General features: G+C 74.8%; 36 protein-coding genes (1 of these 36 running past the window's edge). 16 read left to right on the top strand and 20 right to left on the bottom strand.

Features of this window, described 5'->3' with window-relative positions:
* Positions 1-99, top strand: partial view of a slipin family protein gene (locus ACGF0D_RS29450; protein ID WP_392877150.1) — the end only. It extends 669 nt beyond the left edge of the window; only the last 99 of its 768 coding nucleotides appear in the window; its start codon lies beyond the left edge, outside the window; the stop codon is at positions 97-99.
* 114 nt (positions 100-213) lie between these two features.
* Positions 214-1,578 carry an FAD-dependent oxidoreductase gene (locus ACGF0D_RS29445; RefSeq protein WP_392921341.1) on the top strand — a complete coding sequence of 455 codons (1,365 nt, stop codon included), beginning with the start codon at positions 214-216 and terminating at the stop codon, positions 1,576-1,578.
* A gap of 87 nt (positions 1,579-1,665) precedes the next feature.
* Here the strand turns inward: ACGF0D_RS29445 and ACGF0D_RS29440 are convergent, their stop codons facing one another.
* The 7 genes from ACGF0D_RS29440 to ACGF0D_RS29410 all read right to left on the bottom strand — a co-directional run bounded on the left by ACGF0D_RS29440 (position 1,666) and on the right by ACGF0D_RS29410 (position 10,326).
* Positions 1,666-2,283 carry a TetR-like C-terminal domain-containing protein gene (locus ACGF0D_RS29440; RefSeq protein WP_392921338.1) on the bottom strand — a complete coding sequence of 206 codons (618 nt, stop codon included), beginning with the start codon at positions 2,281-2,283 and terminating at the stop codon, positions 1,666-1,668.
* Positions 2,284-2,599: 316 nt separating this feature from the next.
* Complete coding sequence (locus tag ACGF0D_RS29435; protein ID WP_392921336.1) at positions 2,600-4,657, bottom strand: histidine kinase; 2,058 nt, start codon at positions 4,655-4,657, stop codon at positions 2,600-2,602.
* 133 nt (positions 4,658-4,790) lie between these two features.
* A complete protein-coding gene (locus ACGF0D_RS29430; RefSeq protein ID WP_392877156.1) occupies positions 4,791-5,468 on the bottom strand; it encodes a response regulator in 678 nt (225 codons plus the stop codon).
* Positions 5,465-6,841, bottom strand: coding sequence for a histidine kinase (locus tag ACGF0D_RS29425; protein ID WP_392877596.1), 1,377 nt, complete (start codon positions 6,839-6,841; stop codon positions 5,465-5,467). The genes ACGF0D_RS29430 and ACGF0D_RS29425 overlap by 4 nt, the downstream gene beginning before the upstream one ends.
* A gap of 205 nt (positions 6,842-7,046) precedes the next feature.
* Positions 7,047-7,895, bottom strand: coding sequence for an ABC transporter permease (locus ACGF0D_RS29420; protein ID WP_392877158.1), 849 nt, complete (start codon positions 7,893-7,895; stop codon positions 7,047-7,049).
* Complete coding sequence (locus ACGF0D_RS29415) at positions 7,892-8,848, bottom strand: ATP-binding cassette domain-containing protein (RefSeq protein WP_392921333.1); 957 nt, start codon at positions 8,846-8,848, stop codon at positions 7,892-7,894. Before ACGF0D_RS29415 ends, ACGF0D_RS29420 begins: the two co-directional genes overlap by 4 nt.
* A 158-nt stretch (positions 8,849-9,006) precedes the next feature.
* Positions 9,007-10,326 (bottom strand): hypothetical protein, encoded by a 1,320-nt coding sequence (locus ACGF0D_RS29410; RefSeq protein WP_392921331.1) that lies wholly within the window; start codon positions 10,324-10,326, stop codon positions 9,007-9,009.
* 130 nt (positions 10,327-10,456) lie between these two features.
* Here ACGF0D_RS29410 and ACGF0D_RS29405 point away from each other — a divergent pair, with 130 nt between their 5' ends.
* From ACGF0D_RS29405 to ACGF0D_RS29395, 3 genes are read left to right on the top strand one after another with little or no spacing between them, the layout of a single operon-like run.
* Positions 10,457-10,849: a DUF302 domain-containing protein gene (locus ACGF0D_RS29405; RefSeq protein ID WP_392921329.1), complete on the top strand. Its 393-nt coding sequence runs from the start codon at positions 10,457-10,459 to the stop codon at positions 10,847-10,849.
* A gap of 10 nt (positions 10,850-10,859) precedes the next feature.
* Entirely contained in the window at positions 10,860-11,705 is an 846-nt protein-coding gene (locus ACGF0D_RS29400; protein ID WP_392877166.1) for a universal stress protein, read from the top strand.
* Between the two features lie 34 nt (positions 11,706-11,739).
* Positions 11,740-11,928: a hypothetical protein gene (locus ACGF0D_RS29395; RefSeq protein ID WP_392877168.1), complete on the top strand. Its 189-nt coding sequence runs from the start codon at positions 11,740-11,742 to the stop codon at positions 11,926-11,928.
* 131 nt (positions 11,929-12,059) lie between these two features.
* Here the strand turns inward: ACGF0D_RS29395 and ACGF0D_RS29390 are convergent, their stop codons facing one another.
* Together ACGF0D_RS29390 and ACGF0D_RS29385 are read right to left on the bottom strand one after the other, a co-directional pair.
* Positions 12,060-13,076 carry an alpha/beta fold hydrolase gene (locus tag ACGF0D_RS29390; protein WP_392921326.1) on the bottom strand — a complete coding sequence of 339 codons (1,017 nt, stop codon included), beginning with the start codon at positions 13,074-13,076 and terminating at the stop codon, positions 12,060-12,062.
* A 132-nt stretch (positions 13,077-13,208) separates the two neighbouring features.
* Positions 13,209-13,565 (bottom strand): DUF6300 family protein, encoded by a 357-nt coding sequence (locus ACGF0D_RS29385; RefSeq protein ID WP_392921323.1) that lies wholly within the window; start codon positions 13,563-13,565, stop codon positions 13,209-13,211.
* Positions 13,566-14,008: 443 nt separating this feature from the next.
* Here ACGF0D_RS29385 and ACGF0D_RS29380 point away from each other — a divergent pair, with 443 nt between their 5' ends.
* The 3 genes from ACGF0D_RS29380 to ACGF0D_RS29370 all read left to right on the top strand — a co-directional run bounded on the left by ACGF0D_RS29380 (position 14,009) and on the right by ACGF0D_RS29370 (position 18,265).
* Positions 14,009-16,096 carry a transglycosylase domain-containing protein gene (locus ACGF0D_RS29380; RefSeq protein ID WP_392921321.1) on the top strand — a complete coding sequence of 696 codons (2,088 nt, stop codon included), beginning with the start codon at positions 14,009-14,011 and terminating at the stop codon, positions 16,094-16,096.
* A gap of 141 nt (positions 16,097-16,237) precedes the next feature.
* Positions 16,238-17,014, top strand: coding sequence for an NAD(P)-binding domain-containing protein (locus ACGF0D_RS29375; protein WP_392921317.1), 777 nt, complete (start codon positions 16,238-16,240; stop codon positions 17,012-17,014).
* 162 nt (positions 17,015-17,176) lie between these two features.
* A complete protein-coding gene (locus ACGF0D_RS29370) occupies positions 17,177-18,265 on the top strand; it encodes a branched-chain amino acid aminotransferase (RefSeq protein ID WP_392921314.1) in 1,089 nt (362 codons plus the stop codon).
* A gap of 44 nt (positions 18,266-18,309) precedes the next feature.
* On the opposite strand, the gene ACGF0D_RS29365 is transcribed toward ACGF0D_RS29370, so the two are convergent.
* The 8 genes from ACGF0D_RS29365 to ACGF0D_RS29330 all read right to left on the bottom strand — a co-directional run bounded on the left by ACGF0D_RS29365 (position 18,310) and on the right by ACGF0D_RS29330 (position 26,130).
* Positions 18,310-19,866 carry a long-chain fatty acid--CoA ligase gene (locus tag ACGF0D_RS29365; RefSeq protein ID WP_392921312.1) on the bottom strand — a complete coding sequence of 519 codons (1,557 nt, stop codon included), beginning with the start codon at positions 19,864-19,866 and terminating at the stop codon, positions 18,310-18,312.
* A 38-nt stretch (positions 19,867-19,904) separates the two neighbouring features.
* Entirely contained in the window at positions 19,905-20,867 is a 963-nt protein-coding gene (locus ACGF0D_RS29360) for an alpha/beta fold hydrolase (protein WP_392921310.1), read from the bottom strand.
* Positions 20,864-21,829 (bottom strand): beta-ketoacyl-ACP synthase 3, encoded by a 966-nt coding sequence (locus ACGF0D_RS29355; protein ID WP_392921307.1) that lies wholly within the window; start codon positions 21,827-21,829, stop codon positions 20,864-20,866. The genes ACGF0D_RS29360 and ACGF0D_RS29355 overlap by 4 nt, the downstream gene beginning before the upstream one ends.
* On the bottom strand, positions 21,826-22,638 hold the full coding sequence (gene fabI, locus ACGF0D_RS29350) for an enoyl-ACP reductase FabI (RefSeq protein WP_392877186.1): 813 nt from the start codon (positions 22,636-22,638) through the stop codon (positions 21,826-21,828). Before fabI ends, ACGF0D_RS29355 begins: the two co-directional genes overlap by 4 nt.
* Positions 22,638-23,933 carry a beta-ketoacyl-[acyl-carrier-protein] synthase family protein gene (locus ACGF0D_RS29345; RefSeq protein ID WP_392921305.1) on the bottom strand — a complete coding sequence of 432 codons (1,296 nt, stop codon included), beginning with the start codon at positions 23,931-23,933 and terminating at the stop codon, positions 22,638-22,640. The genes fabI and ACGF0D_RS29345 overlap by 1 nt, the downstream gene beginning before the upstream one ends.
* On the bottom strand, positions 23,930-24,184 hold the full coding sequence (locus tag ACGF0D_RS29340) for an acyl carrier protein (protein ID WP_392877190.1): 255 nt from the start codon (positions 24,182-24,184) through the stop codon (positions 23,930-23,932). Before ACGF0D_RS29340 ends, ACGF0D_RS29345 begins: the two co-directional genes overlap by 4 nt.
* A 69-nt stretch (positions 24,185-24,253) precedes the next feature.
* The gene (locus ACGF0D_RS29335; RefSeq protein WP_392921302.1) at positions 24,254-25,360 is read right to left on the bottom strand and encodes a radical SAM protein; all 1,107 of its coding nucleotides are present in this window, start codon (positions 25,358-25,360) and stop codon (positions 24,254-24,256) included.
* Between the two features lie 50 nt (positions 25,361-25,410).
* Positions 25,411-26,130, bottom strand: coding sequence for a Phenylacetic acid catabolic protein (locus ACGF0D_RS29330; RefSeq protein WP_392921299.1), 720 nt, complete (start codon positions 26,128-26,130; stop codon positions 25,411-25,413).
* 387 nt (positions 26,131-26,517) lie between these two features.
* Between ACGF0D_RS29330 and ACGF0D_RS29325 the strand changes: the two genes are divergently transcribed.
* The 8 genes from ACGF0D_RS29325 (at position 26,518) to ACGF0D_RS29290 (ending at position 48,237) form a co-directional block, all read left to right on the top strand.
* Positions 26,518-26,976: a PaaI family thioesterase gene (locus tag ACGF0D_RS29325; protein WP_392921297.1), complete on the top strand. Its 459-nt coding sequence runs from the start codon at positions 26,518-26,520 to the stop codon at positions 26,974-26,976.
* 140 nt (positions 26,977-27,116) lie between these two features.
* Positions 27,117-27,284, top strand: coding sequence for a hypothetical protein (locus ACGF0D_RS29320; protein ID WP_392877198.1), 168 nt, complete (start codon positions 27,117-27,119; stop codon positions 27,282-27,284).
* Positions 27,285-27,473: 189 nt separating this feature from the next.
* A complete protein-coding gene (locus ACGF0D_RS29315) occupies positions 27,474-28,757 on the top strand; it encodes an MFS transporter (protein WP_392877200.1) in 1,284 nt (427 codons plus the stop codon).
* A 164-nt stretch (positions 28,758-28,921) separates the two neighbouring features.
* Positions 28,922-42,136 carry a MupA/Atu3671 family FMN-dependent luciferase-like monooxygenase gene (locus tag ACGF0D_RS29310; RefSeq protein ID WP_392921295.1) on the top strand — a complete coding sequence of 4,405 codons (13,215 nt, stop codon included), beginning with the start codon at positions 28,922-28,924 and terminating at the stop codon, positions 42,134-42,136.
* Between the two features lie 26 nt (positions 42,137-42,162).
* On the top strand, positions 42,163-43,635 hold the full coding sequence (locus tag ACGF0D_RS29305) for a condensation domain-containing protein (protein WP_392921292.1): 1,473 nt from the start codon (positions 42,163-42,165) through the stop codon (positions 43,633-43,635).
* A gap of 108 nt (positions 43,636-43,743) precedes the next feature.
* Entirely contained in the window at positions 43,744-44,274 is a 531-nt protein-coding gene (locus ACGF0D_RS29300) for a GNAT family N-acetyltransferase (protein WP_392921289.1), read from the top strand.
* Positions 44,271-44,969 carry a phosphotransferase family protein gene (locus tag ACGF0D_RS29295; protein ID WP_392921286.1) on the top strand — a complete coding sequence of 233 codons (699 nt, stop codon included), beginning with the start codon at positions 44,271-44,273 and terminating at the stop codon, positions 44,967-44,969. The genes ACGF0D_RS29300 and ACGF0D_RS29295 overlap by 4 nt, the downstream gene beginning before the upstream one ends.
* Before the next feature lie 97 nt (positions 44,970-45,066).
* Entirely contained in the window at positions 45,067-48,237 is a 3,171-nt protein-coding gene (locus ACGF0D_RS29290) for an AMP-binding protein (RefSeq protein ID WP_392921283.1), read from the top strand.
* Positions 48,238-48,289: 52 nt separating this feature from the next.
* Here ACGF0D_RS29290 and ACGF0D_RS29285 read toward each other — a convergent pair whose 3' ends face one another.
* The 3 genes from ACGF0D_RS29285 to ACGF0D_RS29275 form a co-directional block, all read right to left on the bottom strand.
* A complete protein-coding gene (locus tag ACGF0D_RS29285; protein WP_392921280.1) occupies positions 48,290-51,427 on the bottom strand; it encodes an amino acid adenylation domain-containing protein in 3,138 nt (1,045 codons plus the stop codon).
* Positions 51,424-57,015 carry an amino acid adenylation domain-containing protein gene (locus tag ACGF0D_RS29280; protein WP_392921277.1) on the bottom strand — a complete coding sequence of 1,864 codons (5,592 nt, stop codon included), beginning with the start codon at positions 57,013-57,015 and terminating at the stop codon, positions 51,424-51,426. The genes ACGF0D_RS29285 and ACGF0D_RS29280 overlap by 4 nt, the downstream gene beginning before the upstream one ends.
* A 103-nt stretch (positions 57,016-57,118) precedes the next feature.
* On the bottom strand, positions 57,119-57,671 hold a 553-nt coding region (locus ACGF0D_RS29275), incomplete at its 5' end, for a phosphopantetheine-binding protein (protein WP_392921274.1).

Genomic DNA, 57,671 nt, shown 5'->3' with positions numbered 1-57,671 from the left:
GCGGCGGAGAAGAACTCGACGCTGGTGCTGCCGTTCCCGGTGGAACTGCTGCGCTTCTTCGAGGCCTCGGCGGCCCGGGCCGCCGATCCGGAGGCATAGGCCGGGCCTATGGCCCCCATAGATCACCACCTCCTAGTTCCCAGGTCATCCGTAGGGTTTGCTACAAAGGTTCAGACCACCTTTGCGCCGCGCCCGACCGGAGGACCACTCGTCATGCCCCGCCCGATCCGAGTCGCGATCGTCGGAGCCGGCCCCGCCGGCATCTACGCCGCGGACGCCCTGCTGAAGTCCGACGCCGCCCAGAAGCCCGGTGTCTCGATCGACCTGTTCGAGCGGATGCCCGCCCCGTTCGGCCTGATCCGCTACGGGGTCGCGCCCGACCACCCGCGCATCAAGGGCATCGTCACGGCCCTGCACCAGGTGCTCGACAAGCCCCAGGTCCGGCTGTTCGGCAACGTCGACTACCCGAACGACCTCGGCCTGGACGACCTGCACCGCTTCTACGACGCCGTGGTGTTCTCCACCGGCGCGATGGCCGACCGCGCCCTGGACATACCCGGCATCCACCTCGACGGCTCCTACGGCGCGGCCGACTTCGTCTCCTGGTACGACGGCCACCCTGACGTGCCCCGGACCTGGCCGCTGGAGGCCGAGAAGGTCGCCGTCCTGGGCGTCGGCAACGTCGCCCTGGACGTCGCCCGGATCCTCGCCAAGACCGCCGACGAACTGCTGCCCACCGAGATCCCGCCGAACGTCCACGAGGGCCTCAAGCGCAACCGGGCCGTCGAGGTGCACGTCTTCGGCCGCCGCGGCCCGGCCCAGGCCAAGTTCAGCCCGATGGAGCTGCGCGAGCTGGACCACTCCCCCACCATCGAGGTGATCGTCGCCCCCGAGGACATCGAGTACGACGAGGGCTCGATCGCCGAGCGCCGCGCGGTCAAGCACGTCGACCTGGTCGCCTCGACGCTGGAGAACTGGGCGATCCGCGACGTCGGCGACCGCCCGCACCGGGTGTACCTGCACTTCTTCGAGTCCCCGGTGGAGGTGCTCGGCGAGGACGGCCGGGTCGTCGGTCTGCGCACCGAGCGCACCGAGCTGGACGGCACCGGCAACGTGCGCGGCACCGGCGGCTTCACCGACTGGGACGTGCAGTCGGTCTACCGCGCGGTCGGCTACTACTCCGACGAGCTGCCCAAGCTGCCCTTCGACCCGGTCTCGGGCACCGTCCCGCACCGGGCCGGGCGGGTCCTGGACGGCGACGGCTCGCACCGCACCGCCACGTACGTCACCGGCTGGATCAAGCGCGGCCCGGTCGGCCTGATCGGCCACACCAAGGGCGACGCCAACGAGACCGTCGCCTGCCTGCTGGACGACCACGCCGCGGACCGCCTGCCCGGCGCCGTCGAGCCGGACCCGGCGGCCGTCGAGGAGCACCTGCGCGCGCGGGGCGTCCGCTTCACCACCTGGGCGGGCTGGCAGCTGCTGGACGCCCACGAGCGCGCGCTCGGCGAGGCCGAGCAGCGCGAGCGGGTCAAGGTCGTCGAGCGTGAGGACATGCTCCGCCACAGCGGGGCCTGAGCCGCGACCCGAGCGCGGAACGCGGAAGCGCCGCCGCCGAGCCCCGCGGGAATTCCCTCCGGAACCCCGCGGGGTTCGCAACCGCAGTCAGGGGCGGACGATCGGCAGCAGCAACTCGTCCACGATCTCCGCCGGATCGAGCTGGACCGGGTCCCCGCCGCACATCTTGATCCGGTACAGCATCAGCGCCGGCACCAGGTCGGTGACCAGCGGGGTGACGGCCCCGGGGCGGGCCTCGCCGCGCGCGGTGCCGCGGTCCAGCACCTCGGCGATCAGCGCCGTCGTCGGCTCCACCACCCGCTCCAGCACGATCTCCACGAAGGCGTGCGCCCGCTGGTGGTCGAGTTCACTCATGATGGCCCGCACGGCGGCGCCCAGCTCGCTGACCATGGCGGTGCGCAGCCTGGTGACCACCTCCAGCAGGTCCCCGCGCAGGCTGCCGGTGTCGGGGGCCGGTCCGGACGCCGGCAGGCTGGCCCGCAGCGCGTCCATGACCAGTTCCTCCTTGGAGGACCAGCGGCGGTAGAGCGCGGCCTTGCCGGTCTGCGCGGCGGCGGCCACCCCCTCCATGGTCAGCCGGGCGTAGCCGTCGGTGGTGAGCTGTTGGAGGACCGCCTCGTAGATGGCGCTCTCCAGCGCCTCACCCCGCCGCCGCAGCGGGGCGCCCGTCACCGGTCCGTGCCCGGCAGCCGTGTCAGCGGTCATGGTTGCGCACCTTCTTCAGTCGCCTTTCGTCGCTTCGTCGCTCCACGCGTCCGCCCGCGGACCTCCGGGAGATCCCGGGCCGGGCGCGTCGCTGGTGAGGCGTTTCGCCCCCCGGGATTTCCCACTGTCCGGACATCACCGGGGGCTACTGTCGATGTTAGTGAACGAACCCGTTCCCGCCGCATTCCGGTCATCCCGGATCTCGAACATTGCACCCCTTGAACTGGGGTGTTGCAACGATCCCTAGAACCCAAGTCGGCGCCGGGGGCCCTTCGGTGCGCGGGAGGGCCAACCTCGCGCGCGCACGGCCCCGTCCTCATCCGCTCGCGGGCCGGCGCGGGAGCACCGCGTGCACCCGGGTGCCGTGCCGCAGGGCGTCCACGGTGCAGCTGCCGCCGATCTCCGCGGCCCGCTCGGACATCGACCGGAGCCCGACCCCCGGGTGCTCCGGGAGACCGTGGCCCGGTCCCTGCCCGTCGTCCTCGATGTCGAGTTCCAGCCGCCCGGCGTCCACCCGGACGAACACCGTGGCGCTGGTCGCCCGGGCATGGCGCAGCACGTTGTTGAGCGCCTCCGCGGTGATCCGGTAGACCGCGACCTCGACGGCAGCGGGCAGCGCGGGCAGCGGGTCGGGCTCCAGGCGGGTGGCGACGGCGAGGTCCGGGCCGCTGAAGGTCTCGGCGAGCCGGCTCAGTGCCAGGGAGAGGCCGTAGTCGCCCAGCGCGGTGGGGCCCAGGCGGTCGGTGATCCGCCGGACCTCCCGGACCGCCGAGGCGAGGTCGTCCGCGACGCGGTCCAGCACGGAGGAGAAGAGCGCCGGGTCGTCGACCGCCGCGGCCGCCTGGAGGCGCAGCCGCAACCCGGCCAGCATCGGGCCGAGGCCGTCGTGGATGTCCCGGCGCAGCTGGCGGCGCTCCTCCTCGCGGGCCGCGACGATCCGCTCGCGGCTGGCCCGCAGGTCCGCCATCAGCTGGAGCGAGGCGACGGCGGGGGCGGCCTGGTCGGCGAGCGAGCGCAGGATGTCGCGGTCGCTGCCGTCGAGGACCCGCTGGCCCTCGCGCGGGGCGACGGTGAGCCGTCCGATGCGGTCCCCGCGGTGCACCAGCGGGAAGCCCTCGCCGCTGCCGGAGAGTTCCCCGACGGCGGCCAGCGGCCGTTCGCCGCTCCGCGTGGAAACGGTCAACTCCACGCCGGGCAGCCGCAGTTCCTCGCTGACCGTACGGCACAGCACGGCCGGCACCTCCTGCGGGTCGACGGTCTGGCTGACCCTCCCGGCGAGGCTGCGCAGCACCTGGTACGGCTGCGCGCGCGAGCCGTAGTACCAGCGGTCGACGACGCCGGAGGCCCAGCGCACGCCCCGGGGCAGGCCGACCGCGAGCAGGAAGACCGCGGCGACCACCACCAGCGCCCCGGGGCCGCGGCCGGGCATCAGCATGGTGGAGAGCAGACAGGCCACCAGCACGAAGACCACGGCCAGCCCGGCGGCCACCAGCAGGCCGACCAGCACCCGCCGGGCGGCCCGGTCCAGGCGCCAGGAGCCGTCCCGGACCACGACGGCGGCCAGGGTGAGGGTCCACAGCGCCGAGGTGACGGCGAACGCGATGTACGAGAGCGTGCCCTGGTCGAAGTAGTAGGCGAGTTCGGCTCCGCCCCACAGCAGGTACGTCCCGAGGGCGATCAGGACGTTCTGCCGGCGGCGCCGGGACACGCCGCGGATGCGGGCGAGCGGGACGAGCACCACCAGGACGGTCAGCGCGACGTACACGGCGACCTGGGTGTCGATCATCCGGTCGTTGAAGCCCTGCAGCCAGGTCGCCAGGCCGCTGCCCGCGAACGGGTTGGGTTGGCCGAACACGGTGGGCTCGGCGACGTAGCAGCCGGCCGGGGGCAGCCGCCACAGGGCGAGGGCGCCGATCGCCCACCACCACCGGCTGCTCGGGAGGGTCCCGTACGGCAGCCACAGCGGCAGCGCGTGCCACAGGGTGCCGTTGACGGTGTCGCACAGCGAGGACAGGACCACCACCGCCCCGACCACGTGCGGGTCGCCCCCCTCGACCCAGACCGGGGCCTCGGCGGCGACCGGGATGATCGACGCCATTCCGTACACCAGCAGGACCCAGCCGAGTTGGTTCCCCGGCCGGTGGGCGTGCAGCAGCACCCCGCCGGCCACGGCGGCGAGGCCGTAGCCGAGGACCGCCAGATCGTGGGCGGGCACCGAGACCCCGGGGGTGCCGAGGTGGCTCACCACGTACCCGGCCCACAGGCCGCCGGCCACCAGGCAGACGAGCGCGCACAGCCCGGCCGCGGCGAGCTGTCGCTCGGCCTGGCCGGACCGTGGCCGCCATCGGGCTCTTCGCGTGCTCTCCGCAGCCATGTCCGCCCTTTCCCTCGCCGGGCACCTCCGGATCCCTGAAGTCTGCGCCACCTGTTGTCCCGGGCGCATGAGGCAGCGGCCCCGCCGGACTTCACGGCGGGCCCGGAGGGGAAGGGCGGGCCCGCCGGGGTGGTCAGACCGGTGGGTTGGGGCGGGTCAGCCCGCGGTCGTAGGCGAAGATCACGGCCTGGACGCGGTCCCGGGCGCCGATCTTCGACAGCACCCGGCTGACGTGCGTCTTGACCGTCGACTCCGCCAGGACCAGGCGCTGGGCGATCTCGCTGTTGGACCAGCCGTGGGCGATGGCGACCAGGATCTCCCGTTCGCGGTCGGTGAGGGCGTCCAGCCGCGGATCCGCGGCCGGTGCGGCGCCGGGCGGGCGGACCGGCAGGCGGTGGGCGTAGGCGTCGAGCAGTCGCCGGGTGACGGCCGGGGCGACCACGGCGTCGCCCTCGGAGACCGCGCGGATGCCGGACAGCAGCTCCTCCGGCCGGGCGTCCTTGAGCAGGAAGCCGCTGGCACCGGCGCGCAGCGCGGCGTGCGCGTACTCGTCGAGGTCGAAGGTGGTCAGCACCAGGATGCGGGAGCGCCCTCCGGTGGCGACGATGCGGCGGGTGGCCTCGATGCCGTCCATGCCGGGCATCCGGATGTCCATCAGGACGACGTCGGGGCGCAGGTCGGCGGCCAGCCGGACGGCCTCGCCGCCGTGGGCCGCCTCGCCGACCACCTCGGTGTCGGGCTGGCTCTCCAGCAGCATGCGGAAGCCGTAGCGCTGCAAGGGCTGGTCGTCCACGATGAGGACGGTGGTCACGTCGGGCCGCCTGTCGGGTCGGGGGTGGGCTGAGGGCCGGCGGTGAGGTCCGGGCCGGCGCTTGGGTTCGGGCCGGCGGCGGGGTTCGGCGTGGGGGCGGCGTCCGGGCCGGCGGCGGTGGCGTCCGGCCCGGGGGTGAGGTCCAGGACCGCCTCCACGGCCCATCCCGCGCCGGGGGTGGGGCCGGCCGTGACGGTGCCGCCGTACAGGGCCGCGCGTTCGCGCATCCCGGCCAGGCCGTGGCCGTACCCGTGGGTGCGCCCGTGCCAGCGGGAGCCGCCGGGCGGGCCGGAGTCCTCGACGCGGACCCGCAGGCGCTCGGCGTCGACGGTGAGGGTCACATGGGCGCGGGTCTCGGGCCCCGCGTGCTTGAGGGTGTTGGTGAGCGCCTCCTGCACGATGCGGTACGCCATCAGCTGGACGCCGCGGTCCAGCCGGCCCAGGGCGCCGGCGGCCGTGTAGACCACCTGCGGGCCGGCGGCGCGGATGCGGGCGCAGAGCCCGTCGAGGTCGGCGATGCCGGGCTGCGGGGTGTACTCGGCGGTCTGGTCCCCCTGGTCGCGCAGCACGCCGAGCATCCGCCGCAGTTCGCCGAGCGCCTGCCGGCTGGTGTCCCCGATCAGCAGCAGGGCCTCCCGGCCGCGTTCGGGGGTGGCCTGCGCCGCGTACGCGCCGCCGTCGGCCAGGGTGACGATGACGGACAGGTTGTGGCCGATGATGTCGTGCATCTCCCGGGCCATCCGGGCGCGTTCGGTGGCGGCGGCCAGCCGGCTGCGCTGGTCGCGCTCTATCTCCAGCCGGGCGGCCCGTTCCCGCAGCCCGGCGAGCTGGGCGCGCCGCACCCGCACCGCGATGCCCAGGGCCACGGCCGCCGTCGCGGCGCTGAACAGGAAGAACAGGGCGTCGCCGACCGGCAGCCCGCCGCCGGAGACGGCCACCGCGACCAGCGAGACGGCCACCGCCATGGCGGCGCAGGACCACGCCAGGTGCCGCAGCCGGCCGTGCAGCGCCAGGCTGTAGAGGGCGACCAGCAGGGCGGCGTCGGCGCGCAGCCCGACGTCCAGCGACCACTGCAGGACGAAGACGGCCATGATCGCGGCGAAGGCCGCCGTGGGCCGGCGCCGGCGCCACAGCAGCGGCAGCACCAGGCCGGCCTGGAGGGCGAGGGTCTGCGGCAGCGGCAGCCGGGCGAGCACGATCCGGTGCTCGCGCGGGCCGCCCTCGGCGTGGCCGGGGAAGAGGTCGGGCAGGCAGAACAGCAGGAAGACGGCGGCCACCACCGCGGCGTCGAGCGCCCACGGGTGGTCGCGGTCCGCCTGCCGCAGCCGCTGGCCGATCCGGGCCAGGCGGGTGTACAGCGGGTGCCCGGACAGGAGGTCGGCGGCCGGGGTGTCGGCGGTCCGCGGGTCGGCGGACGAGGTGCCCGCGGCCGGGGTGCCCGCTGCCGCGAACGGGCTCGTCGTGGCGGTGGCGGGGTCGCTCACCGGTGGCACCTCCCTGGTCGGCCGGGCTGTCGTGGTCGTGTCCGCGGCGCCGGTGGCTCCCGGCGCCGCGGTGGATGGACTCCCTCCGAGTCTCTCAGGCGTCGGTGCGTACCAGCCGCACGGCCGCCGCCCCGAGGGCGAGGACCGTCCAGCCGAGGAAGACGGCCAGCCCCGCCGTCGGCGAGAGCGTGGTCGAGTCGTGGTGCAGGGCGAACATCGCCTCGCCCGCGTGGCTGGGCAGGTAGGGGCTGAGGTGGCTCTGCCAGGAGCTGGGCAGCAGCGAGGTGAGCCCCGGGATCAGCATCAGCGTGGCCACCAGCACCGCGATGCCGCCGGCCACCGAGCGCAGCAGGGCGCCGAGCGCGACGCCGATCACGCCGACCAGAGCGAGGTAGAGCCCGGCCCCCAGCAGGCCGCGGACCACCCCGGCGTCGGAGAAGGTCATCGCCACGCGGGTGCCGGAGAGCACTCCGCTGTCGGCGCCGAAGACCGCGAACACCCCGACGGTGCCGAGCACCAGCGCGATCAGCCCGTACACGGCGGCCTTGGACCAGAGCACCGGGAGGCGGCGCGGCACGGCGGCCAGCGTCGAGCGGATCATGCCGGTGGAGTACTCCCCGGCGGCGACCAGCACGCCGAGGATGCCGAGTGCCAGTTGGGCGAAGTTGGTGCCGAACAGGGACAGGCTCAGCGCGCTCGCGCCCGCGAAGTCCCGGTCCATCGGGCGGCCGGAGGTCATCCGCGACTTGAACTGGTAGGCGGCGATCAGGCCGAAGGCGACCAGGAAGAGCAGTGCCAGCCCGAGGGTGATCCAGGTGGAGCGCAGCGACCACAGCTTCGCCCACTCGGAACGCAGCACCCGCAGGGGCGTCACCCGGTACGCGGGACGGGCGGGCCGCACGCCGCCGGGGGCGGGGGTCGGGCTCGGTGCGATGGTGCTCATGCCGCACTCCTCGAAGTCTCGGCGGCGGCCGTGCCGTCGGCGGTGGTGATCGTGCCGTGGTACTCGACGGCGTCGCGGGTCAGGTCCATGAACGCCTCCTCCAGGGAGACCGCCCGGGGGGTGAGCTCGAACAGGGCGATGCCCTGCTCGGCGGCGGCCAGGCCGATCTCGCGGGCCGTACGGCCGGTGACCAGCAGCTCCTCCGAGCCCGCCCGGCCGGTGACCTCCACGCCGACGCCGGCCACTGCGGCGCGCAGCCGGGCCGGGTCGGCGCTGACGACCTTGACCACGTCGCCGCCGGCCTGGCGGACCAGGTCCTGCACCGTCGTGTCGGCCAGCAGCCGGCCCCGGCCGACGACGATCAGGTGGTCGGCGACCAGGGCCATCTCGCTCATCAGGTGCGAGGACACGAAGACGGTGCGGCCCTCGGCGGCGAGCGAGGTGAGCAGGTTGCGGATCCACAGCACGCCCTCGGGGTCGAGGCCGTTGACCGGTTCGTCCAGCATCACCGTGGCCGGATCCCCCAGCAGGGCCGAGGCGATCCCGAGCCGCTGGCCCATGCCGAGCGAGAACGCCCCGGCGCGCTTGCGGGCCACCGAGGAGAGGCCCGTCAGCTCGATGACCTCATCGACCCGGCGGCGCGGGATGCCGTGGGTGTGGGCCTGGGCCATCAGGTGGTTGAAGGCGGAGCGGCCCGGGTGGATCGACTTGGCCTCCAGCAGCGCGCCGACCTCCTGGAGCGGTGCCGCGTGCTCGGCGTAATGGCGGCCGTTCACCCGGACCGAACCGCTGGTGGGCGCGTCCAGCCCGACGATCATCCGCATCGTGGTGGACTTGCCCGCGCCGTTCGGCCCGAGGAAGCCCGTCACCGTCCCCGGCCGGACCGTGAAGTCCAGCTGGTCCACGGCCGTCTTCTCCCCGTACCGCTTCGTCAGCCGGTGCGCCTCGATCATCGCTCACCCCTGTGCTCCGGGGCCTGCCCTTCCGGCTGCCCTCGCGCACCACGCTACGTGCGGAGTCGGCTTCGATCCGTGGTACCGGGGTCCGATCATCGGCGCGCCCGTAATACCGCGGTACCACCCCGGCACCCCACCACGGCGAGTGGTCGGCGTCAGCACTGCTCCGCCAGCACGGCCCTGACCTCGGCCAGCAGCGTCCGGTGGTCCTCGCCGTACGTGACGACCGCCGCGAACACCGCGTCGATCGCGGCCCGCAGCGGCTCCGGCTCGGCCGCACCGAGGACGGCGGGCAGCGCCATGTGCGGCTGCGACACCGGCAGGTCGGGATCGAGCGGGCCGAGGACGAGGCGGGCGGTGCGGGTGGCGGCCGGCTCCGCCCCCACGACGGGCAGCCCCGGGGGCTCCGGCCGGTCCGTCACCGTCACGGTGGAGAACACCGGCTGGGACACGGACACCGACACGAACACCGGCGACGGGGCTTCGGGGTCCACGTGCGGCGGGCGGAAGGGCTCGCGCTCGGGCGCGACGGCCCGGCGGACCGTCCGGGCGGGGACGCGCGGGTCGGCGGCCAGGGTCTGCCAGAGCGCGGCCGGGTCGTCGAAGGGCGGCGGCAGCGGGCGGCCCTCGTCCAGGGCCGTCAGTGCGGCGGCGACCCAGTCGAGCCCGGCGAGGCCGGCCGCCGCGCAGGCCCGGCGGGCGGCGAACCGCGCCACCGCGCGCTGGGCCCGGGGGCCGGCGTCGTCCAGGGCGTGCAGCAGGGGCGCGTCGAAGTCCAACAGGCCCCGGACGTTGCCGACCACGCCGCGCAGGGCCTCGCTCGGCCGGCGGCCACCCCACTCCCACAGCTCGGCGGCGGCCGCGTTCTCCCGTGCCACGCGCTCCCGCGCGAGACGGGCCCGGAGTTCCTCCGCGGCGCGCTCCTCCGGCGTGAGGGGCGGCGGCAGCTTCCGGGCGTAGTCGTGCCAGTACGCCGCCTTCCGCGAGGTCTGCCGCAGAACGCGGTCCGGCTCGGGCGGGGCCGGCCAGAACTGGAGCAGGTAGCGCTCCGCCCCCGGTTCGTCGGACGTCCGGGTGTCCAGCCGGTGCCCCTCGTGCCCCTCGTCGAGGCCCAGGGCGCAGTAGCGCACCCGGTGGTCGCACTGCGCCAGTCCGAGCTCCCGGGCGTCGCCGCCGCCCCACTCCACCAGCAGGGTGGAGTCCGTGACCGGACGGAAGGAGACCTCGACCACGTCCTCCCAGTCCTCGTCCAGCGGCGGGGCCTGCTCGTGCACCTCGACCGTGAAGCCGACGGCACCGGTGTGCAGCCCGGTGGTCAGCCAGAGCGCCCCCGGGACGGCCGCGCCGCAGAGCCCCGCGCGCTGGCCGGCGAACGCCCTCGCCAGGTCGGGCCAGGGGTCGTCGGGATCGCTCTCCACGTAGATCTGTCCGTAGTGGACCCGGACCTCGCCGTCCACCGGCCTGCGCACCTTCACCACACCCTCCCGAAAGCAGTACGACCCGAGCGTAGGCGGCAGCACCGACACCGCGCCGCGGTCCGCTCCGGGAGGCGGCGGGCCCGGCACCCGTCGATACTGGGGCCGCCCGGACTCTTGCGGAGGAACCATGGACTACGGTCTCGGCGTACGGCTCGACCGGCCGTTCGCGCAGGCGGTGGAGGCGGTCACCGCCGCGCTCAGGGAGCAGGGCTTCGGCGTCCTGACCACCATCGACGTCCGGGCGACACTGCGCGAGAAGATCGGCGCGGAGATCGAGGACTACCTGATCCTCGGCGCCTGCAACCCCGCCCTCGCCCACCGCGCGCTCGAGGCCGACCGCCGCATCGGGCTGCTGCTGCCGTGCAACGTGGTGGTCCGGGCGGACGGCGACGCCACCGTGGTGGAGGCCGTCGACCCGCAGACGATCGTCACCCTGGCCGGGCCGGGGGGCGGGCTGGGCGAGGTCGCGGACGAGGCGGCGCAGCGGCTGACGGCCGCCCTGGACGCGCTGCGCGGATGAGGAGCAGATCATGACCGCACCCGTCGTCGCCGGATTCGACGGCTCGCCCGAGAGCCTCGCCGCCACCGAGTGGGCCGCCCACGAGGCGCGGCGCCGCGCCTGCCCGCTCGACCTCCTGGAGGCCTGGCCGTGGCCGCACCGGGACGTGGTCGGCAGCGAGGAGACCTACCGGCACGCGCTGGACCGACTGGAGCTCCGGGCGGAGGAGTTGCGCCCGCTGGCCGGGGACGGGCCGGTCACCTCGGCGATCGTCCCGACCGACCCGGCCGAGGCGCTGGAGGCGGCCGGGAACTCGGCCTCGCTGCTCGTCCTGGGCTCGCGCGGGCTGGGTGCCGTGCGCGGTTTCCTGGTCGGCTCGGTGAGCCAGGAGGTGCTGCGGCGGGCGAGTTGCCCGGTGGCGCTGGTCCGGGCCGACGCGGTCGAGTCCGACGGCCCGGTGCTGGTGGGCCTCGACGTGGCGCATCCGATGGACGACGTGCTGGCCTTCGCCTTCGACGCGGCCGCCCGGCGCCGGGCGCCGCTGCGGGTGGTGCACGTCTGGTCGCCGCCGGTCGCCAGCGAGTACATGGCGCTGCAGGCCGTGGGCGGGCTGAAGGGCGAGCTCTCGTCCGTCGAGCGGACCCGCTTCGCCGAACAGCTGGACCCGTGGCGCGAGCGCCGTCCGGAGGTGTCGGTGACCGCGGACCTGATCCAGGGCAGCCGCTCCGTCGCCCTGGTGGACGCGGCGGCCGAGGCCCGGCTGCTCGTCATCGGCCGGCGCCTGCGCCGCACCCTGGTCGGCTCCCACCTCGGCCCGGTCGCACACGCCGCGATCCACCACGTGCGGTGCCCGGTCGCGCTCGTCCCGCACAGCTGACCGGCCGGCGCTATTCGGGGCCAGCGGCGGGGACGTGCGCGGCGACCGCGAGGGCCGCGAGGGCCGCGACATCGAGGCCTGCGCCCGGGGCTTCCGGGCCGCCGGCGGCCGCGACCTCACCACCGCGGTGGTCACCGATGCCGGGCACTTCGCCCAGGAGGAGCAGCCCGCCGCGGTCCGGGCCGTCCCGCGCGACTTCGCCGCCGCGCCGTCGACACCGTGAGGGACGCCGCCGGCGCGCGCGAGACAGCCCGGCCGGGGGCGGGCGGCCCGGGGCAGAGGCCCCGGAACCGCCGGCCACCCGACCGGGCCGGCCGCTCAGCGAGTTCAGCGGGTTGAGCAGGTACAGCGGGTTCAGCGGGCCTCGCGCCGACGGACGAAGCGGGTGAGCGCCGAGCCGGACACCAGCGCGACGGCACCGACGGCGCCGACCGCGGCAATGGCCTGGCCGCGCGAGCCGGTCGCCGCGAGCTCGGCCGCCACAGCCGCGCCACCACCGCCACCGCCACTGCCACTGCCGCCGCTCCCACCGCCGTCACCGGCGACCCCCGCGGCCTCGCGGATCTGTCGGACGATCACGTCGGGGTGGGACATCATCGACACGTGCGAGGAGTCGATCTCGACGGTGTGCGAGTTGGCGCGCTTGGCCTCGAAGCGTTCGAGGTCGGGGGCGATGGCCCGGTCCTGCTTCGACACGACGAACCAGGACGGGATGTCGCGCCAGGCGGCGGCGGTGGCCTTCTCCCCGAACCCGGCCTCGGCGACGGGGCGCTGCTCGGCGGCCATCAGCCTGGTCCTGGACTCGGAGAGATCGGCGGCGAAGACGTCCCGGAACTTGTCGCCCCGGATGTAGAGGTCGGTCCCGCTGCCGCCACGCTCGGTGAAGGGGACGGGGTTGAGCGCGGTGGCGAGGTCGCTGCCGGCGAACTTCGCCGACAGCTCCGCCGGGGACTCGCCCACGTCGGGCGCGAACGCCGACACGTAGACCAGACCCTTGACGTTCGGGTTACCGGCCGCGGCCTGGCTGATGACGGCGCCGCCGTAGGAGTGGCCCGCGAGGACGATCGGGCCGCTGATGCTCTTGAGCAGACTCGCCACGTCGGCGGCGTCATTGGCCAGGCCGCGCAGCTCGTTGGGTGGGGCGACGACGTCGAACCCGTCGTCCAGGAGGCGGGCGGCGACGTCGTTCCAGCCGGAGGCGTCCGCGAACGCGCCGTGCACCAGGACCACCGTCGGCCTTCCCCCGCCGCCGCCCGGCCTGCCGCCGGCTTCGGCGGCGTGGGCGGGCGACACGGTGACGGCGACCGCGCAGGTCGCGAACGCCACCGTGACGGCGGAGGAGATCGAACGGCGGGACAGCGATATGCCCATGGTTCCTACCCTTTCGGAGGAGGTGGGGGGCTGGAACCACCCTGCCCACAGCGTCGCCCGGGCAGCACATCACGCTGCGCATACGGGTGAATCCGCACCGCTGTTCGGGTTTCCGCTCGGCCGCATTCGGTTTCAGAGCTCTCCGGACCTGAACCGGGCGGCCTCGTCCTCCAGGTCCGCCAGGTCGGGTGTGCGGTGGCGGACGGTGCTCACCCATTGCTGGACGAGCGCCCTGAGGTCGGCGAGCCGGCCGGCGACCGGGCCGCCGAGGAGGGCGAGGAGCCCGGTCGCCGCCGGGTCGCCCTCGTCGCAGGCGGAGCAGAGGGCGGTCTCCTTGAAGCCGGTCACCTGCTTCCCTGCCTGGTTCGGCCAGGAGTGCGGGTAACGGGCGGTCAGAAGGGCCGGGATTCCGCAGCGCCGACAGGGCGGGAGGGCGGCGGTACGGACCTCGATGGCGTTCTTGGCCTTGATCCTTCCGAAGGTGTTCACCCGTACGGTCTACCCCTCTCGGCCCTGGTCGATGACGCGGCGGACCGCGCGAACAGACCGGCGGCCGGCGACGTCGGGGGCGGCGCCGGAACGGACGCAACCTTTCACCCGGGTCACCGCATCCAAGTGATGTCAGGACCGAGGGCTGGGATGGGGGGCGGCACCCGAAGTAATTCCGACGTGTTCGGACCGTCGATTTCCCCATATCCCTTCAGTTCGCATACGATTTGACCTGTAGTGGTCGAACTCCACATCCGTTGCACAGCTGTGACGATCCGACAGGAAAATCCGTTCGACCAGCGGGTTCGGCGGGCTAGCATTCCGAAATGGAATCGAACCTCCCGCCCATATGGAATTCCTCCGATGACGCGGATACCGCGGATCTCCGCCCGTCCCGCCCCGCTCCGCTTCGGCTGGCCCGCCTCGGGGCGACCTTCATCGGCGTGAGCGTCGTGTCCGGTGTGCTGCTGGCGGGCATCGCCCTGCCCGCCGCCGGCGGCGTCGGACTGGCCGCCAAGGACACGGCGGAGGGATTCGACGAGGTTCCCGACGACTTCAAGACCCCGCCGCTGACCCAGGCGACCCAGATCTTCGACGCCAAGGGCGGCCTGATCGCCAAGGTCTACGAGCGCGACCGCACCGTCATCACCGCCGACCAGATGTCACCGTTCATGCGGCACGCCCAGGTGGACATCGAGGACGCCCGCTTCTACGAGCACGGCGCCGTCGACCTCAAGGGCGTGCTCCGCGCGATCAGCAAGAACGCGGAGAGCGGCACCACCGCGCAGGGCGCCTCCACCCTGACCCAGCAGTACGTGAAGAACGTCAACGTGGAGCAGGCCGGCGACGACCGCGACGCGGTCCTGGAGGCCCAGCGCAAGACCCTGGGCCGCAAGATCCAGGAGCTCAAGGTCGCCATCAAGCTGGAGGAGGACCTGCCGAAGGACCAGATCCTCACCAACTACCTCAACATCACGTACTACGGGAACGGCGCCTACGGGGTGGAGGCCGCCTCCCGGCGCTACTTCGGCAAGAGCAACAAGGACCTGACCGTCGCCGAGGCGGCGATGCTCGCCGGGCTGGTGCAGAACCCGTCCCAGTACGACCCCAAGCTGCACCCGCAGGCCGCGCAGAACCGCCGCGACACCGTCATCGACAAGATGGTGGAGAACAAGCACATCACCGCCGACCAGGCGAAGGAGGCCAAGGCCGCCCCGCTGGGCCTCAACTACCAGGCCCCGCAGAACGGCTGCATCACCGCCCAGGCCGGGATGGGCTTCTTCTGCGACTACGTCCGCCACGTGGTCAAGCAGGACCCGGCCTTCGGCAAGAGTGCCGACGAGCGCAAGAAGGTGTGGAACACCGGCGGTCTGAACATCCACACCACGCTGGATCCGGACAAGCAGGCCGCCGCCCAGAACGCGGTGACCTCCAACGTGCGGGTCACCGACAGCGTCTCCGCCGCCGTCTCCATGGTCGAGCCGGGCACCGGCAAGATCCTCGCGATGGCCCAGACCCGCCCGTACGGCCTGGACTCCAACAAGAACCAGACCGTCGTCAACCTCAACGTCGACTCGGCCATGGGCGGCGGCAACGGCTTCCAGCCCGGCTCCACCTTCAAGCCGGTCGTCGCGGCCGCGGCACTGGAGGCGGGCCTGTCGGCGACCCAGGAGTACTCGTCCCCGAACAAGCTCGAGTACCCGACGATGAAGACCTGCGAGGGGACCTGGAAGAACGAGGCCCGGCCCAGGACGGTGGTGCCCAACGAGTCCGCGAACGAGAAGGGCCCCTACCAGCTGAAGGAGGCGATGGCCCTCTCGGTCAACACCTACTTCGTGCAGATGGAGCAGGAGATCGGCCTCTGCGCGGTCAAGCAGATGGCCAACAAGCTCGGCATCACCACCCGGGCCAGCGGCAAGCCCCTGGAGGAGGTCCCCGCGATGGCCCTGGGCGTCGAGGAGATGAGCCCGCTGACCATGGCCAACGTCTACGCGACCTTCGCCGCCCAGGGCACCCATTGCACCCCGATCGCCATCAACAAGATCACCACGGTGGACGGCAAGGACGTCCCCGTCCCGGCCGGCCACTGCGAGCAGGCGTTCTCCGAGTCGACGGCCCGGGCGCTGAACACCGTCCTGAACGGCGTCACCGAGAACAACGGCACCGGCGCGGCGCTCAACCTGGAGGACAACCGGCAGATCGCCGGAAAGACCGGCACCTCGGACCACAAGAAGGCCGCCTGGTTCAACGGCTACACCCCGCAGCTCGCCACCGCCGTCTGGCTCGGCGGCCCCGACGGCGGCGTCGAGATGCGCGACATCACCATCAACGGGAAGCACCGCACCGAGGTGTTCGGCGCCGACGGCCCCGGACCGATCTGGCGGGACGCCATGGACCAGGCGCTCAAGGGCACGCCCAAGCAGTCCCTGCCGATGGCCGACATCCCCGACCCGGCGCCCAGGCCCAACCCCACCGGCACCGGGGCCACCACGGCCCCGCCGGCCACCACCCCGCCCGCCCAGCAGCACTGACGGGGGCGAACCGGGCACGCCCTGGCCCGGGTCGGCGGCCTGCCGGTCGGCTCCGTGACGGTCACACCACTGCGCAGAAGGTCACGACGGGCATGAAAACATGCTTTGTCGGAATATCGCAGACAGCGGAGGCAGTGACCAATGAAGCGCATCGGCATCATCGGAGTGGGCGAGATCGCCCGGGCCATCGTGATGGGCCTGCAGGACGGGGACGAGCCCGGGCCGGAGGTCCTCCTGTCCCCACGGGGCGCCCGCACCGCCGCCGAGCTGGCCGAGCGCTACCAGGACGTCCGGGTGTGCGCCGACAACCAGGAGGTGGTGGACCGCTCCGACCTGGTGATCCTCGCCCTGCGCCGCCAGGACTGGCGCGCGGCCCTGACCGGGCTGACGGTGCCCGACGACCGGGTCGTGGTCAACGTGATGCCCGGCGTCGGCACCGCGGAACTGCGCCAGGTCCTGGCCACCGACGCGGAGGTGACCCACGCCATCCCGCTGCCCACCGTCCGCGAACGGCGCTGCATCACCGTGGTGTGCCCCTCGCACCCCGATGCGGACGCCCTGTTCGACCGGTTGGGCGGGGCGCTCCCGGTCGCGGACGAGGCCGCCCTCAACGTCTTCTCCGCGCTGACGTCGACCCAGACCACCTACTACGCCTTCCTCACCACGCTGGTCTCCTGGGCCGCCGGCCAGGGCATCCCCGCCGAGGACGCCGACCGTTTCGTCCGCAGCCTCTACCAGGACGCCGGGCGCACCCTGGGCGACGGGACCCGTTCCCTGCAGCAGCTCGGGTCCGAGCACGAGACCCCGGGCGGGAGCAACGAGCGCGTCCGCACGACCTGGTTCGACCAGGCCAACACCGAGGCCCTGCGCACCACCCTCGACGGCCTCGTCGCCCACCTCCACGGCGGCGACGCGTAGCGCGAACACCCCCGAGCCGTCGGCACCGAGGGGGCCGACGACTCGGGGCGCGGCCGGGTCGCGCCGTATCACGTCCGGCTGACGACCGTTAGCATGACGGGTATGGCGCCGGAGGTTGGCGCCGGTTCGCACAGATTCCACAGCGGTGTTGAGGAGTTGACGATGAGTCGCGCATTCCCTCTGGTCCGGAGGAACGATCCCGTCCCCGAGGAGGAGCGACGCACCATCCTCGCCGCACCGGGGTTCGGGAAGTTCTTCACCGACCACATGGCGTCGGCCACCTGGACGCCCTCCGACGGCTGGCACGACCGCGAGGTCTCCGCCTTGGTGCCGTACTCGCTGCACCCGAGCGCCGCCGTGCTGCACTACGCCCAGGAGATCTTCGAGGGACTGAAGGCGTACCGCCACGCCGACGGCAGCGTCTGGCTGTTCCGCCCGGAGTTCAACGCCCGCCGCTTCGCCCGCTCCGCCGAGCGGCTCGCCCTGCCGGTGCTGTCGGAGGAGGACTTCCTCACCAGCGTCGAGGAGTTGGTCCGCGCCGACGAGGCGTGGGTGCCGGACTCCGCCGACGAGAAGAGCCTCTACCTGCGGCCGTTCATGTTCGCCTCCGAGGCCTTCCTCGGTGTCCGGCCCGCCGAGCAGATCGCCTACTCGGTGATCGCCAGCCCGGCCGGCCCGTACTTCGCCGGCGGTGTCACCGGCATCACGCTCTGGGTCAGCAGCAACTACACCCGCGCCGGGCGGGGCGGCACCGGCGCCGCCAAGTGCGGCGGCAACTACGCCTCCAGCCTGGCCGCGCAGTTGGAGTCCCGGAAGCACGGCTGCGACCAGGTGCTGTTCCTGGACGACACCGGCGGCGAGGGCGACCTGGAGGAGTCCGGCACGATGAACCTGTGCCTGGTCACCTCCGACGGCGAGCTGGTCACCCCCGCGCTCGGCAACATCCTCGACGGGGTGACCAGGGACTCGATCCTGTCCCTGGCGGGCGAGTTCGGGCTGACGCCGGTCGAGCGCTCGATCACCCTCTCCGAGCTGCGCTCCGGTGCCGCCGACGGCACGGTCACCGAGGTGTTCGCCGCCGGGACGGCCGCGGTGGTCACCCCGATCGTCGGATTCAAGGGCGAGGGCTACGAGTTCACCATCGGCAGCGGCTCGCCGGGCAAGCAGACCCTCGCGATCCGCGAGCACGTGCTGGACATCCAGTACGGGCGTGCCGAGGACGTCCACGGCTGGATGCGCCGGGTGGTGTGACCACCCCGGGCGGCCCGGCCGGGCCGCCCGACTCCCGAGCCCGCTCAGTTCCCGAGCCGGCCCGCCTCCCCCTCGGGCACGACGACCTCGCGCTTGAGGATCTTCCCGGTCGGCCCCTTGGGCAGGGCGTCCACCGTCCAGACCAGCCGCGGGTACTTGTACGGGGCCACCCGCTCCCGGACGAAGCCGCGGATCTCCTCCGGGGTCGCCGACGCGCCCTCGCGCAGGACCACGGCGGCGGCCACCTCCTGGCCGTGGGTGGGGTGGGGGACGCCGACCACCGTGGCCTCTGCGACCGCCGGGTGCTCGTACAGCACGTCCTCCACCTCCCTCGGGTAGACGTTGAAGCCGCCGCGGATGATGACGTCCTTGCGGCGGTCGACGATCCGGAAGTCGCCGCGCTCGTCGCGGGTGCCGAGGTCCCCGGTGTGCAGCCAGCCGTCCCGGACGGTCCGCGCGGTGGTGTCCGGCCGGCGCCAGTAGCCCTTCATCACGTTGTGGCCGCTGATCACCACCTCGCCGACCGTACCGTCCGGCACCTCCTCGCCGGACTCGTCGACGATCCGCATCCGCACCCCCTCGATCGGGATGCCGACGGTGCCCGCGATCCGCTCCCGGTCGCTGCGGTTGGCGCAGGCCAGCGGCGAGGACTCGGACAGCCCGTAGCCCTCCAACACCACGCAGTCGAAGTCGGTCTCGAAGCCGCGCAGCACCTCCGGCGGCATCGACGCGCCGCCGCCCAGGCACACCCGCAGGGAGGAGACGTCGTACCCGGCGCGCTGCGGATGGGCCAGCATCAGGGTGTACATGGTCGGGACGCCGAGGAAGACGCTCACCCGGTCGCGCTGGATCACCGAGAGCGCGCCCAGCGGGTCGAAGCGCGGCACCAGGGTCAGGCAGGCGCCGACGGACACCGCGCAGTTGAGGCCGAGCACCTGGCCGAAGGAGTGGAACAGCGGCAGCCCGCCGAAGATCACGTCCCCCTCGACCAGGCCCAGGACCTGGACGCCCGCCCGGATGTTGCACACGATGTTGCGGTGGGTCAGCTCGGCACCCTTGGGGGCGCCGGTGGTGCCGGAGGTGTAGAGGATGACCGCGGTGTCCTCTCCCCCGCGTCCCCCGTTCTCCGGCGGGCCGGCCGGCTGCCGCGCGAGCGCTGCGGCGAGGTCGGCCGGCTCGACGGGGACCAGCCGGGTGCGGGTGCGCCGCGCACCCTCGACCGCCTGTTCGGCGCCCGCGTGCCAGGCGAGCAGCAGTGCGGCCTCGGCGTCGGCGAGGCAGTGCTCGATCTCCCGGGCCTTCAGCAGCGGGTTCATCGGGACGACCACCGCTCCGGCGCGCAGGATGCCGTAGTACAGCACCGCGAACTCCGGGACGTTGGGCAGCAGTACGGCGACCCGGTCGCCGGGCGCGACGCCGAGCGCGGTCAGCCAGTGCGCGGCCCGGGCGCTGCGCGCGTCCAGCTCGGCGTAGCCCAGCACCTCCTCGCCGAGCCGCAGGACGGGGTGCTCCGGACAGCGGGCGGCGGTCGCGGTGAGCAGGTCGGGAGAGCCGTGCGGCAGGTCGGAGCTTCGGTCGGACGGGGCGGGGACGGCGGACATGCGGACGCTCCTCGGGGCGGCGGGGCTCGGTCTGATCCTCATACGGTCGGGCGGACGCCGCCGGGCGACGCGGCGGTACCGCCGGCGCCCGCGGCGTCTTCGGCGCCGGCCGTCTCACCCGCACCCGCGGCCTCTCCGGCGGCGGCGAGCATCCACGGGGCGATCCGCTCCAGCAGCCCGCGGTTGTGCCGGATCCAGCGGAAGTGGTCCAGCGGGCGCCCGTCCGCCCGCTCGGAGGTGTAGCTCCAGCGCTCCACCCGGGCCGAGCGCAGCTTGGCGCACAGGTGGTCGACGGCCCGCGGCGGGGCGAGCTCGTCGCCCTCGACGTCCACCGCCAGCACCGGCAGGTCGACCCGGGCCAGCGCCCGTTCGTAGTCGGTGACGGCGCCGCGCGCCCGGTAGCGGCCGGTGCGCATCTGCCGCGCCCAGTCCCGCATCAGCCGGGCCGACTCGCGGCCGCCGAAGCCGAAGCGCTCGCCCGGCCAGTGGCCGACCGCCGCCGAGGCGACGATCGAGAACTGGCTCAGCGCCAACCGGCGCAGGCCCGCCCGTACGCCGAAGGTCCGGTACCAGGCCGATCCGCCGGCCACCAGCACCACGCCGGCCAGCCGGGGCCGGAAGACACCGCAGTGCACCAGGCCCAGCTGCCCGCCCAGGCTGTGGCCGAGCAGCAGGCGCGGCGCGCCGGGGAACGCGGCGGCCACCGCGTCGAGCACCGCCCCGAAGTCGTGCTCGACCAGCTCGCGGAAGCCGAAGGCGACCCCGCGCCGCGGCACCGGGCGGCTCTCGCCGTGGCCGCGCAGGTCGCAGGTGGCCACGCTCAGGCCGGCCGCGTGCAGCGCGCGGACCAGCGGGGCGTAGTGCCGGGCGGCCGTCCCCATCGCCGGCAGGACGGTCACCACCGGGGCGGCCGGCTCCGGCCGGGCCAGCGCCCGGACGGTGATCCTGGCCCCGTCGGGCGCGGTGATCTCGGCGATCACCGGGAACCGGGGCGTCCTCACGTCCGCACCTCCCGCTCGGCGCCGGCGCCCGGCCGCCAGCCGATCACCCCGGCGCCCCAGGTGATGCCCGCCCCGAACGCGGCGAGGCCGAGCAGCCGGGGGCCGTCCAGCAGGCCCTCCTCGCGGGCGTGGGTCAGGCCCAGCGGGATCGAGGCCGCCGAGGTGTTGGCGACCCGGTGGACGTTCAGGTACAGCCGCTCCGGGGGCAGCCCCACCTCCTTGCCGACCGCCCGCACGATCCGGGCGTTGGCCTGGTGGGCGACGAACAGGTCGAGGTCATCGCAGGTCAGGCCACGCCGGTCGAGCACCTCCCGGGTGGCGGCGGACATCTTCTCCACCGCGTGGTCGAACACCTCCCGACCGTCCATCCGCAGCTTGCGGTCGTCCCGGTCGGCGTAGAGCAGCGGGATCTGCTCGCCGTCGCTGCCGAGCGAGAAGCACGGGTCGGGCGCGCCGGGCACGTCGGCGACCACGGCGGCGCCGGCGCCGTCGGCCAGCAGCACCGCGGTGCCGCGATCCTCGTGGTCGGTGATCCGGGTCAGCGCGTCGGCGCCGCAGACCAGCACCGCCTCGGCCCGGCCGGTCTCGATCAGCGCGGCGGCGTGGTCCAGGCCGTAGACGAACCCGGCGCAGGCCGCGTGCAGGTCGAAGGCGGTGGCCCGTGGCATGCCGAGCCGGGCGGCGACCTCCACCGACACGCCGGGGGTGACCCGGTCCGGGGTGATGGTGGCGACCACCACGTGCCGGATGCCGGCGGCGCTGCGCCCGGCGTGCCGCAGTGCCCGCTCGGCGGCGGCCACCGCGAGGTCGGCGAGCCGGCCGTCCGGCGCGAGGAAGCGGCGCTCCTCGATGCCGGTCCGTTTGACGATCCACTCCGGGGAGGCGCCGATCCGCTCGAAGTACGCGTTGGGCACGACCCGTTCGGGCAGGGCGGCGCCCACGCCGACGATGGCGGGCGTCATGCCGCGCCTCCTTCGGCGAAGGCCGGGCCGGTGCCCATCCGGACGGCGTGCATCCCGCCGTCGGCGTGCAGGATCTCCCCGCTGACGGTGGCGGCGAGGTCGGAGAGCAGGAACAGCACGGGGCCGACCACCACGGCCGGGTCGGTGCGGTCCCAGCCGAGCGGGGCCTCGGCCTGCCAGCGGTCGGCGATCCGGTCGAAGGTGCTGATCGCCTGCCCGGCGACGGTCTCCACCGGGCCGGCGGCCACCAGGTTGACCCGGATGCCGGACGGGCCGAGGTACATCGCCAGGTAGCGGCAGACCGCGCCGAGGGCCGCCTTGCCCACGCCCATCCAGTCGTAGCCGGCCCAGGCGCCGCTGGCGTCGAAGTCCAGCCCGACGACGCTGCCGCGCCGCCCGTCCGCGCCGAGCAGCGGGGCCAGGGCGGTGGCCAGCGAGTGCAGAGAGACGGCCGCGGTGCGCAGCGCGAGGCCGGCTGCCTCCGGCGGGGTGGTGAGGAAGTTGCCGCTCAGCGCCGTCTGCTGGGCGGCGGCGACCGCGTGCAGCACGCCGTCGACCCCGCCCCAGCGCCGTTCCAGTTCCTCGGCCAGCCGGGCGAAGTCCTCGGGCCGGGTGACGTCCAGCTCCAGCACCTCGGTGGGGCGGGGCAGGACGCCCGCGGCCTTCTCGGTGATCCGCCGGGCCCGGCCGAAGCCGGTGAGCAGGACCTCGGCGCCGGCTTCCTGGAGCGCCCTGGCGGTGTGCCAGGCGATGGAGTCCTGGTTGAGGACGCCGGTGATCAGATAGCGGCGTCCGGGGAAGCCGAGCATCACTCCTGGCCTTTCGTCGTACCGGTCGTACCCGTTGCACCGGTTGCACTGGTCGCACCGGCCCTCCCGGCCGGGGCCGGTGCCTCGGCCGCCGCCAGCACCAGGGCCGCGTTGTGCCCGCCGAACCCGAAGGAGGTGGAGAGCCCGACCCGGCGGCCGCCGGGCAGGGTGGGGGCGGCGAGCGGGGTGGCGCGGCGGATCAGGTTCAGCGGGCCGAGCCGCTCGTCCGGCTCGCGCAGCCCGGCGGTGGGCGGGGCGGTGGCGTGGCGCAGCGCCTGCAGGGTGGCGATGGCCTCCACCGCGCCGGCCGCGCCGAAGAGGTGGCCGGTGCCGGCTTTGGTGGAGGACAGCGGGACCTCCTCCACCACCGGTCCGAGGGCCAGCCGCAGCGCCTCGCACTCCGCGCGGTCGTTGAGGACGGTCCCGGTGCCGTGCGCGTTGAGGTAGCCGAGCTGCCCGGGGGTGACGCCGGCCGCGTCGAGGGCCAGGGTGACGGCCCGGGCCGCGGGTTCGCCGGTCGGGTCCGGGGCGGTGAGGTGGTGGGCGTCGCAGGTGGCGCCGTAGCCGAGCACCTCGCCGAGCACGGTGGCGCCCCGCGCGGCGGCGCCGGCCGCGGTCTCCAGGACCAGGATTCCGGCGCCCTCGCCGATCAGCAGGCCGTCCCGGTCGCGGTCGAAGGGCACCGACCGGCCGCTCTCGGACAGCGCGCCGGCGGTCCGGAAGGCGGCCCGCACCAGTTCGGAGGTGGAGGCCTCGGCGCCGCCGACCACCACCGCGTCGGCGGCGCCCGCGGCGAGCAGCAGCAGGGCGGTGCCGATCGCCTGGGTCGCACTGCTGCAGGCGGAGGCCAGGCAGAGCGCCTCGCCGCGGAAGCCGTGCTGCCGGGCGATCTGCGAGGCCGCGGCGTTGGCCATCATGGCGGGCACCATGAGCGGGGAGACGAACTCCCCGCCCTGCTGCCGGTGCACCTCGGCCTGGCGCTCGAAGCTGGCCGTTCCGCCGAGCGCGCAGCCCACCACGCAGGCGATCCGCTCGGCGGGGTAGGGCAGCGGGCCGTCCGTCCAGCCCGCCTGGGCCAGGGCCTCGGCGGCGGCGACGAGCGCGAGCTGGGTGAAGCGGTCGGTGCGGCGGATCTCCTGGCGCGACAGGTGGTCGGCGGGCCGGAAGTCCCGGCAGAGCCCGAGCCCGTCGGCGAGTCCGCTCTCCCCGGCCACCGCCCGCCGGTGGAGTTCCTCGGCGCCCACGCCCAGCGGGGTCACCGCGCCCAGGCCCGTGACGACGGCCCGGGGCCTCACTCCAGCCCGGCCTTCCGGCAGCACAGGGCGAGCACCTCGCCGACGGTGTACAGCCGGTCGAAGTCCTTGGGCTTCACCGGGATGTCCAGCTGCTTGCGGATGGACTGGCTGAGTTCGACCAGGTCGAGCGAGTCGATCTCCAGCTCGTCCAGGGCGGCGTCGTCGACGATGCCCTCGCGGTCGACGCCGAGGTCGACCAGGGCGTCGACGACGAAGGTCTCGATGGCGGTGCGGTCCAGTGTGTCGGGCATGGCTCTCCTCGTCCGCGCGGGGCGGCGGTGGCGGTGCGGGGGACGTACGGGGCGGGTGGCTGTGGGGGCTCAGGCCTTGGTGGCGTGGTACGGGGCCCAGTGCCACTGCCGCCAGTAGCTCTCGGCGATGTCCAGCCACTGCTCCAGCCGGGCCGCGTCGTCCAGGAAGCGGTTGGCGCTGACCACCAGCCAGCTGTAGACGGCCTGGCTGTCCCGGCAGCCGCCGCAGTCGCCGGAGGTGCAGCAGAACTGGAGCGACTCGTAGTCGGCGCCCCAGACGTTGAAGCCGGGGATGACCGGGTTGCCGTTGGCGACGCGGTCCTCGTGCTCGGGGGCGTCGACGCTGAGGCTGGGGCACACGTCGTAGCCGAACCTGCCGCCCCAGTGCGTCCGGCCGGTCACCAGGGTCCGGATGAAGTACGGGTGGCTCACCACCGCCTGCGAGTACAGCTCCTTGACCCGCAGGGCCTCGTCCAGCACCCGCCGCTCGTCGGCGATCCTCAGCGGGGTCTCGGTGCCGTGCTCGCTGTAGAAGTTGAAGGTGACGATGTTGCCGTTCTCGGCGATCTTCCGCACGGTGGGCTCGATGTGCTCGACCCCGGCCTCGGAGAGCGCGTAGATGAACAGCACCCGCTGGTCGTCGCGGTAGTGCGAGAGCGCGGTGTCGAAGAGGCCGGTGAACTTCGAGCCGTTGACCCGGATCGCGCGCAGGTCGTCGTCGAGCGGGCCGCCGCCGAAGATGCTGACCGCGATGGCGATCTTCTCGAAGCCCTGTCTGGGCATCGGGCGCAGGCCGTTGGTGGAGATGGTGACGTACGGCAGCTGTTCGACGAAGGCCTCGATCCGGCGCGGGACGAGGGTGGGTTCGCCGCCGATCAGGGTGGCCTGGTTGACGCCGTCGTCCGCGAGCTTCCGGGCGAAGGCCCGGATGCGGTCCAGGTCGGACAGTTCCCTGACGGCCGTGTCGAAGCCGCCCTCGAAGTACCAGCAGCCCTTGCAGCGGATGTTGCAGGTGTTGGTGAGGTGGACCTCGCAGGAGCGGACCTCGCGGCCCAGTCGGCGCAGCCGGTGCAGGCGCTCGGCCAGGTCGGGCCGGTCGGCGATGAGTTCGGCGGTGCGCGCCTTGGCCTCGCGTCGGCTCAGCGGGCGCTGTTCGATGGTGACGGGTGTTGCCATGGGCAGTGGGCTCCTCGGGAGTCGCGGGATCGGCGTGGGGTCGGTTCCTGCTACTCCGGGAGGCGCAGACCCAGGTTCTTGATCCGCGGGGTGACCTTCTCCCGCCACAGGTCGCAGGCCTCGCCGTTGGTGGTCTGGCGCAGGCCGAAGCGGACGGCCAGCTTGGCCCGTTCGGAGCGCGGGCTGCCGAAGATCCGGACGAAGGTCGGCCACAGCCGGTCCAGGGCCTGCTGGAGCTGTTCGCGACCGTCGTCGGTGGCGGCGAGGTTGCGGCACACCCGGGCGCCGTGGGCGATGTGCACCTTCTCGTCGAGGATGACGGTGCGCACCGCGTCCGCCCAGGGCCGGTAGCTGCTCTGCGCGAACTCGGAGATCATCACCATCGCCGTCTCCTCCCCGATGTAGGAGAAGATCCCGCGTTCGGCCCAGGTGGTGCAGTTGTGGAACTCCTGGGCGCGGAACAGGTTCCGCTCGGCCAGGGTCTGCGTCTCCATGTAGCTGGTGTCCACGCCGACCTCGGCGAGGACCCGCTTGCCGATCTTGTAGTGGTCGTACTCCTCGGCGGCGCGCTCGGCGCAGACCTGCCGCTCCTCCGCGTCCGGGGCCAGCGGCAGGAAGACCTGCACGTAGTCGTCGCCGCCGGAGAGTTCCCCTTCGGTGTTGACCACCATGCCGCGGATCGCGATCTCGCGGTACTCCTCCGGCATCGCCAGGAACTCGTCGGGCGTACGGACCACCACCGCCTCGTCGTCCGGAATGGAAATCCCCATGGTGCGACACCCCGTTTCTGAAGCAGGACACGGATGCGGGTGGGCAGCCGGGGGCCCGCTTCCGCCGAGGCCCTCGATGACGACCGCAAGGAAAGAGACGCCGCCCCCCAGCGGCCGGCGGAGCTCCACACCGGCTCCGCTGAACTTGCTCGGAGCGTAGGTGCTGCATTTTGGGCCGAACAAGGTCCCTCACGAATCATGCCGAGCGGATCCGGCCATCCGGGGCCTCCGGAGCGGCTGGTTCCGGCCACGGCGACACCGGCATGACATGCGCAATTACCCTTCCCTTAACGGATCTTGGCGGATGACCACGGCGAACGAAGCTGGCCGGAAGCAGGCCTGGAGCGCCCCGGGCGCACCCCCGGACCGACGGTTACGCTGACCTCCATGACCACCGACGCGAACACGGCGGTCGCCACCGTCGACGTCCTTCTGGGCCCCGGCCGGCTCAATGCCCTGATCGCCGACCAGTTCCCCGACTACGCCGCCTGCCGGGTGACCGAGGTGGACGGCCGCACCCTGACCATGGCGGTGGACGGCGACCGGCTGCGCGTCCGCCCGGGCGGCACCGTCTCGGGCCCGGAGCAGGCCGGGCTCTGCGACCTGGCCGCGTTCCTGCTGATCAACGCCCGGCTCGGGCCCACCCTGATGGCACTGACCAGCTCGCTGCAGATCAGCTTCCTCAACCGGCCGAGGCCCGGGGCGCTGCGCGTGCGCGCCAGGACGGCCAAGTTCGGGCGGCGGCTGTGCGTGGTGCTGGCCGAGCTGCTGGACGCCGACGACGTCCTGGTGGCCAGCGCCACGCTGACCTACGCGATCCCGCCGGCCCGGCCCGAGACGACCTGACGGCACTCCCCCTTTTCGGCCCCGTCCGCACTGCCGTCGCCCCGACCCCGACGGCGGGACGAATCCGACATCGCAAATACGGGGTGGGGTATATTGGAGCGGTGGCCCCGCCCCTGGGGGCCGGGAGAACGGAGAACGACATGTGCCGACGAGTCGCCTGCCGCAGCTGCGGGAAGCCGACCTTCGCCGGGTGCGGGATGCACGTGGAGCAGGTCCTCGCCGGGGTGCCCAGGTCCGCCCGCTGCGACTGCGCCGAGCAGGGCCGCGCGGGCAAGGGCTGGCTGGGTAGGCTCTTCGGACGCCGCTGACCCGCACCCCCTTCCCGTCCGTACGCCAACAACCGGCCAGGATGGCGCGAAAGATGACAGTAAGTCGGCCGAGTCCACGATCTTTTGGACATGGAATGATCAAAGTATTGATCTAACGCCCGTTCACCTCTAAGTTGCGGTGCAATGTCACACTGAACCGCCATATATGGCGTGCCCGGGGGGACTACCGTGCCGGACACCGCAGTCGAAGCACCACACCAGCCCGCGAGCAAGTTGCCCCGGGTCTTCTACCGGCTGGCCGCAGGCGACGCCCTCTCCACGTACGGGAGCCAGCTCGACCTGGTCGCGCTGAGCCTGTTCGCCTACGAGGCCGCCGGGAACGCGCTCGGCACCGCCGGGTACCTGGTCCTACGGCTGGTCGGCGGCCTCGGCGGCGGACTGGTCGCCGGGCGGCTGGTCGCCCGACTGGACCGCCGCCGGCTGATGACGGGCTGCGCCGCGGCCCAGGCGCTGGCCCTGGTCGTGGTCGCCCTCGCCCCGGCCTCGGCGCGCATTCCCGTGCTCTACCCGCTCGCCCTGATCCTCGGCGGCGCGGCCGCGGTCTGCGCCGTCTCGCTGCGCACCAGCATCCCCGAGATGGTCGGCGCCGACCGCCGCGCCCGTGCCAACAGCCTGATGGCGAGCTGCCGTTCGACCGCGATGGTGCTCGGCTTCGCCTCCGCCGGCGTGGTGGTGGCCTGGGCCGGGTTCCGCGCCGCGCTGCTCATCGACGCGGCCAGCTTCGTCCTGTTCGGCGCGCTGGTGCTGCGGCTGCCGCTGCCCACCCGCGCCGCACCGGCGGACGCGCCCGCGGCCGCAACGGAGCAGCCCGCGGCGGAGGCGGAGCGACCCGCGCCGACGGCCAAGGAGCGCCGGCGCCGCTGGCAGGCACTGATCGTCCTGCGGGCCACCCCGGTGGTGGGCGCCATGGCGGGCATCCGGCTGCTGGACGCCTTCGGCTCGGCCGCCCACAACATCAGCCTGCCGGTGTTCGCCAACCAGTCCTCCCCCGGCAACCCGGCCGCACTGCTCGGCACCTTCTGGGCCACCTGGGCGATCGGCAACCTCGCCGCCCAGCAGCTGGTCTCCCGGTTCATGCTGCGGCGCGGCATCGAGCCCGGCGAGCGCGGCTTCGCGCTGGGCACCTGCCTGATGTCCGCCTGCTTCATCCTCGTCTTCACCGACCTGCCGACCCCGCTGTTCCTGGTGGTCGCGATCGGCGCCGGCCTCGGCGACGGCTTCACCGAGATCTCCTACACCACCCGGATCCAGGCGCTCGCCGACGAGCGGCGCGGGGAGGCCTTCGGCATCCTCGCCTCCGCCGAGAACGTCGGCATGGGCACCGGGATGCTGCTGAGCGGCTCGCTGCTGGCGCTGCTCAGCCCGCTGACCGTGGTCGGCGTCTCCCACGCCGTCCCGATCGTGCTGGCGCTCGGCTTCCTGGTGCTGGTCTCCCGCACCCGCCGCCGCTGAGCGCACCTCGCCAGCACGCTTCCGCACCACTTCACCCCCGCACCGCCGCTGCTCCGCACCCCGGCGCCCCCCGCGCCGTCCGCGCCACCCGTCTCCGCTCCCCTCCCTGCCCCGGGGCGGCCCACACCCGCGCCCCGGCACCGATCCGAAAGGTGCCGAACCTCATGAGCCCCACCGGTCCCGACCACGGCCGGCTGCGCGCCCTCGAAGCCAGACTGCTGCTGCACCCCGAGATCGCCGACTGCGCGTTGCTGCCCGTCGAGCACGAGAGCGGCCGCCCTGGCCTGCTCGCCTACCTGGTACCCGCCGTCGACGGCGATCCCGAGGCCCTGCGCCGCCGGGCCGCCGCGGCGCTGCTGGACGCCGACCCGAGCGCCGACGTGCACGTCCTGGACGGCATCGTCCGCACCGCCGAGGGCGAACCCGACGCCGCCGCGCTGGCCGCGGCGCTCCGCCGGGAACCCGCCGCCCCCGGCCCTGCGCTGCGCCACCTGCGCGAACTCACCGACCGCTGGCGCCCGTTCGGCGAGGCGACGGCCTCGCCCGTCGCGGGCGCCGCCCCGGCGGAGCCGACGGAGCCGGCGGCCGCAGCCGAGGACCCCGGCACGGAGGCCGTCGGCACCCCACTGCCCGTCCCCGCGCCGGACGCGCCCCGGACCCTGCCCGAGGCGCTGCTGCGCGCCGCCGAGCTGCACCCCGACCGCGGGCTGCACCTGGTCCGGGCGGGTGGCGAGGCGACCAGGCTCACCTACCGTCAACTCCTGGCCCGGGCCCGCGAGATCCTCGCCGCGCTGACCGCCGCCGGGCTGCGCACCGGGGACCGGGCGATCCTCCAGGTCCCGGAACCGGAGTTCTACTTCCCCGCCCTGTGGGCCTGCCTGCTCGGCGGGGTGCAGCCGGTGACGGTCGCCCGCCCGCCGGACTACCACGAGCGCAACCCTGTCCTGGAGAAGCTCTGGCACGCCTGGCAGACCCTGGAGGAGCCGCCGGTCCTCGCCTGCGGACCGGCGGTGGCCGGCCTGGAGCGGCTCGGGGAGCTGTACCCGGCGCCGGGACTGCGGGTGATCGCCGTCGACCGGCCCGCCGACCAGCCCGCCGACGGCGACCCGCAGACCTCCCCCACCCACGCCCCCGACCCCGGCGACATCGCGTTCCTCCAGCTCTCCTCCGGCAGCACCGGGCGCTCCAAGGCCGTGCAGGTCACCCACCGCGGCATCCTGGAGTACGTGGCGGGGTCCGTCGCCACCGGCACCGACCCGGCCGACACCACGGTCAACTGGCTGCCCCTGGACCACGTCGCCGGGCTGCTGATGTTCCACCTGCGCGACGTCGTGCTGGCCGCCGACCAGGTGCAGATCCCCACCGAACTCGTGCTCGCCGACCCGCTGGTCTGGCTGGACGCGCTGGAGCGCTACCGGGCCGCGCACTCCTGGTCGCCCAACTTCGGCTACCGGCTGGTCGCCGAGGCCGTCCGGGCCGCCGGTCCTGACCGCCACTGGGACCTGTCCGCGGTCAAGTCGCTGATCAACGCCGGGGAGCAGTGCACCGAGGCGGTGCTGGACGAGTTCCTGGCCGCCACCGCCCCGTTCGGCATCCGCCCGGAGCACCTGCTGCTGGCCTGGGGCATGGCCGAGACCTGTACGGCGATCACCTACAAGCGCTACCACGAGGACGGCGCCCGCCGACTGGTGCGCACCGACTCGCTGACCGGCCGGCTGGAGCCCGCCGACCCGGACTCGGCGGAGCGCGGCACCGCCTTCCTCAGCATGGGACGGCCCGCGACCGGCGCCCGGATCCGGGTGGCCGACGACGCCGGACGGACGCTGCCCGAGCTGCGGGTCGGACGGCTCCAGGTGCACTCCGGCCGGGTGACGCCGGGCTATCTGAACAACCCGTCCGCCAACCGGGAGGCCTTCGTCGGCGACGGCTGGTTCGACACCGGGGACCTGGCCTTCCTGGTCGACGGCGAGGTGGTGCTCACCGGCCGTCGCAAGGAGATCATCATCGTCAACGGCGTGCACTACTTCTGCCACGAGCTGGAGGACGTGGTGGCCTCCGTGGCGGGGGTGCGCTCCGGGCACGTCGCGGCCTTCGGGGTGCCGGACGAGCGCACCGGCACCGAGCAGCTGGTGATCGCCTACGTCCCGAGCGACCCGGACGCCGCCGCGCCGCCCGTCGCCGCCGAGGTGCGGCAGGTGCTGGCGGCCCGCCGGCAACCGGCGCCCGCCCTGGTGCTCCCCGTCCCGGCGGCCGAGTTCCCGCGCACCACCAGCGGCAAGATCCAGCGCACCGCGCTGCGCGGCCGCCTGCTGGACGGCGAACTCGACGACCACATCGTGGCGTTGGACCTGGCCGAGGCCAACTCCCGGACACTGCCGGACTGTGTACGGCAACTCGGCTGGGAGGCCCGCCCGGCGGCGGAGGCCTCGGTCGAACCGGTGGCCGAGGAAGCAACGGCCGAGGAAACGATCCTGCTGCTCGGCCCGTCCGGTCCCGGCACCCTCACCGAGGCCCTGGCTGCCGCCCTGCCGAACGCCCGGGTGGTGGACCACCCGCCGACCGCCGACCCCGAGGAGTGGCTGCGGGCCCTCGGCGACGGGACGGCCGACCGGCTGGTCTACCTGTGGAGCGCGACCGGCGACGACGGCCCGGCCCGCCCGGACGAGGCACTGCTCGCCCTGCTGCGGGCGCTCCCGGGCCGGGCTCCGGTCCGCGAGCTGGTCTCCGTCAGCGCCGGACTGCACGCCGTCCTCCCTGGCGAACTCCCCAGCCCGCGGGCCGCGTTGACGGCCGCGCTGACCGCCGGGGCACGGGCCGAGCAGCTGGTACCCGCCGCCCGGCACCTCGACCTGCCCGGCGACGCGCCGGCCACGGACCAGGCCGCCGCGCTGCTCGCCCTGCTGGCCGACCCCCGGCAGGAGCCCGAGGCCGCCTGGCGCGCGGGCCGCCCGTGGGTCCCCCGACTGGGACCGGTCGAGGCCGCCACCCCCGGCGAGGCGGGCTGCTCGCTGCTCACCCCCGGCGCCCACTACCTGGTCACCGGCGGCCTCGGCGGGATCGCCGCCGAGCTGCTGCCCGGGCTGCTGCGCGAGTACGGCTCCCGGCTGCTGATCGTCGGCCGGAGCGACCTGGACGCCCCGACCGCCGAGGCGGCCGAACGCCGGGCCGCGCTGCGCCGACTGGCCGCCCAGGGCGGTCAGGTCACCTACCGTCAGGCCGATGTGACGGACAGTCGGCAGCTGGCGGAGGTGATCGCCGAGGCCGAGCGCGAGTGGCAGGCGCCGCTGGACGGCGTGCTCCACCTGGCCGGCGGCTACCGCCTCGCGCTGCTCGCCGACACCGACACCGAGGGCTGGCGGGAGGCCCTGCGGACCAAGACCGAGGGCACCGACCACCTCGTCGAGCTGGTCCGGCAGCGGCCCGGGGCGCAGTTCGTCGCCTTCTCCTCGATGATCGGCCTCCAGGAGGCGGTCGGCTCCACCGGGTACGCCGCGGCCAACCGCTACCTGGAGAGCACCGTCGAGCGGCTGCGCCGGGAGACCGGCACCCCGGCCTGGACGATCTCCTGGGGCCTGTGGAGCGGGATCGGCATGAACCGCGACACGGAGAACGAGCAGGCCGCCGCCGGACGGGGCATCGCCGTGCTCAGCGCCGCGCACGGCCGCCGGCTCGCCGCGCTGCTGCTGGCCGGCGCCCCGGGCCACCGGTACGCCGGCCCGGACCCGAGCTCCCCCGCCGCCCGGCGCCGGCTGCTCGCCACCGCGCCCCGCCCGGTCACCGCCGCCGCGCCGGCCGCGCCCACCGCGCCCGCACCGTCCGCGCCGTCCGCCGCGGCCCCGGGAACCCCGCCCGCCGTACGGCCCGTCCCCGAGCGGGCCGCGCCGTCGGGGCTGCGCCGACTGGTCCTGGACGCCTTCGAGTCGGTCCTCGACACCCCGCTGGACCCGGGCCGCCCGCTCGCCGAACTCGGCATCGGCTCCCTGCAGTTGATGCGGGTGCACGGCACGCTGAGCGCCGCGCTGCCCACGCCCCCGGCGCCCACCGAGCTGTTCCGCCACCCCACCGTGGACGCGCTGATCGCCCACCTGGCCGCCGAACCGGCCGCGCCCACCGCCCCGCTCGCCTCCCCCGGCACCGACCCCGCCGCCGGCCCCGGCGACGACCGCCGGGTGGCGATCGTCGGCCTGGCCCTGCGCCTGCCGGGCGCCGACACCCCCGAGCAGTACTGGCGGAACATCGTCGAGGGCGTCCGGAGCACCACCCGCTTCACCGAGGAGGAACTGGCGGCCGCCGGGCTGCGCCCGGAGGAGTACCGCCACCCCGACTTCGTCCCGGTCACCGGCGCGCTCACCGACATCGACCGGTTCGACGCCGAGGCCTTCGGCATCAGCGGCGCCGAGGCCGCGTTGATGGACCCCCAGCAGCGCCTGCTGCTGGAGATCTGCCGGCAGGCCCTGGAGGACGGCGGCTACGACGCGCCGGACCCGGAGCGCCGGGTCGGGGTCTTCGCCGGCACCGGGATGACCCTGTACGCGCTGCGCACCTACTACCAGCACGCCCTGGCCATCACCGCCGACCCGGCCGAGCCGGTCGCCGCCCTGCAGACCGCGATCGGCAACCAGGCGGACTTCGCCGCCACCCGGGTCGCCTACCGGCTGGGCCTGACCGGTCCGGCGATCGGCGTGCAGACGGCCTGCTCCACCTCACTGGTCGCGGTCCACCTGGCGGTGCAGTCGCTGCTGGCGGGCGACTGCGAGCTGGCGCTGGCCGGGGCCGCCGCCCTGCACATCCCGCAGGCCACCGGCTACCGCTACGAGGAGGGGTCGATCCTCTCCCCCGACGGCGCCTGCCGGGCCTTCGACGCCGAGGCGGGCGGCACGGTCGGCGGCAACGGCGTCGCCGCCGTCCTGCTCAAGCGCCTCGACCGGGCGCTGGCCGACGGCGACACCATCCACGGGGTGATCCTCGGCTCGGCCGTCAACAACGACGGCGGCCGGAAGGTCGGCTACACCGCGCCCAGCGTGGACGGGCAGGCCGCGGTGGTCGGCCGGGCACTGGACCTCGCGGGCGTACCAGCCGACAGCATCGGCTACATCGAGGCCCACGGCACCGGCACCCCGCTCGGCGACCCGATCGAGTTCCGGGCGCTGGCCCAGGCGTTCCGCGCCCGAACGGAGGCCGCCGACTTCTGCTCGCTCGGCTCGGTCAAGCCCAACATCGGCCACCTGGACACCTGCGCCGGCCTGGCGGGCCTGATCAAGGCCCTGCTGGTGCTGCGGCACGGCACCATCCCGCCGCTGGTGAACTTCACCAGCCCCAACCCCGCGCTGGAACTGGCCGGCAGCCCGTTCCGGCTCGCCGCCGAGCGCCGGAACTGGCCCGACGGCCCCACCCCGCGCCGGGCCGGGGTCAGCGCGCTGGGCGTCGGCGGCACCAACGCCCACCTGGTGCTGGAGCAGGCCCCGGCCGCCGCGACGGTGCCCGCACCGCGGCCGGCCCCGACCGTGCTGCCGCTGTCGGCCCGCACCGCCCAGGGCCTGACCGAGCTGGCCGGGCTGCTCCGCGAACGGCTGGACGCCGAACCCGCCCTCGCCCCCGGCGACCTGCCGCTCACCCTCGGCGCCGGCCGCCGCGCGCTGCGCCACCGGCTGGCCGTCACCGGGCCCGACCCGGCGGCCCTGCGCAAGGCCCTGGACGCCTTCCTGGCGGGCCGGCCCACCGCCGGCGCGGCCCACCGCGAGACCGGCCGCGGCGAGATCCGGCCGGTGCTGCTCTTCACCGGCCAGGGCGCCCAGTACCGGGGCATGGCCGCCGAGCTGTACCACGCCTTCCCGGTCTTCCGCGCCGTCCTGGACGAGTGCGACCGGCTGCACCACGCGAACTGGGACGAGCCGCTGCTGCCGCTGCTGCTCGACCCCGCACCTCAGGATGCCGAGGACAGCTGGACCACCGAGGCCGCGCAGCCCGCGCTGTTCGCCCTCCAGGCGGCCTACCTGCGGCTCTGGCAGGAGCTCGGGGTCCGTCCGGCGGCGGTCGCCGGGCACAGCGCCGGGGAGTACGCGGCCTTCCACGCGGCCGGCGCGCTCGACCTGGCCGACGGGATGTTCCTGACCGCGCTGCGCGGCCGGCTGATGCACCGGCTGAGCGAGCCGGGCGCCATGACGGTGGTCTCGGCGGGCCTGGACCGGCTGTCCGGGCTCGACGACTGGCTGCCGGGCGTGGACCTGGCCGTGGTCAACGGCAGCGGCCAGTGCGTGCTGGCCGGCCCGCCGCGCGAGATCGCCGCCGCCGAGGCCGTGCTGGCCGCCGACGGGGTGACCACCGAGCGGCTCGCCACCGACCGGGCGTTCCACTCCCGCCTGCTCGACCCGGTGCTCGACCCGTTCCGCGACCAGCTGGCCCGGCTGCGCCTGCGGCCGCTGGCCGTACCGCTGGTCAGCAACCTCGGCGGCGAGGTGCTGGAGCCCGGAACCGTCCCGACGCCCGAGTACTTCCTGCGGCAGACCCGGGAGACCGCCCGGTTCGACCAGGTGCTCGCCGCCCTGGACGGGCAGGGCCACGAGCTGTACCTGGAGATCGGCCCGCACCCGACGCTGACCGGCATGGGCCGCCGGGAGCTTCCGCAGCGCCACTTCGTCGCCGGCGGCCGGCGCGGCGCCTCGCCGGAGCAGCAGTTCGACGCCGCCGCGGCCGCGCTCTGGTCGCACGGCGTCCCGCTCGACTGGGCCCGCTTCGCCGCCGCCCGGGACTGGCCGGACGGACCGGCCCGCCGCGTCCCGCTGCCCACCACCGTCTACCAACGCCGCCGCCACTGGTTCACCGCCCCTGCCCGGCCGACCACCGAGGACCCCGCCATGCGCCAGGACCCACCCCAGCAGACCGCGCCGGCCGAAGAACCGGCCGCCGCACCGGCCCTGACACCGGCCGCCGCACCCGCCTCGGCACCGACGCCGAGCCCCGAGGAGCTCGCCGAGCAGGCCGTGCTGCGGCAGGTCGTCGAGCAGACGGCCCGCCAGCTCGGCTACGACGAGGCCTCGGTCGGCGCGGACGAGCCCTTCTTCGACCTCGGCGCCGACTCGCTCTCGATGATCAACATGATCCGGGACCTGGAACGCGCGTTCCGGGTGCGGGTGTCGATGCGCGAGCTGTTCGAGGCGGCCGACACCCCGGCCCGGCTGGCCGGGCTGATCGCCTCCCGGCTGGAGCCGGCGGTGCTGGCCACGCTGCTGCCGGCCGCCGAACCGGAGCCCGTGGCGGCCCCCGAGGCCGCGCCCGCGCCTGTCACGCCTGTCACGACTCCGGCTGCCGTGCCGACGGCTCCGGTTGTCCAGGCCACCCCGGCCGCCCCGGTTGTCCAAACCGTCCCGGCGCCCGTCCAGGCCCCGGCGCCCCAGCCCGTCCTCGCCGCGCCCGCCGCACCCGCCGCCGCACCCGCCGTCGCCGCGCCGGCCGCCGCCGCGCTGCCCCCGGTGACCGACAGCACCGGCCTGATCGAGCGCCAGCTCGCGCTGCTCGGCCAGTTCTCCGACCTGATGCGCGACCAGCTCGGCCTGCTGGCCGGCGGCACCGCCGCACCGGCAGTCCTCCCCCCGGCGCCCACGCCCGCCGCCCTGCCCCCGGCCGCCGCACCCGCGGTCGCCCCCGCCCCCGTCCCCGAAGCCCCCGCGGTCGAAGCCCCCGCCGCCGAGGCGCCCGCCGCCCCGCAGGTGCACGGCCCCCGGGTGACGGTCTCCCGCGAGTCCGGCATGGCCTCCGGCGGCCTGACCGACCAGCAGCGCGCCCACGTGGACGAGCTGGTCGCCCGCTTCACCGCCCGCACCACCGCCTCCAAGGCGATCACCCGCCGCCACCGCCGCACCCTGGCGGACAGCCGCGCCGTGGTCGGCTTCCGCTCCGGCACCAAGGAGATGCTCTACCCGCTCGCCGCCCGCAGCGCCCGGGGCTCCCGGCTGGAGGACGTCGACGGCAATCCGTACGTCGACATCACCATGGGCTTCGGCGTCCTGCTCTTCGGCCACGACCCGGAGTTCGTCTCCGAGGCCGTCCGTGAGCACCTGGCCTCCGGTCTGCGGCTGGGCCCGCGCGGTCCGGAGACCGGCGAGGCCGCCGAGCTGCTGGCCGAGCTGACCGGCACCGAGCGGGTCGCCTTCGCCAACTCCGGTACGGAGGCGAACGCCGGGGCGATCCGGCTGGCCCGCGCGCACACCGGCCGGGACAAGATCGTCATGTTCGAGGGTTCGTACCACGGCCACTTCGACCACACCCTGGGCCGGACGCTGGGCCACGGCGCCGACCGGGAGACCGTCCCGGTGTCCATCGGCATCCCGGGCAGCGCCGTCGCCGACCTGCTGGTGCTGCGGTACGGCGACCCGGAGAGCCTCAAGGTCATCGAGGAGCACGGCGACCGGATCGCCGCCGTCCTGGTCGAGCCGGTGCAGAGCCGCCACCCCGGACGCCAGCCCGTCGACTTCGTCCGCTCGCTGCGTGAACTGACCACCCGGCTCGGCATCGTGCTGGTCTTCGACCAGATGCTCACCGGTTTCCGGCCCCACCTGCGCGGCGCCGAGGGCTTCTGGGGCGTCACCCCGGACGTCTCCACCTACGGCAAGGTGCTGGGCGGCGGCTACCCGATCGGCGCGATCGCCGGGCGGGCCGACATCCTGGACGGGATCGACGGCGGGCACTGGGACTACGGCGACGACAGCTACCCGCCCAAGGACACCACCTTCTTCGGCGGCACCTACATCCAGCACCCGCTGGCGATGACCGCCGCGGGCGCGGTGCTGCGCCACCTCAAGGCGGCCGGCCCCGGCCTCCAGGAACGGCTGAACGCCCGCACCGACGAACTGGCCGCCACGCTGAACGGCTTCTTCGAGGAGGAGGAGTTCCCGCTGCGGCTGGCCCACTTCGGCTCGCTCTTCCGCTTCGAGCCCCGGGCCGACATGGAGCTGCTCTTCCCGCAGCTGCTGACCCGCGGGGTCTACGTGTGGGAGTGGCGCAACTTCTTCCTCTCCACCGCCCACACCGACGGCGACGTGGAGTTCGTGATCGACGCGGTCCGCGAGTCGCTGCGCGACCTGCGGCGCGGCGGCTTCTTCCCGGCCTCGCCCGGCGTCCGCCTGCCCGCCCCGCGGCCGGCCGCCGAACTCCCCGTCCCCACCGGGACCGTGCGCACCCAGGCCGAGCCGATCCCGTACCAGCCGGTCAGCGACCCGCAGCGACCGGTGGACTTCAGCCTCTACTTCTTCGGCGACTACCCGCTGGACTCCCCCGAGGACGAGAAGTACCGCATCGTCCTGGAGAGCGCCCGCTTCGCCGACCGCAACGACTTCCACTCCGTCTGGCTGCCGGAGCGCCACTTCCACTCCTTCGGCGGCATCTTCCCCAACCCCTCGGTGCTGGCCGCCGCCCTGGCCCGGGAGACCAGCCGGATCCGGCTGAACGCGGGCTGCGCCGTGCTGCCGCTGCACCACCCGGTGCGGGTCGCCGAGGAGTGGTCGGTGGTCGACAACCTGTCCGGCGGCCGGGTCGGCCTGGGCTGCGCCAGCGGCTGGCACCCCAACGACTTCCTGTTCTTCCCGGAGAACTACGGCAGCCACAAGGAGCTGATGCACCGGCAGATCGACACCGTCCGGGCGCTGTGGCGCGGTGAGCCGTACCGGGGCCGCAACGGCAACGGCGAGCCGATCGAGGTGACCCTCCACCCGCGCCCGCTGCAGGACCTGCCGCCCATGTTCACCGCGATCGTCGGCAACCCGGACAGCTTCCGCGAGGCGGCCCGGCACGACCTCGGCGTCATCACCAACCTGATGACCCAGGACGTCGCCCAGCTGGCCGAGAACATCGCGATCTACCGGCGCACCCGGGCCGAGCACGGCCTCGACCCGGAGGCCGGCCGGGTGGTCGTGCTGGTCCACACCTACCTGGGCACCGACCTGGCCACCGCGCGCGAGCAGGCCTACCGGCCGTTCTGCAACTACCTGCGCTCCTCGCTGTCGCTGTTCGGGCAGATGGCCAACAGCCTGGGCCTGACGCTGGACTTCAAGAACGCCCGCGAGGACGACCTGGAGTTCGTGCTGGAGCGCGCGTACGAGCGCTACTGCGCCTCCCGCGCGCTGATCGGCACCCCGGAGAGCGTCCAGGGGGTGCTCTCCGAGCTGCGGGCGGCCGGCGCGGACGAGATCGCCGCCTTCGTGGACTTCGGGCTCTCCCCCGAGCTGGTCGCGGCCGGACTGCCGCAGCTCGACGTCCTGCGCCGGGACACCCAGCGCGGCGCACCGCTGTCCTACGCCCAGCAGCGGATGTGGTTCCTGCACCGGATGCTGCCCGACGGCGGACAGTACAACGAGGTCAAGGCGATCGAGCTGGACGGCCCGCTCGACCCGCAGGCGCTGGACACCGCACTGCGCGGGCTGGTCGAACGCCACGTCGCGCTGCGCACCGTCTTCCGGGAGCAGGACGGCGAACCGTTCCAGGAGGTGCTGGCGCCGCCCACCGGCCCGGTGCTGCAGCGGGTCACGGCCGACGCGGCCTCACCGGACGCCGTCGCCGACCTGGTCACCGCCGAGGGCGCGCACCGCTTCGACCTGGCCGAGGGCCCGCTGTTCCGGGCCCTGCTGCTGGAGCGGGACGCCGACCGGCACGTCCTGGTGCTGTCGATGCACCACATCGTGATCGACACCCTGTCCACCGTGGTGATCACCCGCGAGCTGGGCGAGCTCTACCTGGCCGCCCGGGAGGACCGGGCCGCCCGCCTGCCGGTGCTCGCCACCGGCCCGGCCGCCGAGGCCGCCCGGGAGCGGGCCCGGGTGGCCGCCGGCGAGTACGACGAGAGCCTCGCCTACTGGCGCAAGGTGTTCGGCGGCGGCGACCTGCCGGTACTGGCCCTGCCCACCGACCGGCCGCGCCCCGCGGTGCCGGACGGCCGCGGCCGCTCCTTCGTCCACCACCTGCCCGCCGAACTCTCCGACGGCCTGCGGGAGTTGGCCCGATCCAGGCGCTCCACCCTGTTCATGGTGCTGCTGACCGGCTTCGCCGCCGTGCTGCAGCGCTACGCCGGCCAGGACGAGATCGTGCTGGGCACCCCGGTGGCCAACCGGACCGACGGCACCGAGGACCTGGTCGGGTTCTTCGTCAACACCCTGGCGCTGCGCCTGGACCTGTCCGGCGAGCCGGCCTTCGCCGAGGCGCTCGGCCGGGTCCGCTCCACCGCGCTGGACGCCTACGAGCACCAGCAGCTGCCCTTCGAGGTGCTGGTGCAGGACCTGAACCCGGAGCGCGACACCAGCCGCAACCCGCTGTTCCAGGTCATGGTCGAGTTCGAGAACCACATGGTCTTCGAGCTGGACCTGCCCGGGGTGACGGCCCGCCCGCTCGACCACGTGGCGGACCGCGCCGCCTTCGACCTGACGCTCTTCCTGACCAGCCTGCCCGACGGCATCCGCTGCCACGTCGAGTACGCCGAGACCCTCTTCGACCGGGCCACCGTCGACCGGCTGCTCGGCGCCTTCGAGCGGCTGCTGACCGCCGCCGTCGCCGACCCCGAGCGCCCGCTCGTCGAACTCACCGCCGTGCCCGCGGCCGAGGCCGACACCGACCTGGAGTGCGGCCCCGCGGCCGCCCAGGACCCCGAGCACCCGCTGGCCACCGTCGCCGCGACCGCGGCCGGCCGGCCCGAGCAGACCGCCGTGGTCTCCCCCGACGGCACCGGGACGGACTACCGGACGCTGCTGGCCCGGGCGGACGACCTGGCCGGCCGGCTGCTGGCGGCCGGCGTCCGCGAGGGCAGCCGGGTGGGCGTCCTGCTCCCCCGCTCGGTGGACCTGGTGGCCGGGCTGCTGGCCATCCTGCGCCTGGGCGCCGTCCACGTCCCCGTCGACGTGCTGCAGGGCCCCGAGCGCTGCCGGCTGATCGTCGAGGACAGCGCGCCCGCCGTCCTGCTCACCACCTCGGACGCGGCTGCGGCGGAGCTCGGCCTGACCGTGCCGACGGTGCTCACGGGCGCCGCCCCGGCCGAGGCCGCCGTCGAGCTGCCCCCGCTGCCCGTCCCCTCGGCGCAGGCGCCCGCGTACCTGCTGTACACCTCCGGGTCCACCGGCCGCCCCAAGGGCGTGCTGATGCACTCCCTCGCCCTGGCCCACTTCGTGGCCTGGAACGTCGCCGACCACCCGGCGGCCCGCACCCTCCAGTACGCCTCCTGCGGGTTCGACGTCAGCGTCCAGGAGATCCTGACCACGCTGGCCGGCGGCGGCACCCTGCTGCTGATCGAGGAGGAGACCCGCTACGACGTGACGGCGCTGGCCGCCGTCGTCCGGGCCACCCGGGCCGAGCGGATCCACCTGCCGTACACGCCGCTGGCCGCCCTGACCGACGCGCTCGGCGAGGAGCCGGTGCCGCACCTGCGGGAGCTGATCTCGGGCGGCGAGCAGGTGCTGCTCACCCCCGCGCTGCGGGCCTTCCTGCGCCGCAACCCCGACTGCCGGCTGATCAACCACTACGGCCCGACCGAGACCCACGCGCTGACGGCCGGTGAGATCGACCGGGACGGCGGGGAGTACGCGCCGATCGGCCGCCCCACCCCGGGCAGCCGGATCGTGCTGCGGGACGCCGCCGGACGCCGGGTGCCGCCCGGTGCGGTCGGCGAGATCCACGCCCTCGGCGTCCAGGTCGGCATCGGCTACGTCGGCCGCGACGAGGAGAGCGCCGCCGTCTTCACCGACACCCCCGACGGCCGCGGCTACCGCACCGGCGACCTCGGCCGGTGGCGGCCGGACGGCCGGCTGGAGTTCCTCGGCCGGGCCGACCGCCAGGTCAAGGTGCGCGGCTATCGGGTCGAGCCGGGTGAGATCGAGACCGTACTGCTCGGCCTGCCCGGCGTGCACGCCGCCGCCGTGACGGCGCGTCGCACCGCGGCGGGCACCGTCCTGGCCGGCTACGTCGGCTGCCCGGACGCCGAACTTCCCCGGGTCGCCGACCAGTTGGCCGACCTGCTGCCCGACTACATGGTGCCCGGGCTCTGGGCCACCGTCGACTCCCTGCCGTTCAACACGAACGGCAAGCTGGACACCGCCGCCCTGCCGGAGCCGCGCCCGCTCGGCGCCGACGAGCCGGAGGCCGCGCCGGTCACCGATCTGGAGCGCACCGTGCAACGGCTCTGGGAGGAGGAACTCGGCCGCCCCGCCGGGGTGGAGACCTCCTTCTTCGACCTGGGCGGGCACTCACTGGCCGCCACCCGGCTGCTGAACCGGGTCCGCGAGGCGACCGGGCTGCGGATCGGCGTGCTGGACTTCTTCCGCCGCCCGACCGTCCGCGCGATGGCCGCCCACCAGCCGGCCGCCGAGCAGCACCAGGCCCCGGCCTACGAGGAGGGCACGCTGTGAGCGCGGCAAAAGCAGCGGCAGAAGCCGTGGCAGAGGCCGCGGAGGACGACTGGGCGCGGCTGCTGCGCCTGCTCGACGAACGCGAGGTCGTGCTGCGCACCACCGGCGACCGGATCGGCTACCTGGCCCCCGCCGGGGCGATGGACGAGGAGCTCACCGGCCTCGTCCGGGCCCACCGCGAGCGGCTGCTCGCCGTCCTGACCGGCGACGGGACGGCCCTGGCGGCCGCGCCGACCGCGGTGGGGCAGTGGCGGATGCGCAAGGCCCACATCGGCTCGGCCGATCCGGCGGTGTGGAACATCACCCAGCGGATCACCGTGCGCGGCCCGCTGGAGCCCGAGCGGCTGGCCGCCGCGCTGACGGCGGTCACCGAGCGGCACGAGAGCCTGCGCACGCGCTTCCCGGACACCGAACTCGGGGTGCTCCAGCAGGTGCTGCCGAACACCCCGCTGGACCTCCCCGTCGAGGACCTGCGCGGGCTCGCCCCGGCCGAACGGGACGCGGCGCTCGCCGAGGCCCTGGACGCCGTGATCGCCCGCCCGTACGACCTGACCGCACCGCCGCTGCTGCGCGCCCGGCTGCTGCGTCCGGCGGAGCAGGAGTGGGTGCTGCTGCTGTCCGTCCACCACATCGCGCTGGACGGCTGGTCGCTGGCCACCGTGCTGGCCGACCTGGGCGCGCTCTACCGTACGGGCGGCCCGCTGCCGGATGCCCCGGGCCGGATGACCGACTACGCCTGCTGGGAGCGGACGGTGGTCACCCGGGCCGCCGTCGCGGCGGCCACCGACCACTGGGCCAAGGTCCTCGACGGCGCGCCGCTCTCGGTGGACCTGCCCACCGACCGGCCGCGCCCCGAGAAGCGCTCCGGGCACGGCGCGACCGCCGAGTTCCGCATCCCGGCGGCCGTGGCCGAGGCGGTCGGACGCTACGCGGCGGCACGCTCCGCCACCGCCTCCGCCGTCCTGCTGGCCGCGCTCGGCCGGCTGCTCGGCTCGCTCAGCGGCGCCCCGGCGCCGCTGGTCCTGCTCTCCAACGCCAACCGCACCCGGCCGGCCGACGAGAAGGTGGTCGGGCTGCTCACCAACAGCGTGCCGATCCTGGTGCCGACCGGGGGCGCCGGCGGGTTCGGGGAGCAGGTGGACCACACCGCCGAGGCGATCGCCTCCGGCCTGGACCACTCGGTGACGGCCTTCGGCCTGCTGGTCGAGCCCCTGCGGGAGCGCGGCATCGTGCTGCCCCCGGTGTTCCCGCAGATCCTGCTCGCCGTCCAGAGCACCCCGTCCATCACCCTCGACCTCCCCGGCCTGACCACCGAGATCGAGGACATCGCCGGCCCCTCCGCCCGCGCCGACTGCTCGTTCAGCCTCACTCCGGACGCCGACGGCTACGCCGGCCAGGTCGAGTACGACGCCGACCTGTTCGACCCGGGCACCATCCGGGGCTGGCTGGACGCCCTGGTGGCCGACCTGGCCCGGCAGTTGGAGGTCCCGCTCGGGTGACCCGGCCGACGGGCCCCGGTGGACGGCGTGCCGTCCACCGGGGCCCGTCGCGTTCCGGCGCGGAAACCCGATGGCCGCGGCGGGGCCACCCATGCTAAAACATGTGACATGTTACAAGGCACCCACATCACCCTTCGCGCCCGTCACGACGCCGACCTGCCGGTGCTCCTGGCCGAGCTGTACGACGACGTCGCGACCCGCGCACGGGCCGACTCCCGGCCCTGGCGGCCCCTCCCGCCGGGCTCGCCGCACTCCCCGTACGTCGTCCCCGAGCCGTCCGACGAGGCCGCCTGCTTCTCCGTGGTCGAGACGGCCACCGGCGAACTCGCCGGCGAGGCGCTGCTGTGGGGCATCGACGCCCACAACCGCGGCGCCCACGTCGGCCTCGCCCTGCTGCCGGGCCACCGGGGCCGCGGCTTCGCACCGGACGTCCTGCGGGTGCTCTGCCACTACGCCTTCCCGGTGCTCGGCCTGCGCCGCCTGCAGCTGGAGACCCTGGCCGACAACGCCCCGATGCTCCGGGCTGCCGCCCACGCCGGCTTCACCGAGGAGGGGCGGCTGCGCCAGGCCGCCTGGGCGTACGGGGAGTTCGTGGACCAGGTCGTGCTCGGACTGCTGGCCGAGGAGTGGCAGGGGTGAGCGAAGGCCCGTCCGGGCTGCGGCCTCTCCCGCACGGGTACACCAACCGCACCGCCGGTGACGGCACGGTCGTCGTGAAGCGCTACGAGGGGCCGGACGCCGAGGAGCGCGGTCGGCGCGAGCACCGGCTGCTGACCCGGCTTCGCGGGCTGCTGCCGGTCCCTCCGGTGCTCGACACCGCGCCGGGCGCGATCACCCTCGGCCACCTGCCCGGGGTGCCCGCGCAGGAACTGCTGGACGCCGGACACGGCCCGGAGGTCCTGGCCGCCTGCGGGCGGGTGCTGCGCCGGCTCCGGTCCGTCGACCCCGGGGCGGCCGCAGAGGGCCCGGCGCCCGAGGGATCGGCACTGGTGCACGGGGACTTCGGTCCCCACAACCTGCTGCTGGACCCGGCCGACTTCACCGTCACCGGCCTGCTGGACTGGGAGTTCGCCCACCCGGGCGAGCCGGTGGAGGACCTGGCCTGGTGCGAGTGGATCGTCCGCACGCACCACCCGGCCCAGGCGGGCGCCCTGCGCCACCTCTTCGACGCGTACGGACAGCCGGCGCCACCGTGGCCGCGGCGCCGGGCCGCGATGCTCGCCCAGTGCGCCCGGCTGGAGGAGTTCTGCCGCCGACGCGACCCGGACGGGCCGGGGGTCCGTCAGTGGCAGGAGCGCGGACGTCTGACGGCGGGCTGGCCGGAGCTCCCCTGACGCCGGGGGAACGTCGACCCGATCCGACCGGGCCCGGCATCCGGCGAGGCGGTCGCGGCGGAGCTCGAGGCCTGCGCAGCACGGCTTGTGACGATCCGTGGACGGATGTGGCGCGCGCCTTCACCGGTCCGCTACGGTCTGGACCAATCAGCGGCCGATCTTCGTCCGGCACCGCTCGGCCGCGCTCCGAAAGCCCCCCCCGGGAGTCGTCATCAGCGCCCAGCCCGCCCCCGTCCCGCTCACGCTCCCCGCGCTCCTGGACCACCGGGCGGCGCTCCATCCCGACCGCACCGCCCTGCTCGTGCCCGGCGGCGGGCGCCTGACCTACGGGCGGTGGCGCGAGCGGGCGGTGCGGGCCGCGCACGGGCTGGCCCGGGAGGGCGTGCGGCCGGGGGACACGGTGGCGCTGCTGTTCACCAACCGGGAGTGGGACGAGTACGCCGTGGCGTTCCTGGCCGCCCACTACGCGGGCGCGGCCGGGCTGGTGATCCGTGAGGACCTCGCCCCGGCCGACGTGGAGCGGCTCGTCGAGGCCGCCGGGGCACGCCGGGCGGTCGCCGGGAGCGGCCCGCGCACCGCGCTGCCCACCTTCACGCTCGACCACCTCGACCTCGACGCCCCGGACGGGACCGAGCCGCCGCACCGGGCCGCCCCCGGGGACCTCGCCCAGATCATCGGGACCTCCGGCACCACCGGCACCCCGAAGGGCGTCCGGGCCGCGCACGCGAGCCTGACCGCAGGACTGGTCCCCGACCCCCGCCCCCGCCCGTACGCCCACTCGCGGCACGCCGTGCACGCCTTCCCGATCGGCACCAACGCGGCCCAGGCGGTCCTGGTGAACGCGCTGACCGCACAGCCCACGACGATCTGCCTGCCGCGCTTCGACGCGGAGGAGTTCGGGCGGGTGGTCGAGGAGTTCGGCGCGGGCACCGTCTTCCTGGTGCCGTCGACGGCGGTGGAACTGCTGAACTCCGGGGTCGCCGGCCGCCGGGACCTCGGCAGCGTGCTGCTGGTCGGCTCCACCGCCGCCGCCCTCCCACCGGCCGTCGCCGCCGGCCTGTCCGCCGCCCTGCCGAAGGCGACGGTCGTCAACACCTACACCTCGGCCGAGGCCTCCCCCGCCCAGATATCCGCGGTCGTGGACCCCGGCCGCCCGGGCTCGTTGGGCCGCCCCACCGACCCGGCCGACCTGCGGATCCTGGACGAGGCCGGCGAACCGGTGCCGCCCGGCGCGACCGGCGAGATCTGGCTGCGCCAGCCCGGCCCGCCTCGCGGGTACGCCGGAGCGGACTCGGACACCGTCTTCCGCGACGGCTGGGTGCGGATGGGCGACCTCGGCCGACTGGACCAGGACGGCTTCCTCCACCTCGTCGACCGGGAGAGCGACATCGTCAAGTCCGGTGCGCTGAAGGTCTCGTCGCTGCGGATCGAAGCGGTGCTGCACGAGCACCCGCAGGTCGCCGACGCCGCCGCGCTCGGCCTGCCGCACCCGGTGATGGGCCAGGTGCCGGTCGCCGCGGTGGTCCCGCTGCCGGGCGGAATCGACCCCGACGGCCTGCGGCTCTTCCTGAGCGAGCGCCTCGCCCGGCCCGAACTGCCCGTCCGTATCCTGGTGTTGGACTCCCTGCCGCGCAACCCGAGCGGCAAGGTGGTCAAGCACGAACTGCGGACCGCCTTCCAGGAGGCCGCACCGGCGGCCGGGCGGGCACCGGAGACGGAGCGCGAGCTGGCCCTGGCCGCCCTGTGGCGGACCGTGCTGGGGCGGCCGGTCCGGGCCGTGGAGGACGAGTTCTTCGCCCTCGGCGGGGACTCGTTCCGCGCCGTCCAGCTGGCCGCCGCGATCTCCGCCGAGTTCGGCGTGGCGGCGCGCACGGCCCTCGTCTTCGAACGCCCCTCGCTGCGCGCCCAGACGGCCTGGCTGGAGCGGGCCGAGGCCGCCCAGGCCGCGCCGGCGGCGGAGTCCGGAACCGAGATGTCGGACTTCCTGCGCTCGCTGCGCGCCCAGCCGCACGACCTGCCGCTCACCTCCCAGCAGGAGAACTTCCTGCGCTGGATGGCCGAGGTCCCGGGCCGCAACGTCGGCTCGGTGGCCGTGATGTTCCGGGTGACGGAGGCCCTGCGGACGGACGTCCTGGCCGACGCCCTGCACGAGGCGATCCGCCGCCACCCCGCGCTGCGGACCGGGTTCGTCCCGGTGCCCGGGGCCGAACCGGGGGTGCTGCGGGCCGTCCTGGACGACGAACCGCGCGCGGACGTGGTGCTGGTGGACGCCCCCGGCGCGAGCGACGACGAGGTGTCGGCACGGCTGGTCGCCGTCCGCGACCGCTTGACGGACGTCGCGTCCGGGCCGATGACCAGGCTGGCCGTGGTGAGCCGGGGCCGGGAGGACCACGTCGTCCTGCTGGCGGTCCACCACCTCGTCAGCGACGGCTGGTCGCTGGGCCCGCTGCTGCGCGACCTGGGCGTGTGCTACTCGGCGCTGCGCCACGGCCGCCGCGCGCCCGCCGCCCGGCCCGGCCCGGAGTACCGCGAGCTGGTGGAGTGGTCGAACGCCCACTGGCCGGCGTCCCGGACGCACTTCGCGGCGGCGCTCGCGGACGCGCCCACGGCGATCGACCCCTTCCCCGGGCGCCGCCACACCGAGGTGGTGCTGAGCGCCGCCCACGCGTTCACGGTGCCCCCGCGGACGGCGGACGCGCTGCGGGCCAGGGCGGCGGAGCTGGGGGCCACGCCGTTCCTCGCGGTGGCGGCGGTCTGGAGCGGCCTGCTGGCGGCCCGCAGCGGACAGCCGGACTTCGTCCTGATGACGCCGGTGCCCGGCCGGACCCGGCCGGAGGCGGAGCGGGCGGTCGGCTGCTTCGTGCAGTCGCTGCTGGTGCGGGTGGACGTCTCGGGCGCGCCCGGGTTCGCCGAACTGCTCGACCGCGTCCGGTCCGCCGCCACCGCCGCGCTCGACCACCAGCTGTACCCGTTCGCGGAGTTCAGCCCGCTGGCGCCGTTCGCGGCCTGGCTGCGGTACGAGAGCTGGAGCGCGCCGGCCCAGCTGCCGGGGGTGGCCTGCGCCGCCTGGGAACTGCCGCGCAACGCCACCGTGCCGTACCCGCTGCCCGGCGGCGACCGGCACGTCCCGGAACTCGCGGTCACCGAGCAGCCGGACGGCGGGCTGCGGTGCTGGCTGCGGTACAACGAGCACGCCTTCGAGGCCGGGGCGGTGACGGCGCTGGCCGAGGACCTCGCCGCCGCGCTGGCGGGGGCGGCCGGGATCTGACGCGGACGTGCGAGGGCCCGGCTCCGCGTGCTGCGGAGCCGGGCCCCACCGCTCAGCCGGTCAGGCGTCCGGCCGCCTCCTCCTCGGTGAGCGCGTCGATCTCGGCGATCAGCAGCGCCTCGATCCGCGCCGCGAGGGCGACCGGCGTGCTGCTCTCGAACACGTCCCGGATGGGGATGTCGAGACCGAGGCCGGCCCGGATCCGCGCGGCGACCCGGGTGACCAGCAGGGAGTCCCCGCCCAGCGCGAGGAAGTCGTCGAACACCCCGACCCGCGGCACTCCGAGCACCTCCTGCCACAGCTCGGTGACCAGCTGCTCGGCATCGGTGCGCGGCGCGACGTAGCCCGCCGGAGCGGCCGGCCCGGGATCGGGCAGGGCCGCGAGGTCGGGCTTGCCGTTCGGGGTCAGCGGCAGCCGGGCCAGGGTGAGCACGGTGTCCGGGACCATGTAGGCGGGCAGCCGCAGGGCGAGGTGCTCGCGCAGCTCGGCCGGCCCGGGCTCGGCACCGGGGCACGGGACGGCGTACGCCAGGAGCCTGCGCCCGTCGCGGACCAGCACGGCGGCCTGCGCCACGGCCGGGTGCGCCGTCAGCGCCGACTCGATCTCCGCGGGCTCGATCCGGTAGCCGCGCAGCTTCAGCTGGGCGTCGCCGCGCCCCAGGAACTCCAGCAGGCCGTCCGCCCGCCACCGCGCCCGGTCGCCGGTGCGGTACATCACCCCGCCGAGGTACGGGTCGGACACGAAGGCGGCCGCGGTCAGGTCGGGCCGGCCCAGGTAGCCGCGGGCCAGGCCGCGGCCGCCGATGTACAGCTCGCCCTCGGCTCCCCGGGGCAGCAGCCCTCCGCGCTCGTCCAGCACGTGGAGCCCCACCCCGGGCAGCGGGCGGCCCAGCGAGGGCCGGCGCTCGGCGTCCGCGGCCGTCAGCTCGGCCGCGGTGACGATCACGGTGGCCTCGGTGGGGCCGTAGGTGTTGACCAGCCGGACGGCGTCCCCGTGCCGTCGGCGCCAGCGGGCGACGGTGTCGGCCCGGGCCTCGGAACCGCCGATGACCACCAGGCGCAGCGCCCGCGGCCAGCGGGTCTGGTCGCCGAGGCCGACGAGTTCCTCCCAGTAGGCCGTCGGCAGGTCGAGCACGGTGACGGCCCGTCCGGCCGGTCCGTCCAGCAGGTCGGGCAGGGTCCGGCCGCCGCCGGGCAGCAGCACGACGCACGCCCCGGCCGTCAGCGCCGGCCAGAGCTCCTCGACGTGGGTGTCGAAGCCGAGGGAGGCGAACTGGACGATCCGGTCGGCGGGGCCCAGCGCGTAGCCGTCCGGGCCCGCCATCCAGTCGACCCGGGCGGACACCGCCGCGTGGTCCACCGCGACGGCCTTCGGCGTCCCGGTGGACCCGGAGGTGTAGAGGACGTAGGCCAGGCCCTCCGGGTCCACCGGGGCGGGCTCACCGGCCGCCGGTCCCGGCACGTCCGCGTGGGTGAGGGCATCGGTGAGGGTGAGGACGGCGTCGGCCTCGCGGAGCATCAGGGCGCGGCGGTCCTCGGGGTGGGCCGGATCGAGCGGGAGGTAGGCGGCGCCGGCCTTCCAGATCGCCGTCAGGGCGACGACCAGGTCGAAGGAGGGCGCCATCGACACCGCGACCACCCGGCCGGCCACCGGGCCGAGCCGGCGCGCCAGTTCGGTGGAGCGCCGGTCGAGTTCGGCGTAGGACAGCGTCCGGCCGTCGCACTCCAGCGCCGGTGCGTCCGGTCGCGCGGCGGCCTGCTCCGCGAACCGTTCCAGCACCGTGCGCACGCCGGCGGGAGCGTCCGGCCCCGCCCCCAGCGCGAGCAGCGCCGCGCGTTCCCGCGCCCCGACGAACCAGTCGCCGTGCAGGGGGAGTTCCGGGTCCTCGACGATCCGCGCGTACAGCTCGCGGCAGCGGCCGGCGAGCGCCTCGACGGTCTCCCGGTCGAAGAGCTCGCGGTCGTAGCAGAAGGAGAGCGTGACGCCGCCGTCGGCGGTGCGCCAACTGTCGAGCAGCAGGTCGGTCTTGGCCTGTTCGAAGCCGGAGTCCATGCTCGCCGTGCGGACGCCCGCGGGCAGCGCGGGCCCGCCGGAGCCGTCCGCGAGCTCGTTCTGGCTCTGGTGGACGAAGACGGCCTGGTAGAGCGGCCCGGCTCCGGTGTCCGCGGGCAGGCCCAGGTGGGTGGCGAGCCGCTCGGCCGGGGCGTCGGGGTGGCTGAGGGCGGCGAGCGCGGCGGACCTGGTCCGCTTCAGCACGTCGCGGAAGCCGGGGTCGCCGGTGAGGTCCGACCTGATCACCGCGGTGCGGTTGAAGTAGCCGAGCAGCGCCTCGTGCGCCTTCTCGGTGCGGCCCGCGAGCGGGGTGCCGACCACGAAGTCCCGGCAGCCGGTCCAGCGCGCGAGCACGCACTGGTAGCCGGTGAGCAGCACCATGAACGGGGTGCACCGCTCCCGCCGGGCCAGCCGGTCGAGGGCGGCGGTCAGCTCGGGGCCGAGGTCGACGGTGACGAACCCGGCGGGCCTGGTGGGGTTCGACGGTCTCGGCCGGTCGAGGGGCAGGCGCAGCGCGCCGGTGCCGGCGAGCCGCTCCGCCCAGTAACGGAACGCCTCCTCGCCCGCCTCCCCGCCGGTCCTGGCCTGTTCGGCGCGGGCGAAGTCGCCGTACTGCAGCGGGAGTTCCGGCAGGTCTGCGGGCTCCTCGCCGATCGCCTCGCGGTAGAGGGCCAGCAGTTCGCGCCACATCGTGCGGAAGGACCAGCCGTCGGCGACGATGTGGTGGACGACGACGCTGACCGCGTGTTCCCGGTCCCCCGCGCTGATCAGGGTCGCGCGCAGGGGCGGCGCGGCGGCGAGGTCGAACGGCGCGTTGACGTACGGGCGGCAGGCGTCGGTGAAGTCCGCCTCGGTGGCGCCCTCGGGCAGTCGGAGGGTGACCAGCTCGATCTCGGCCGGGGGCTGGACCAGTTGGACGGGCTCCGCCGCCTCGGGGCCGTCGACCACGAAGCGGGTGCGCAGGATCTCGTGCCGGGCGGTCAGCCGGGCGAGGGCGGTGCGCAGGGCCCGCGGGTCGATCGGCCCGGTCCAGCGCCGGTTGAGGTACATGTTGAAACCGGCGTCGTCCGGGTGGAGTTGCTGGAGGAACCAGAGCCGGCGCTGTTCGGCGGTCAGGGGGTGGGTGGCGGTGGTCACCGGACGGTCACCTCGGTCTCGGAGCGGTACGGGGGAAGGGGTTCGGCGGCGGTGACCGCGGTGGCGGCGGCCCGGTCCTGGAGGGCCTTCAGCCCGACCAGGTCGTCGGGCTCGGCGTCTGGCACGTCCCGGTCGAAGTGGCGCAGCACCGGGACGGCCAGGCAGACCAGCGCGAGGGCGGCCATGGCGAGGCCGAACAGCAGGTAGAGCAGTCCGATGCCGCGGCCGTCGCCGGTGCCGACGATCCGGCCGACGGTGGAGGCGAGGGCGCCGCCGTGGTCCATCAGCGGCTGGAGGAGTCCGGGGCCGAACGGGGCGACCACCGCGAAGCCGACCGGCAGGGTCGACCAGGCGACCATGGTGTTGACCGCGATCACCCGGCCGTGGAAGCGCAGCGGCACCTTGGTCTGCACGATGGTCGCGTAGGAGCCGTTGAGCAGGGCGAGCGCGAACGTCATGCCGAACGCGCCGAGGGCGACGGTCCAGGTCGACGGGCGCAGCCCGGTGAGCAGGCAGGCCGCGGCGACGGCGAGGGTGGCGAGCAGCACCCCGCGCAGCTTGCGTCGGCGCGGTCCGCCCCAGGCCACCAGGGTGATCCCGCCGAGCACGGCGCCCAGGCCGGCCGCCGTGGACACCCAGCCGGCCGCCGAGAGCGGGGCGAAGGAGAGCACGAGCGGGGTGGTGAGCAGGAACAGCGGGGAGAGGAAGACGTTCAGGACGGCGAAGTACAGCAGCATCGCCCGGAAGTGGCGGCTGCCGAGGGCCCGTCGGAAGCCTTCGCGGATCTCGGCGGGGATGCTCTCCCGCCGGGTGGCGCCCAGCACGTCCGGGAACCGCACGGCCAGAGTGACGGCGATGGCGACGGCGTAGCCGGCCACGTCGAGGGCGAGGATGCCGCCGAGCCCGAGCGCGGCGAGCAGGCCCACGGCGAACAGCGGGACGAGGAACTGGGCGAGGCCGAAGGCCATCTGGACCACGCCGTTGGCGCGGCCGAGGTAGCGCTTGGGGACGAGCTGGGGCACGGCCGCGTTCCAGGCGAGCCGTTGGAAGGAGAGCGCGGCGGACAGCACGGCGACGAGCGCGTAGGCGTGCCAGACCGCCAGGCCGCCGGTGGCGTACAGCAGGAGCAGGACGGCCTGGGTGAGACCGGCGGCGAGGTCGCCGAGGAGCATGGTCCGGCGCCGGTCGCCCCGGTCGACGATCGCGCCGGCGATCGGGGCGGCGAGGATGCCGGGCACCAGGCCGCAGGCGGCGAGCAGCCCGAACTGGGCGAGGGAGCCGGTGCGCAGGTAGATCCAGACCGGGAGGGCGAACTCGGTGAGCGCCGATCCGATCATCGACACCTGCTGCCCGGAGGCGACGGTGAGGAAGCGGCGCATGGTCGGGCGGACGGGCGCCCGCCCGTCGTGCGCCGCCTGCCGTTCGGCGTCCCGGGAGAGCCCGGCCAGCCACCAGGTCGCGCCGTCCGTCCGGCGGTGGCGGTCCTCCTCGCCCTCGGCGATCGACCGGTGGACGCCGCAGACGATGGCGGCGAGTTCGGCGGCCCGGTACTTGAGGTAGAAGTGGCCGGCCTCGTCGAGGACCACCACGGCGGTGGTGTCGGCGATCCGGTGCCACTCGCGGAAGCGCTCCTGGTAGAACTCGGTGGCCGGGTCGCGGTCACCGCAGACCGCGATCACGGGGGCCTTGATCCGTCCGCCCTCGGTCCCGAACATCCGGGTGAAGTACCGCTCGACGTCCTTGGTGCCGGTGCGGCGGTTGCGGACGATCAGCCGCAGCTGTTCCGGCTCCAGGTCGTCGGTGTCCATCCCGGCGGCGGCCAGCCCGTTGATCATGTCCTGGTCGCTGCGCATCCGGTCGAGGAGCTGCGCCCAGCGTTCCCCGACCGCCGCGCCGCGCCCCCTGGGGCGGGCGAAGGGGAAGATGCCGCCGAGGTGGACGGCGTCGATCTCCCGGCCGGCGGCCTCGACCCGGCGGGCGATCTCGACGGCGAGGCGCACGCCGACCCCGCAGTGCCCGTACAGCACGATCCGGCCCTCGACGTTCTCGAGGATCTCGCGCGCGCAGCGGTCGGCGACCTCGTCGACGTCCATCGGTTCCTCGCCGAGTTCGTGTCCGGGGACGGCGATGGAGTGCAGCGCCCAGTCCTCGGGCAGGGCGTCGGCGAGCGGCTTGTAGATCAGTGCGCTGCCGCCGCCGTAGGGCGCGCAGACCACGCTGGCGGTGGTGCGGCGGCGTTCGGGGGTGAGCCGGTGCAGCAGTCCCCGCGGCCCCCGGTCGGCGCCCGGGTCGGCGACCAGCCCGGCGAGTTGCCGGACGGTCGGGAAGCGGAAGAGGTCCATCACGCCGACCGGGGTCGGCAGGTCGGGGAAGGCGCGGCGCAGCCGGGCGACGACCTGGGTGGCGAGCAGCGAGTGCCCGCCGATCTCGAAGAAGTCGTCCAGGGCGCCGACCTTCGCGAGGTCGAGCACCTCGGCCCAGATCGCGGCGATCAGGGTCTCGGTGTCGCCCTCGGGTTCGACGTGTCCGGCGGCCGGGGCGGTGTCCTCGGGTTCGGGCAGCGCCTTGCGGTCGATCTTGCCGTGGGCCAGCAGCGGCAGGCGGTCCAGGACGACGAAGCGGGCGGGGACCATGTAGTCCGGCAGGACCTCGCCGAGTGCCGTCCGCAGGTCGGCCGGGGCGGGGACGGTCGCGCCGCCGGCGCGTTCGAGGTAGGCGACGAGGTTCTGTCGGATGCCCTCGCCCCGGACGGTCACGAAGGCCTGGGTGACGCCGGGCAGCGCGGTGAGCGCGGCCTCGATCTCGCCGGGCTCGACCCGGTAGCCGCGGACCTTGATCTGGTCGTCGGCGCGGCCCAGGTACTCCAGTACGCCTCCCCCGGCCTCCGGCCGGGGGGACCCCCATCGCCGCCAACGGGCGAGGTCGCCGGTGCGGTACATCCGGCCGCCGGTGAACGGGTCCTCGACGAAGCGTTCCGCCGTCAGGTCGGGGCGGCCCAGGTAGCCTCGGGCCAGCCGCTCCCCGCCGAGGTAGAGCTCGCCGGTCACGCCGGGCGGCACCGGCCGGCCGGCACCGTCCAGGACGTAGCAGCGCGCGCCGGCGAGCGGGGTTCCGATCGGGGTGCTCCCCGGGCCGTGCTCCCCCGGGAGGACCTCGTGGACGGTGACGCCGACGGTCGCCTCGGTCGGGCCGTAGTGGTTGAACACCGCGCAGCCGCCGCGGGCGGCCAGGTCGGCGGCCCAGGCCCAGGACGAGGCCTCCCCGCCGAGCACCAGGGCCCGGCGGGGCAGCAGGCGCTCGACCGGGGCGTCGGCGCAGAGCGCGGCCAGGTGGGAGGGCGTCATCTTGAGGTAGTCGAGGGCGCAGGCCTCGATGTGTTCGGCGAGTTCGGCGCCGGAGACGCGGCGCGGCAGCAGGTGCACCCGGCCGCCGGTGGTGAGCGCCAGGTACAGCATCGTGATGCTGAAGTCGAAGGCCAGGGACTGCAGCAGGCCGTAGCGGGCGCCGGGCTCGATCCGCAGTCTCTCCCGGACGCCGGCCAGGTAGTTGAGGATCTCCCGGTGCTGGACCGCGACGCCCTTGGGCCGGCCGGTGGAGCCGGAGGTGTAGATGACGTAGGCGAGGTCGTCCGGTCCGGACGTCTCGGCGAGCGGCTCTTCGTCCCTCGCTTCGCCCGTCGCTTCGTCCGTCGCTTCGTCCGAGAGGTCGACGCGGTCCACGAGCAGTTCGGCGCCCCGGTACCCGGGGAGCCGGTCCCGCAGGTGCGAGTCCGTCACCAGCACGCGCGCGTCCGCGTCGGCCACCAGGTGGGACAGCCGCGCGGGCGGCTGCTCCGGGTCCAGCGGCAGGTAGCAGCCGCCGGCCTTCAGCACGGCGACCAGGGCGACGGCGAGGTCCGGGGACTGCTCCAGGCAGACCGCCACCCGGTCGTCCCGGCCGACGCCCAGGGCGCGCAGCCGCCGGGCCAGGGCGGTCGCCCGCGCGTCGAGTTCGCGGTGGGTGACGGTGGCGTCCTCGAAGACCAGCGCGGGGCGGTCGCCGGCCTGCCGGGCGGCCTGCGCGAGCAGCGCGGTCAGCGTCGCCGGTCCGCCCTCGGGGAGCGCCGGGCCGGCGGCCCATCGTTCGACCAGGTCGCGGCGCTCGGCTTCGGTCGACAGCGGCAGGTCGTCGACGGCCCGGTCCGGGTCGGCCGTGGCCGCCGTCATCAGGACCTCGAAGCGCTCGACGAGCCGTCGTACGGTGTCGGCGTCGAAGAGGTCGGTCCGGTAGGTGATCAGGCCGAAGAGCCCGCCGTCCTTCTTCTCCCGCAGGTAGAACGCGAGGTCGGAGTGGCTCGTGGTGGCCGCGTGCCCGAATCCCTCGGCGGGGGCGGCGGGGGCGGTGGAGGCCGCGCGCTCGCCGTAGTTCTGGTAGGCGAAGGTCGTCTGGAACACCGCCGATCGGCTGACGTCGCGCTCGATGTCCAGGTCCGCGACCATCTGCTCGAAGGGCACCTCCTGGTGGGTGTAGGCGTTGAGCGTCGTCTCGCGTACCCGGCCGACCAGTTGTCCGAAGGTGAGCCCCTCCGCCAGCCGGGCCCGGATCGGCAGCATGTTGACGAAGGCCCCGACCACCCCTTCCAGTTCCCTGTGGAGGCGGCCGGCCACGGCCGAGCCGATCGCGAAGTCCCGCTGGCCGGCGTGCCGCCCGAGCAGCACCTGGAGCCCGGCCATCAGCACCATGTACGGGGACGCCCCGTGGGCGCGGGCGAACTCGGCGAGGGCTCGGACGAGTTCCGGGCTCCAGTGCAGTTCGACGGCCGCGCCGTCGAAGGTGAGCAGCGGTGGCCGGGGGCGGTCGGCGGGCAGGTCCAGGGCGGGGACGTCGGCGAGTTCGGTGCGCCAGTAGTCGCGGGAGGCGGCCAGGGCGCCGCTGTCCAGCCGGTCGCGCTGCCAGCGCGCGTAGTCCCCGAACTGTACGGGCAGGGGCGGGAGTTCGTTCTCGGTGTGGTGGGCGTACCGGGCGTAGAGCAGGTCCAGTTCCCGGTTGAGGATGTCGATGGACCAGCCGTCGCCGACGATGTGGTGCAGGACCAGGGCGAGGACGTGGTCCTCGTCGGCGAGCCGGACCAGCAGGGCCCGTAGCAGCGGCCCGGCCGCGAGGTCGAAGGGTCTGGCGACCAGTGCCCCGATCTCCTCGGCGGCTCTTCGCCCGGGGTCGGGGTCGTCCGAGGCGTCCAGGTAGGCGGCGGCGAAGGGGCCCGGTTCGACGACCAGGACCTCGGCCCGGCCGTCCTCGGTGACCGGGAAGGCCATCCGCAGGCCCTCGTGCCGCGCCAGCAGGGCGGTCAGGGCGGCGTCCAGGGCCGGGCGGTCCAGCGGCCCGCGCAGCCGGCGGGCCGGGGCGAGCGTGTACGCCGTCCCGCCGGGCGAGAACTGGTCCATGAACCAGAGCCGTTCCTGTCCGCTGGACAGGGGCGGCGCGCTGCCCTCCGGGCGGGGCTCGACCACCCGCACCGGGGCCGCCGCGGCGGCGGCGCGCAGGCGCTGGGCGAGGAGGGATCGTTTGGTGGCGGACCAGTCCGCGGGCAGGTCCTGGGTGTCGGTCATCGGCAGTCCGTTCGGGGGTGGAGCGGGAGGGGCGGAGCGGCGGGGCGGTCGACGGCTGGACGGTCGACGGCGGGGCGGTCTCCGACTGGGCGGTCGACGGCGGTCAACGCCGCTCGCGCACGACGTCGGCCAGCGCGGCCGGGGTGGAGGCGTCGAAGAACAGGTCGAAGGCGAGGTCGACCCCGAAGGAGGCGCGGATCCGGGCGGTGATCTGGATGATCGTCAGCGAGTGTCCGCCGAGGTCGAAGAGGTCGTCCTCGGGGCCGATGCCGGGGGCGCCCAGGACCTCCTCCCAGATCGCCAGGATGCTCGCGGTGAGGTCGTCGGCCTCCGCCGGGCCCGCGGTGACCGCGCGCGGCGGGGCGGGCAGCGCGCGCCGGTCGAGCTTGCCGCTGGTGGTGAGCGGCAGGCGGTCGAGGGCCACGAACTGCCGGGGCACCATGACGGCGGGGAGGGTGCGCAGCAGGTGGTCCCGCAGGTCGGCGTCGGCCGCCGGCGCGCCGCCGGGTGCGGGCACCTGGTAGCCGACCAGCGCGGGCTCCCCCTCGGCCTGCTCGCAGACGGCGACGGCCGCCGCCGCGACGGCCGGGTGGTCGAGCAGCGCGGCCTCGATCTCGCCGAGTTCGATCCGGTGGCCGCGGATCTTCACCTGGTCG

It is taken from the genome of Kitasatospora sp. NPDC048298, from assembly GCF_043201465.1.
Lineage (GTDB): Bacteria > Actinomycetota > Actinomycetes > Streptomycetales > Streptomycetaceae > Kitasatospora.
The sequence above is the reverse complement of the archived record's forward strand: the minus strand, read 5'-3'. Positions and strand labels throughout refer to the sequence as shown.

What these genes read in the sequence shown, in the direction of transcription:
- fabI (WP_392877186.1), bottom strand. Translation starts at nt 22,638, where the DNA reads ATGCTCGGCTTCCCCGGACGCCGCTATCTGATCACCGGCGTCCTCAAC.
- ACGF0D_RS29340 (WP_392877190.1), bottom strand. Translation starts at nt 24,184, where the DNA reads ATGCCCGACACACTGGACCGCACCGCCATCGAGACCTTCGTCGTCGAC.
- ACGF0D_RS29325 (WP_392921297.1), top strand. Translation starts at nt 26,518, where the DNA reads ATGACCACCGACGCGAACACGGCGGTCGCCACCGTCGACGTCCTTCTG.
- ACGF0D_RS29445 (WP_392921341.1), top strand. Translation starts at nt 214, where the DNA reads ATGCCCCGCCCGATCCGAGTCGCGATCGTCGGAGCCGGCCCCGCCGGC.
- ACGF0D_RS29420 (WP_392877158.1), bottom strand. Translation starts at nt 7,895, where the DNA reads ATGAGCACCATCGCACCGAGCCCGACCCCCGCCCCCGGCGGCGTGCGG.
- ACGF0D_RS29405 (WP_392921329.1), top strand. Translation starts at nt 10,457, where the DNA reads ATGGACTACGGTCTCGGCGTACGGCTCGACCGGCCGTTCGCGCAGGCG.
- ACGF0D_RS29320 (WP_392877198.1), top strand. Translation starts at nt 27,117, where the DNA reads ATGTGCCGACGAGTCGCCTGCCGCAGCTGCGGGAAGCCGACCTTCGCC.
- ACGF0D_RS29280 (WP_392921277.1), bottom strand. Translation starts at nt 57,015, where the DNA reads ATGACCGACACCCAGGACCTGCCCGCGGACTGGTCCGCCACCAAACGA.
- ACGF0D_RS29400 (WP_392877166.1), top strand. Translation starts at nt 10,860, where the DNA reads ATGACCGCACCCGTCGTCGCCGGATTCGACGGCTCGCCCGAGAGCCTC.
- ACGF0D_RS29415 (WP_392921333.1), bottom strand. Translation starts at nt 8,848, where the DNA reads ATGATCGAGGCGCACCGGCTGACGAAGCGGTACGGGGAGAAGACGGCC.
- ACGF0D_RS29310 (WP_392921295.1), top strand. Translation starts at nt 28,922, where the DNA reads ATGAGCCCCACCGGTCCCGACCACGGCCGGCTGCGCGCCCTCGAAGCC.
- ACGF0D_RS29375 (WP_392921317.1), top strand. Translation starts at nt 16,238, where the DNA reads ATGAAGCGCATCGGCATCATCGGAGTGGGCGAGATCGCCCGGGCCATC.
- ACGF0D_RS29355 (WP_392921307.1), bottom strand. Translation starts at nt 21,829, where the DNA reads ATGACGCCCGCCATCGTCGGCGTGGGCGCCGCCCTGCCCGAACGGGTC.
- ACGF0D_RS29390 (WP_392921326.1), bottom strand. Translation starts at nt 13,076, where the DNA reads ATGGGCATATCGCTGTCCCGCCGTTCGATCTCCTCCGCCGTCACGGTG.
- ACGF0D_RS29300 (WP_392921289.1), top strand. Translation starts at nt 43,744, where the DNA reads ATGTTACAAGGCACCCACATCACCCTTCGCGCCCGTCACGACGCCGAC.
- ACGF0D_RS29330 (WP_392921299.1), bottom strand. Translation starts at nt 26,130, where the DNA reads ATGGGGATTTCCATTCCGGACGACGAGGCGGTGGTGGTCCGTACGCCC.
- ACGF0D_RS29440 (WP_392921338.1), bottom strand. Translation starts at nt 2,283, where the DNA reads ATGACCGCTGACACGGCTGCCGGGCACGGACCGGTGACGGGCGCCCCG.
- ACGF0D_RS29335 (WP_392921302.1), bottom strand. Translation starts at nt 25,360, where the DNA reads ATGGCAACACCCGTCACCATCGAACAGCGCCCGCTGAGCCGACGCGAG.
- ACGF0D_RS29365 (WP_392921312.1), bottom strand. Translation starts at nt 19,866, where the DNA reads ATGTCCGCCGTCCCCGCCCCGTCCGACCGAAGCTCCGACCTGCCGCAC.
- ACGF0D_RS29435 (WP_392921336.1), bottom strand. Translation starts at nt 4,657, where the DNA reads ATGGCTGCGGAGAGCACGCGAAGAGCCCGATGGCGGCCACGGTCCGGC.
- ACGF0D_RS29370 (WP_392921314.1), top strand. Translation starts at nt 17,177, where the DNA reads ATGAGTCGCGCATTCCCTCTGGTCCGGAGGAACGATCCCGTCCCCGAG.